Here is a 44561-nt window from a genome sequence, read left to right as displayed (position 1 = left end):
CTCCCGAACTTTAAATCTCCATTCGCCATTCAGAACGACTACATTCAGCGCCTCGAAAACTATGCAAATCTCACAGAAATCCCGTTAAAGTTCGCAATATTTTATTCCCAACTTAACAAATGGATATTACTTTCCAAAGACTCTTTCACAGCCCATAAAACAAAGCACACCACCACTTTTATTGAAGCAATGGCCAAGAATGAGATGTCGATACTCGGCGATAGAATGATAGGCACAAAGCCACCTCTCTCGGTTGTCTTTGTTGCCAATCCAGAGAAGGAGGCATTTATTACAGAAGACAACCAAGCAAGCTTCATGATATCTGATATTAAGCTCTATTGCGCAGGTGAGGAAATCATCAACGACACAGAGAAAAACATTGCCTTTTATCTCGTTCAATTTGGAAAGTGGGCAGAGTCGGAAGGTGAGGCATTTTTCAACGGTGATCGTTTAGCCGGAGTGAAGCTTGATTACCAGTCGGAGCACAAGGAAGAAATGGAAAATGCGCGCCAGCAAGGATTTGGAATTATCGATCACTTGAGTTCGATGATAAGTACAGCTTATAAACAACATACAGTTTACGAGAAGCGAGTCATCGCGCTAGATACTGCTGCTGACCCGGAAGTATTTTCGGTTGAGATTCCAGATGGATACAGTGGGGATAACCTTCCGCTTTAGCAAATTGAGCTTAAATCGAATACGGACTATGTTATCAACAAATAAAACCAATCCGACGACGATTTATTTATCCAAAAATCGTCGCCCAATCTTCTCTCAATTGTTAATAGCCTACACCCATGAATCATCCAACATCATAGAACAACGTTGTATTCTTGCTAGCATTTAAAGTGGGAGCAGATTTTTTAGAAGTTTATCCGCCCACTTGAAATCATCACAAATGCGATCGCGGCATCTGCTATTTATTTTCGAGATCGCAAGTTTCGAATTAATTTGTTTCGATCGATACTTTCAGAATCTGCAAAAGCCAGCTCATCGAATAACTCAAGCGCAACTGAACTGTGTTCTCCAAAAAGCTTTCTATCCATATGCTTTAGGAGTGAGAACCGCTCAACGTAAAACTTCAAACCTTCACCTCGATCCGTGAGGCAATTCATAAATATTAAGCTCAGTTCGGCAGAACTCAACTGAGCGCGTAGCATATTTGAGTAGTTCCGCTGAGAATTATAATTATCCAACCATACTCGCATATTTGCCCTAGAACCTGGCCGAGACATTCTTAGAGGGTCGAGACCAAAGCTATCAACCTGCTTTAATAATTGATACAAATTCCTAAAATAATGCGAAAGGGAGTTTTGGTACTGCGTCGATACAGTTTTACTGCGCACCAAAATTTTTTCAACATAATTTTTTGGCCGACTGCTACTATGCCCTATTGGAAAGTAATTTTGTTCGATAAAAACAAACGCTCGAAGTCCAACATAAATATCGTTTATCGGCCTACCAATATTATCCACTCTTGACACTTCAACCGTCATTTCATTCACAAGCCGCGAATGAATATCAAGCAACCGAAAGAAAACAGACTCAAAATTTTGCCGCTCAAATATCAAACTTTGTTGAGCTTGAATACGTTGATTCTCTTTAGCGTCGGCCCTAGCCAGGGCTAGCTCCTTATTTTGAGCGCGTAAACTATACAGAACGGCAATCAGTGCTGTAAAACTCAAAAGAGGATTTAGTATTCCGCCAACAAAATCACCTATCTGCCCCCAATATGCAGCAGTTTCCGTTCTCTGCAATGCAACAAAAGGGATATCTTCGCCACTAATAAAATGTAAGTAAACCGCGCCAGCAACACCACCTATTGATGCTATTGCCATCACTGCAATCATGATTGGGATCATAAATGTTAAAAAATTATCAAGCTTTACCAACAACAATTTCAACAAAAAACCACGCCCAGCTATCCTACTATAATAATAGTTATGCTGAAACTCTGAAATAATCTTTCTCATATATAACCCAGGAATAAAATGGCAGCTTGCCATCATATCGAACACCTGCATTAATCAGCAACATTTAAATTTCCCCGCCTTAGCGTTGAGCCTCCCCCAAAGTTAAACTTTTAGCTGATATTGATATCACTTCGATCCGCTTCTAACCGAATGCCACCATGAATCTACTCTACTCATCCGTTCTCCTCTTCTGGAGAAGCGACTGAACTGCCACCCAATCAAAGGTCAAAAATAACTACGCTCATCTCTAAATAGTTAGGGCCGAGCTAATCTCGGCAACACCACCCCCTCCGCCAACCTCTCCACCCCCAACCTTACCCTCTCCCCACCCTGCTCAATCACCACCCCATCCCCCTCCACCGCCACCAACTTCACCCCAGGCCCCACCTTCTCCCCCTGCAAAAAACTCCTCGGCGGCCCATCGTTCAGACTCAATATCGCCACCGCCCCCCGACTCCCCGCCATCACCCCGCTCACCTTGATGTCCACCGGCGCTGTTTGATTGGAAAACCACTGCAACGCCGGGCTATCACTCCGCGCCGCCAGCAATTGCGGGGCCGCTGCCGGGGTGTGGGATTCGGCGGAGGTCAGCAGCAGCGACGACCACGTCGCCACGCCGACCAGCGCTGCGAGCAGCGCGAGGGCCTGGACCATTTGGGGTGGGAAAAAGCGTGTGGTGAAGGTCATGGGTTGAATCTCCTTTTTATCCCTGCTGTCAGCCTACGCGGCAATTCTCTCCGTTTTATTTCACACGCCTTACATGTTGGCCGTGCACGATGGCGCAGGACGCAAAGGAGCTCGCGCGCGATGAACAGGCAAGAGGGTTTTACGCTGATCGAGTTGATGGTGGTGCTGGTGATCATCGGCATCGCCAGTGCGGCGATCAGCTTGAGTATCAAGCCTGATCCGTTGCAGTTGCTGCGCAAGGATGCCGAGCGTGTGGCGCATTTGCTGCAGGTGGCGCAGGCGGAGGCCCGCGCGGATGGCCGGCCGATTGTGTGGGTGAGTGATGCCAAGGGGTTTCGGTTTAGTCGGCGCAGTGACAGTGGCAAGGGGTTTGATCATTTCGCGCAGGATCCGCAGTTGCGACCGCGTGCCTGGCAGAGTCCGAAGATGGAGGTGCGGGTGGAGCCGAAACAGAGGGTCGTGCTGAACGCTGAGTGGATCAATCCGCCACTGCAATTGACGTTGTCGGATGGCTTGAATCGCTTGAGTGTGCTGCGTGATGGCAGTGGAAGGATCAGCCTGCAATGAAGCGCCAGCAGGGGTTTACGCTGATTGAGGTGATGGTCGCGATTCTGTTGATGGCGGTGGTGAGTCTGATTGCCTGGCGGGGGCTGGACAGTGTGACGCGGGCGGACAGTCATTTGCAGGCCAGCAGTGAGCAGAGTGACGCTTTGTTGCGGGCGTTGAATCAGTTGCAGCGGGATGTGGAGATGCGGGCGGGGATTGAGTTGACCGAGCCGAAGAAGGTTGGGGTGGATGATGAGCCGCCGAGCGCCCCGCCCGCTCTGACTGTGCGCAGTAGCGACAGTAAGGGTTTTCGGCTGGATATTATTCGGACGGCGGCGGATCAGCCGGGGGCTTTGCAGCGGGTGCGCTGGTGGGTCAAGGGCGACACGTTGTATCGAGCGGTGGCTGAGGCGCGGAGTCAGTATCCGTTGCCGGCGCCTGGGAATGGGGTTGCTGTTTTGAGTGATGTCAGTGATGTGCAGGTGCGGGTTTGGGAGGTGGATAAGGGCTGGCGGCAGTTGAGTGGGAATCGGCGGGAGGATCCGTTGGGGTTGGAGATATACCTGACCCGCCAAACACCCCAAGGGCCTGAAAAATACCGTCAAGTGATTGGTCCACTGCAATAAACCAGCATCACCGCACAAGTCCGAGGGAGCGGGCTTGAATTCCTCACGCCCTTCGTCTTGGAAATGTCACTACGTTGACGGGCCGACGAAGACCGAGCTGGCCTTCATGGACTGACCGGCGTCATAGGCGATTACAGGATGCCGCTCAGCACTTCTTCCAAGCTGTCACCATCTGAGTTCTCAAAAAGACCGCCCTCACCAAACAACACCTGAATGTTGGCCTGTTTGAAGAAGTCCGCTGCTGCAAAATCTGATGCTGTGCTCGCCGGCAGCACCAATATGAGCTTGGTATCAATATCTCCGAAACGATGCCGGTAGTAGGCAAGCTGGCCAAATCCAGCGTAGAGCTGTGCTGACATGGCGCTGCTGGTTTTGACCTCAAAAATCACCTTGGCCTTTTCTGTGGCTCTGCTGACTAGCGCCAAATCGACACGGTGCTTGCCAACCTTGAGCTCGGAATTTCCCTTAACGAGTTCATCCAGCTTGCGATGGAGGGCATTACAGAGCGGTCCGTGTAGATACTGGTATTCGCATTTGTCCTGCCTAGGTACATAAGACTTGCTGCCCTCAAACTCTTCTTGCTCCCGCCACTTCGAGCTAGATTCGACTTCAACTTCATCTTCGTCGTAGGGAGCCGGAACTGGGTTCTCGGCATAATCTCCCAACTCCGCCTTCCTTTGCTCCTTCAGCCGCTTCACCTTGAAGAGGAACTCGGCAATGTCATTTGCGATACTCGGGGAGTTTGTTGAGGACACAGCGATTACGTCCGCATTCCTACCGTCGTCTTCTACCTCTATCAACCAATCCTGAAAGTGCTCAAAGGCGTATGTGCGGGGCACCCGGCCACGGAATGCCGTGAAGGTGCCGCGATGACCGATTAGAGTTTCGCCGTCAGGACCAGCTATCAAAACCCCTGAAACCTTGCGGTTGAGGCCGTCAGGAATGTTGATCTCAGCGTCCGGAGAAAGTGTTCCGCCCTCAAAACCCAGCTTGAATAGGTGTGCTTGTCTCCCATCCCAGGGCGGAGGAATAGCGAATAGCATTTCCCCCAGATCGGTTTCCAATGCATAGGTAAGGCAAAGTGCTTTATCTCCACTCGGAAATGCCCACACCTCTTTCCCGCGGGGCTTTGCCTGATCGATCAGAACCTTTTGGAAAGATCGAATGCCTCTACGAAGCCGAGCGTTCACTGTAATGACCTGCACCACTCTTTCTCCCCGTTCACCTAGGAGGCCACGGGATCCTCGAAAGAATCAGTGGCCATCAAATCTCGGAATGCTAGCACTTTGACACATCGCTGTATCACCTGCTGTACCGCAATTCGAGAGCTGTATTAGGCCAGTTCACCTGCTCGAGTAAGACGTGGCCCCGCTGAAGAAGGTATGACTGCAGTCAGTTGGGGATCGGTTGACTGAGAGGCCGCCTTCGCGAGCAGGCTGGCTCCCACAATTGGATTGGGGGTAGTTAGTTGGGGATTGGTTGGCTGGTAGGTCGTCATCGCGAGCAGGCTCACTCCTACAATTGGATCGGGTGCAGTCTGCGAGAGATTGGTTGGCTGGAGGGCCGCTTTCGCGAGCAAGCTCGCTCCCACAATTGGATTGGGGGTAGTCAGTTGGGGATTGGTCGGCTGGCAGGCCGCCTTCGCGAGCAGGCTCGCTCCCACAGTTTTTAATCTGCGTACACCGCAGCGGCAAAGCCGCCCCACTCAACAGGATGAGCGTTAGCTCGGCTGCGGCTTTTGATCTTGATCCACGGGCGACGTCGGAAGGCTGAGTGGAGGGATTCATCCGGGGGTGGGAGCGCAGCGACCGTTTGGCGCAGCCAAATGCATCGAGAGGAGGTGCAGCGAAGCAAACCGTAGGCGATGCGCCCGGATGGAGCCCGGAGCGAAGGAACCCCGAGCCCCAGCGAGCGGGCCGCACGTAGGAGCAAGCGTTTTTGGTTACTTTTGAGGCGTTTGTCAAAAGTGACCCGCCGTAAGGGCGGAACCCTAAGCAGCCATAACCGCAGCAACGGATATGTCCCCAATAAAACCCATTAACTCAAAACGACAACGCCGCCAGGCAGCTCAGTGCATTTGACGCCATAAGCATCGCGAATCAGCAATGCAACGCCAGCAAGTTGATCAAGGCTAAAACGCGCCTGCACCCGCCGCTGCCCAAGCTCACGGTTGAGCAGCAACAACATCCCCGGCCGATACCGATTGATCTCATCAATCATCTGGCTCAGCGTAGCGCCGTTAAACACCAGCACCTGCTGACGCCAATTCATCACCGCCGCCGTGTCGACACTCTGCACACTGCCAACCTGCCGCGCGTCGTAAGTCACCTGCTGCCCCGGTTCAAGACGCAGGCTACGACCCTCAACATCCACCTCAACCGCGCCATCAAGACAAGTCACACAGACTTGCTGATCAGTATTACGCAAGTTGAACCGCCCCTGACTCGCACGCAACCACCCTCCCCCAGCCTGCATCGCCAACGGCAACCGCGCGGTCTGCACTTCAACTTCACCACTGACCAGTTCAAACCCCTGCACACCGTCAGACACCGCACGCTGATTAATCCGCGTCTGAGTGTTCAGCTCCAGACTCACACCCTGCACCGGTTCGAAACGACGCTGCTGGCCAACTTCAGTGATGTAGTCCGCGCCCAGCCCTTCAAAACCACCAGGAATCGTCCCGCGCACCAGCAAAAACGCCGCCGACGCAGCAATCGCCCCACCGAGAAAAGCACGTCGACCAAACCCACGCGGCGCCTGCATTTGCTCCACGGCCGGTTGCAGGTTGTGCCACAACACCTTGGCCTCTTCGAACGCGCGGGCATGCTCGGCGCTCTGCGCGCACCATTCGCGCAGGGCGCGGGCATCGGCCACGGTGGCGCGGCCAGAGGTCAGCAGGACCAGCCAGTCGCGGGCTTCGCTGTGCAAATTGTCGACCGCCGATGGCTCGGCAGGTGTCAGTCGAAAGATGTTCAAACGCGCAGATTCTCAACGAATTGATCGGGCACTATTCAGAAGACGGTTTTCCGGCCCCGCGACCGAACCGCTGAAACACTTTTCTTTCCAGTTTCGCGGCGCAGAAGCCCAACGCGGCTTTGATTTCCTTCTCGACCATGCGCGTGGAAATGCCGAAGCGCTGGGAGATTTCCAGATGCGGCGCCTCTTCCAGACGCGCCGCGATGAAGATCTTCCGGCGCCGTGCGGGCAGCTCGTACAACGCACTGAGCAGCGACTGGATTTCCTTCTGCCCACCCACTACTCGCGCCGGATCGAGGGCTTCGTCGCCGATTTGCAGCAGCTCCTCGACTTCCTCGCCGGTGAGCAGGCGCGCATCGGCCTGGCGGCGGTCGGCGGCGATGTTCAGGGCCATGCGATAGAGGTAGGCATTGGGCCGCAGGACGTTCGGCGGCGTCTCCATGCGGTCGACCCGCAGGTAGGTTTCGTGCAGCACGTCGTTGGCCAGATCTTCCGAACCGAGACGCCTGCGCAGGCGCACCCGAAAGTCCTCGTAGGAGGCCAGGAACAGTTGGACCATCGAACCTTGTCCGGCGTCTTTCATCCCCCGGAAACTCCTTCCCATTTGGTGCATTCCATGCGTTTCCCTGACGACTCCGGTAACAACAGCAACGTGACCGGCTGACGCAAGGCGCTGGGCGTCGGCCGGTCGATTTTGAGGTTGCGAAAACTTTCCACCAGCGCGTTGTCGCGCCGTACATCACCGGTCGAAGTGACCAACCGGTTGTGCTGCACCAAGCCGTCGCGGCCGACCCAGACCTGCAACACCGCGCGATAACTGCCCGGCCGGGTCAGCGGCGAGCGGCACAGGTTGCGCTCGATCGCTGCCTGCACCGCCGTCGCGTAACTGCGGTTGACCGCCACGCTCTCGGGCGTCTGTTTTTGCGGCGGCGCCGGCACGTCTTCGACCTGCGCCACTTGCAAGGTAAACGCATCGTCGCGGGCGTAACGCGCCATCAAACCACTGCCGCCGAGCAAGCGACGCAGGGCATCGGCGGCGGTGTATTCACCGTCCACCGCCAACGAGCGGCGACCGCGACTCAACTGACTGTCGACCAGCACCGCAACGCCAGTGGCATGGCTGTACTGATCCAGCGCGTGCGCCAGATCCTGTGCCGGAATGTGCAGCGTCATGCGCAAGTCCGCCGGCACCGCGTCAGCCATGGCCTGGCCCGCCGCACAGCCAAGCAGCCACCCCAGACACATCCGGCGCACAAGCCTCGTTGAACGCTGAAAACCGTCCGTGGAATTGCCTCGCTGCACGGCTGACGAATCCTTGGAAATCGTCATCCTGAGGGCTGTTTATGAATCTGGTGTGACGGGCGGTGCAAAAAAACCATCACGGGAATTGCGCAAGGCTTGCACTAGACTCAAGCCATAGCGCGGCCCCGTCGGGCCGGCCAGGAGGCGAGCATGAACACACTGTGGCGATTGAGCCTTGGCGGGCTGTTGTTGATGGCGCTGTCGAGCGCTTATGCCGAGGAACCGTTGGGCTGTGTCGAGGTGACGGTCGGCGGTTACAAGGCGCCGAATTACGATTGTCTGAGCCAGCAGATGGGCAACAACCCGGAAGGCGCTGCGGCGGCGGAAAAGAATCGGGAGGCGCTGAATGTGCCGGTGAACAAACGTCCGCCGAATCAGGTTGGACTGGCGACGCCGGCCGCGACCAGTACGCGGATGGGCAATACCTTCGGCACCTCGGTGAAACCGCAACGCCCACCGCAATGACACCCCACCGATCGTTCCCACGCGCAGCAAAGGAATGCCTCAACGGACGCTCCGCGTTCGGCTCTGGAGGGGACGCGGAGCGTCCCGGCTGCATTCCCACGCAGAGCGTGGGAACGATCAGGGCAGGCTCAGTCGCTGGGGGTTTGGCGGAAGCTCACCGCAAGGCGATTCCAGCTGTTGATGGTGGTCACGGCCATGGTCAGGTCGACCAGTTCGCCTTCGCTGAATTGCTCGCGCGCTTGCTGATACACCTCATCGGGCACCCGGCTCTCCGCTAACAACGTCACCGCCTCCGCCCAAGCCAACGCCGCACGCTCACGCGGGTTGAAGAAATTGCTGTCGCGCCACACCGCAATCGCATACAAACGCCGATCACTCTCCCCGGCCCTCCGCGCATCCACCGAGTGCATATCGGTGCAGAACGCGCAGCCATTGAGCTGTGAAGCACGGATGCGGACCAGTTGCAGCAGCGGCTGCTCGATGCTGAGGTTGGCGGTCAGCGCCTCCATGGCAATCATCGCTTTCATCGCTTTGGGCGAAGCGTTGTAGTAATCCAGGCGCGGGGACATGGGCAGGTCTCGGTAGACGGAATAATGAGTTCACCGTAAACGCCGACAGCGGCGCATTACAGCCCCAATTTGTCGAATTGTGGGTACACCACTGAATCGCGGATATACACGATACCTGTGGGAGCGAGCTTGCTCGCGAAAGCGCCAATCCAGACACCCTATTTGGCGACTGACACACCGCATTCGCGAGCAAGCTCGCTCCCACAGGGGATCTAGGCCAATTTCGGGTTTTTCGGGTAGGCAACTATTGCCGATCCCGCAACAGCGGTAATCTGGCAGGCACGCCAATTAGCCCCAGGAGCCTCGTCGGTATGGAACTTCACGTCGTGATCAACGGCCGCAAGGATCTTGCCGGTCAGTTGTATCAGCAACTGCGCGGGGCCATTGAATCCGGGCGTCTGGCCGCCGGTACGCAATTGCCGCCCAGCCGTCTGCTCGCCGAGCAACTGGGCATCTCGCGCAAGACCATTTCCGATACCTACGCACAGCTAACCTACGAAAACTTCCTCACCGGGGTGATCGGCAAAGGCACTTACGTCAACGCGCGTCCGGCGCAGATCCAGCGCAAACAGAGCCACACCGAACTGGCCGGCGCCGAGGTGATCGAGAGCTGGCGCAATCTGCCGGTGTTTCTGCGTCACCCGACGCTGGAAGGTTCGCTGCGCTATGACTTTATCGGCGGCGCCACCAGCAAGGGCCAGTTCCCGCAGGATGACTGGCGCCGCTGCGTGTCTCACGCGATGCGGCAGATGGCGCAGTCCAAGGGTTTCTATAGCCTGCCCGAGGGCTTGCCGGCGCTGCGCAATGCGATTGCCCGGCACATCGCGTTTTCTCGCGGGATCAACTGTCAGGACGAAGACATCGTCGTGTGCAATGGCGCGCAACAGGCGCTGGACCTGATCACCCGCGTCTTGATCAGCCCCGGCAGTCTTGTAGCCATGGAAGATCCCGGTTATCCGCCGGCACGTTTGCTGTTCGCCACCCATGGCGCCGAGGTGGTCGGGATTCCGGTAGATGCCGAGGGCATTCAGGTCGAACACATTCCCGAGGGCACGCGCCTTATCTATGTCACGCCGTCGCACCAGTTCCCGCTGGGCATGCCGATGAGTCAGGCGCGCCGTGAAGCCTTGCTGGCTCGCGCGCATGAGTTGGGCGCGATCATCATCGAGGACGACTATGACAGTGAGTTTCGCTATGAAGGCCGGCCCACTGATTCGCTGTTCAACCTCGACCAGCGCGGCATCGTCGCTTACGTCGGCACCTTCTCGAAAACCCTGCTGCCGGAGCTGCGCCTGGGTTATGCGATCCTACCGCCGGCCATTCTCGAAGCGGTGATCCGCGCCAAGCAGCTCACCGACCTGCACGCCTCGACCTTGCCGCAATGGGCGCTGGCCAAGTTCATCGCCGAGGGTTGCCTGCTCAAGCACATCCGCCGCTGCCACACCATTTATGCGCAACGCCGCGAGCGCATTCTGGCGCGCATGGCCGACGATCTTTCGCCGTGGCTGCAGGCGGTGCCGCCGAGTGCCGGGTTCCACATGGCGGTGTTCTGCAAGGTGCCGATCGACCTGCCGCTGGTGATCGAACTGGCGAAAAAGGTCGAAGTCGGCCTGTATGCGATCAACGGTTTCTATTACCAGCAAACGCCGAAAAACGGCCTGTACTTTGGCTTCGGCGCCATCGAGACCCTCGATATCGATACCGCGCTGGATCGTCTGCGCGACATTCTGCAACAAGTTGCCTGAATGATTGGTCTGGGCGATTAACCGCCGATTGGTTATTGGTGATCGACAGGTGCAGGCCTATTCTGCACAGGCGTTATCCCTCAATGAGCAGGATTCGTCCGGCCTGATTCAGGAGTGTGAGCAATGTCCAACGAAGTGATCAATACGGTGCAGGTGCAGGCTGCCGCCGGCCGCTCGGATGAACTGGGCAGGCAACTGCAGAAGATCGTCGAAACCCTGCGCGAAACACCGGGCTGCGATTCCTACCTGGTCGACCGCTGCCCCGAGGACGGCCACCGCTGGACGGTCAGTGCCCGCTGGCAGTCGGAAGCGGCGATGCAGGCGCATTTCAACCGGCCCGAGGCGCAGGGGTTTATTGACTTGATCGATAGTCGGCTGGCCAATAGCGTCGACTTCAATAGCTTCCCTATCGTCTGATCTGACGCCTTCGCGAGCAGGCTCGCTCCCACAGGGTTATTGGTTGTTCACAAGATAGGTGAACAACCGCAGAACCTGTGGGAGCGAGCTTGCTCGCGAAGACGTATTCCGCCACACCAATAACCTTTCTGACGCCCCGCAAATTGGTCACCTGATCTTCCCGAATATTGGCCGTTTGAATGCTTAGCCCTGCGGACTACTGTGATCAGCAACACCCCGATCATCACAGGTAACCCCCCATGAAAGCCCTGCCATTCTTCGCCGCTGCCCTTGCCCTGAGCCTTTGCACTTCGGCCGTTTTCGCCCACGACCCGTCGGAAAAAGTCACCGTCCTGCAAGACCAGATGCTGAAAAACGCTCCCGGCAAAAAAGCCATGATGATCGAGGTTGATTACAAACCCGGCCAATCCTCGATCGCCCACAAACACGACGGCACGGCGATGGCTTACGTGCTCGAAGGTGAAGTGATTTCCCAAGTGAAGGGCGAACAGGCGATTACCTACAAAAAGGGCCAGTTCTGGTACGAGCCTGCTGGCTCCGAACATCTGGTGTCGAAAAATGCCAGCAAAACCAAATCGGCCAAGTTGCTGGTATTCATGGTGCTGGCCCCGGACGAACAAGTGTTGATCCCGCTGAAAAACTGATGGCTGTTTAACCAGCCATAAATAAAAAAGGCTCAAATCGTTGATTTGGGCCTTTTTATTGCCCGGGGCAATTAACCGCGCCGGGTTACAGCAAATGAACCTAATCAACTGCTGTTAGCTCAGCAAATTGTCAGGTTGGCGGGTTTAGTCTGAATTAACGGTCGTGATTTACGACCTTTAAACTTTCCGACTGATGTTGTTTCACGGGAGAAACACCATGAAACTTGCCTTTGCCAGTGTACTGGCGATATCGGTTTTAGCTCTGTCAGCCTGTTCGGTACCCACCGCGCCCCAAGCCGTTTCCTCACTGGACACCCTGCTCCCCCATCCCACCGGCCGCAGCAGCGCCACTCAGGTTAAAAGCGGTCCCGGCGTGTCGCTCGGCGTGGTCTACAGCCCAAGCACTCAGACCAACCGCGAATACCTGCGCGACTACCAGGCCAACGCCGGCACCGGTTTCGGCCAGAGCCTGTTGGTGCAACCGATCCATGACGCCTACGTCGCCAGCTCGAAACCGGACATGGCGGTGGAATGGGTCAACGCCTCGCTGCAGCGTCAGTTCGGCTCGGTGACGGTGTATCCGGACATGCAAAGCCTGCGTGCGGCCAGACCGGATGTGGTGGCGATCATCGATACCCACAGCCAGTTGATCACTTCGCGCAGTTCCGACATCAAGGCCGACGTCAGTGCCGATTTTTATGATGCGCAGTTGAACTATATCGGTACGGCGAAAGGCTCCGAGGCAAGAGAGCTGACACCGGTGTGGGCGGACTTCAAGGGTTCGGAGGAAATTGTGGCGGATATTAACCAGCAGCAGGATGTGCAAGTTCGGGCGTTGCAGAAGTTTGACCAGTCGCTCAACAATTTGGTCGCGCGGCCTGCGGACAAAGTGTCGATGCTGGATAGTAAACAGTCATCTAAGTTGTATTGATACCAAGGGACCCTTCGCGAGCAAGCTCGCTCCCACAGGGGGAATGCATTTCAAATGTGGGAGCGAGCTTGCTCGCGAAGGGGCCGCAACAGGCACCACAAAAACCCTCAAACATAAAAAAGCCCCGGCATCTCTCGACACCGGGGCTTTTTCATTCAGCGCTTACTTATGCCAGTTCAAGCTCGGCATTCGCAGCCACCGCAGGCACTACCGCTTGCCCGCTCAACGCCAGATCCAGCAGTTCACGGTTGGCCACGGCATACATGGCGTAGTCCGTGCCGCTTGCCGCGCGGATTTCCACCAGCATGGCGCGCCAGCGCGAGATCATGCTTTCGTGCTGTTCCATCCACAGCGCCAGACGTGCTTCCACGTCTTGAGTGCCGTCGCCCTGTTGCAGGACGGAGATGGTGATCGCCCGTTGCTGCCAGTCGACGTCATCACGGAACGCTTCACGGGCCAGGGCTTGCCAGTTGTTTTCAACCGGCAGCGCGCTGATCTGTTGCAGGTACCAGGTGATGTCCAGCGCACTGCCCACGGCGAAGTAAGCCTTGGCCACTTCAGCAGGGTTCTGGCCAGTCACGTCGGACGCTTCGATGATCGGCAGCAAGGTGTACAGGTGCGAGGTGCCCGCCACCATACGCGCCAGCAACTCCGGCACACCGGCTTCGACGTAAGCCTGATAACGCGCCTGCCAGTTTTCGCGGATTTCGCCGCTCAGCAGTTCGTCGAGCTTCAAACCCAGCTCTTTCAGGTGCGGACCGAAGTGCGCGGTGTCACGGGCAGCGTTCTGCTCGTTGCGACGGGCACGCAGGAACCAGCGCGTAGCGCGGCGACCCAGACGCATCAGCTCGTCCATCAGCTCCAACTGCACGTCAGCGCTGACTTGGTAGTCCAGCGCTTCGATCTGACGGAACCAGTGCGGGAGGTGGAAGATGTCACGCACGATCACGTAAGCACCGGCCACATTCGCCGGGCTCATGCCGGTCGACTCTTTGAGTCGTTGAACGAAGGTGATGCCCATGTGGTTGACCAGGTCGTTGGCGATCTGGGTGCTGACGATCTCGCGCTTCAGACGGTGACGACGCATGGCTTCGGAGAACTTGCTGACCAGGGTCGGCGGGAACGCCGTTTCCATGTCGCGGGTCAGGTAATCGTCGTCCGGTACCAAGGAACCCAACAGCTGCTCTTTGAGGTCGATCTTGCTGTACGAGATCAGTACCGACAGCTCAGGACGGGTCAGACCGTGGCCTTCGGCAATGCGCTCGTTGATCTGCTCTTCGGTCGGCAGGAACTCGATGGCACGGTCCAGCTTGCCACGGCCTTCCAGATCACCCATCAGACGCTTGTACTCAGCGATGCGTTCGTAAGCACGGCGCGCCGCCAGGGACAGGGCCTGAGTCTGCTTGTAGTTGTTGCCCAGCACCAGATTGCCGACTTCGTCGGTCATGCTCGCCAGCAACTGGTTGCGTTGCTTGTCGGTCATGTCACCGGCCTGAACCACTTCGTTCAGCAGGATCTTGATGTTTACTTCGTGGTCGGAGCAGTCGACGCCACCGGCGTTGTCGATGAAGTCGGTGTTGGAACCGCCGCCATTCAGACCGAATTCGACACGACCCAGCTGGGTCATGCCGAGGTTACCGCCCTCGCCCACGACTTTGCAGCGCAGCTCGTTGCCGTTTACGCGCAGTGCATCGTTGGCCTTGTCGCCGACATCGGCGTGGCTTTCGGTGCTGGCTTTGACGTAAGTACCGATACCGCCGTTCCACAGCAGATCCACCGGCGCCTTGAGCAAGGCGTTCAGCAGTTCGGTCGGGGTCAGTTTGTCAGCCTTGATGTCGAAGCGTTCCTGCATCTGCGGGGAGATCGCGATGCTCTTCGCGCTGCGCGAGAAGATGCCGCCACCTTCGGACATGATGCTGGTGTCGTAGTCGGTCCAGGCCGAACGCGGCAGGTCGAACATGCGCTGACGCTCGACGAAGCTGGTTGCCGGGTTAGGGTTCGGGTCGATGAAGATGTGCATGTGGTTGAAGGCAGCGACCAGTTGCAGCTTGTCGGACATCAACAGGCCGTTACCGAACACGTCACCGGCCATGTCGCCGACGCCGACAACAGTGATGCTGTCTTCCTGAACATTGATGCCGCGCTCGCGGAAGTGACGTTGTACGCCAACCCACGCGCCTTTGGCGGTAATGCCCATTTTCTTGTGGTCGTAACCGGCCGAACCACCGGACGCAAACGCGTCACCCAGCCAGAAGCCGTAATCGATGGCGATGCCGTTGGCGATGTCGGAGAAGGTCGCAGTGCCCTTGTCCGCTGCTACTACCAGGTACGGGTCATCGTCGTCATGACGCACGACGTTGGCCGGCGGTACCAGCGCGCCGTCTTTCAGGTTGTCGGTGATGTCCAACAGACCGGAAATGAAGATGCGGTAGCAGGCGATGCCCTCGGCCGCGATCTCGTCACGGCTGCCGCCCAGTGGCAGACGACGCGGCAGGAAGCCGCCCTTCGCGCCCACCGGCACGATGACCGAGTTCTTCACTTGCTGGGCTTTTACCAGGCCGAGGACTTCGGTACGGAAGTCTTCTTCACGGTCGGACCAGCGCAGACCACCACGCGCGACGTTACCGAAGCGCAGGTGCACGCCTTCAACGCGTGGCGAGTAGACGAAGATTTCGAACTTCGGCACTGGCTTCGGCAGTTCAGGGATCGCGTGCGGGTTGAACTTGAAGCTGAAGTACGACTTGTTCTGGCCGTTGGCGTCAGTCTGATAGAAGTTGGTCCGCAGGGTGGCTTTGATCAGGTCAAGGTAACGACGCAGGATGCGGTCTTCGTTGAGCACCTGAACGTCGTCCAGTGCGGTCAGAATCGCTTGTTCCAGACGCTGTTGCTTGTCTTCCAGATCGTCGTCGCTGAGCTTGCGCGCCAGATAGAAGCGGGTCTTGAACAACCGGGTCAGCTCGCGAGCGATGTCGGTGTGGTTGTTCAGGGTGCTGGCGATGTAACCCAGATCGAAGCCCAGACGAATCTGCTTCAGGTAACGCGCGTAAGCACGCAGCAGCGCCACGTCGCGCCACGGCAGGCCGGCGGTCAGCACCAGACGGTTGAACGCATCGTTTTCGGCGTCGCCGCGAACGATGTGGACGAAGGCGTCCTGCAGGGTGTCGTTGAGTTGCTGGATGTCGAGGTCGAGGCCTTCAGCGGCAGTGAACGCGAAGTCGTGGATCCAGAACTCGCGGCCATTGGTGTGACGCAGACGGTACGGGAATTCACCCAGTACGCGCAGACCGAGGTTTTCCAGGATCGGCAAGACGTCGGACAGCGCCAGCGGCGTGTCGGCGTGATACAGCTTGCAATGCAGCTCGCGCTGGCCGGAGACCTGACCGAGCGGCTGATAGAAGCTCATCACCAGCGGATTTTTTTCGTTGAGGCTCAGCAGGTGCTGCATGTCGACGACGGCCGAATGCGCAGCAAAACGCTCGCGGTAGCCGGCCGGGAAGCCTTTCGGGAAGTCGGCCAGCACGTTGGTGCCGTGGGCTTCGCCGAAGCTCTCGACGGTCAGTGCGGCGTAGTCGTCCTGCCAGCTGCGGCAGGCTTGTACGACTTCTTTTTCCAGCAGCACGGTGTCGATGTCGAGACGGTTTTTCGGGTCGACACGCAGGATCAACTGCACGCGCGCCAGTACCGACTCAGAGAAGAATGTCCAGAATTCGCAATCGGAAGCCTTCAGGCGCTCCATCAGCACTTGCTGGATCTTCTGGCGAACTTCGGTGGAGTAGATGTCGCGTGGCACGTAGGCCAGGCAGTAGCAGAAACGACCGTACGGGTCTTTGCGCAGGAACACGCGGATCTTGTTGCGTTCCTGGATCTGCACAATCGACATCACGGTGGTGAACAGTTCGTCGACCGGGGTCTGGAACAGGTCATCACGCGGCAGTACTTCAAGCACCTGCGCCAGTTCCTTGCCCAAGTGAGCCTTGGACTGGAAGCCGGAGCGACGCTCGATTTCTTCGACCTTGCGGCGGATGAACGGGATGACCCGCACGCTCTCGCCATACACCGACGAGGTGTACAGGCCCATGAAACGGTGTTCCTTGATGACTTTGCCGTCGGCGTCGATCTCACGGATCGACACGTAGTCCGGGTAGGCCGGACGGTGAACACGGCTTGGGTGCGCAGCCTTGGCGAACGACAGCAGGGTCGGTTCGCGCAGGTAGCTGACGGCGTAGTCTTCGATGCGCAGGTCATCGTAGGTCAGGCCGGTGCGCAGCAATTTGGTCAGGCCGAGGAAGGAGTTCTGGTCGTACTCGATGTGGCCGCCATCGGCCTGATCGGTGACCACGAATTCTTCGTAGCCGAGGAAGGTGAAGTGGTTGCCCACCAGCCATTCCAGGAAGCTTTTGATTTCGTTCTTTTCATCGGCGTCGACGGCGAAGGCGCTGTTGTCGAGCTGGGTGAGGATGTCCTGCACCTTGGCTTTCATCGGTTCGAAATCGGCGACCGCGACGCGGACTTCACCGAGAACTTGTTCCAGCTCTTTGCTCAGCACATTCAGTTCGGCCGCGTTGGCGCAGCGATCGATTTCCAGGTACATCAGCGATTCGTGCAACACGCCTTCGCCGGTGCTGCCCTTCGGCAGGATTTCCAGCAGCTCGCCCTTGCTGCCACGACGTACGCTGAGCACGGTGGTTTGCAGGGTGTGGATGCTGTAGCCGCGACGGTTCAGCTCGGTACGGACCGAGTCGACCAGAAATGGCAGGTCGTGGTGCAGGACTTCGACCGCGGTGTGGGTCGACTGCCAGCCATGACGCTCGTAATCAGGGTTGTAGACGCGCACTTGCGGTTGCGCGTGATCGAAGCGCTCAAGCAGGCGCCACGCAGAAAGAGTACAGCCAGCGAGGTCGGAGAGGCGACGTTGAGTCAGCTCGTCCAGAGAAATGATGCCGAAGAATTGTTCAGCGAACAGCGCCACTTGTGGCAGTGCCTGTTCACTGATGTGCTGCGCCAGTGCCGCTTGCAGTTGGTGCTGGAAGTCGGCTTTGCTGGCTGCGGTGAAGAACGCCATCTGTGGTACTCCGCTTAAGCTTGTTATTGATGGAAAGCGTCGCGTGCAACACCCCTTTCGGGGCTTGTGTCGCCCTGTTCCTGATTCTCGGGCAGAGGAAACAGGGGGACAGGTGGGTGAAGCTGGACGGGACACTCAGGTCACATTCACCTTCCATAGAATGAGCATCTGCAAAAGCGACTGCCAGCGGTGCCGACAATGCCTTTACGGGTGCTCATCCGTTGCGCAGCTTAAAGGGTGCGACAATGTGTCTGCTTGCGGTGCTGCGACATATTCGGTCATTGGCACGTAAACCGAGGGTCTGGCACCGGTAAACACTAGCAGTCGTGGCGGAAAATGTTGGTCTGAATGCCCGTTTTTACGGTACATGCGTGCCAGAAATGACCATTGATCCATGTCGCGTTCACGACACATCCTCTGACACTCTCACATGCAGAAATTCCCGAGGACTGGCAGAATCGCGCCCATTAGCGACCAACACGCCCCCAGAGGCAGGAATTGACCATGCAAATGACCACCGCCCTACTGATCGTCAACCCGTGCGATGACGAAGAAGACAACATGGCCATGCTCTGCTGCCACAGCGACAAGGGCGACATGTTCCTGATGAGCCGCTACCCGGACGAGGATGAGCTGGAGATCACTCTGGATGGCGAGCCTTCGACGCTGGACGGGGTGAAAGTCACCCTGACCTCGAACCTGTTGAAGATCGAGATTGGTGCGGCGGATGCCGATGCGTTGAACGGGGATGATGTGCTGGAGATCAGCTTTAACCCGGATATGGTTGATCTGGATGAGGTGGTCGAGACCTTGACGAATATCCTTGATGGGACGGGTACCTTCATTAACGAAGTTTGATGGTGTCTGAATAGGCCTCTTCGCGAGCAAGCTCACTCCCACATTGACGGATGTACGCCGCTCAAATGTGGGAGCGAGCCTGCTCGCGAAGAGGCCCGAAAGAACAGCGCCCTTCCCCGGCACTACAAAAATCCAACAAATCCCCCAGTCATTTCCCGCACTTTGCGCAAAATGCCGTTAGTCGCCACCCCCCGCGATGGATTAAAGTAACGCCCCCAGCCCCGGCGTTATCCGAACGCCTGTGGCCACCCCTTTCCAGGAACAGTCACCGATGGAACATCGTGAAGCGCTGCTGGCGCTGCGAACCTTTCTTTCAACGCAGATTCTCGGCCAGGAAAAACTCATCGAGCGTTTGCTCATCGCCCTGCTCGCCGACGGCCACATGCTGGTCGAGGGCGCTCCGGGTCTGGCCAAGACCAAAGCGATCAAAGAACTCGCCGAGGGCATCGAAGCCCAGTTCCATCGCATTCAGTTCACCCCGGACCTGCTGCCGGCCGACATCACCGGTACCGAGATCTATCGCCCGGAAACCGGCAGCTTCGTGTTCCAGCAAGGGCCGATCTTCCACAACCTGGTGCTGGCGGACGAAATCAACCGTGCCCCGGCCAAAGTGCAATCGGCGCTGCTCGAAGCCATGGCCGAGCGTCAGGTCAGTGTCGGCCGCAGCACGTATGAGCTGTCGCCGCTGTTTCTGGTGATGGCCACGCAAAACCCGATCGAGCAGGAAGGCACCTATCCGCTGCCGGAAGCACAACTCGACCGTTTCCTGATGCACGTGAAAATCGGTTTCCCGGACGCTGCCGTCGAACGCCGCATCCTCCAGCAGGCCCGTGGCGAAGCGCTGAACGGCGAGACCAAGCCTGAACGCCGCGTCAGCCAGCAGGCAATCTTCGCCGCGCGCAAGGAAATCCTCGGTCTGTATATGGCCGACGCCGTGGAGGAATATCTGGTGCAACTGGTCATGGCCACGCGCAACCCGGCCAAGTTCGACCCGGAAATGGCCGAGTGGATTGCCTACGGCGCCAGCCCGCGCGGCTCGATCGCACTCGACCGCTGTGCCCGCGCCCACGCCTGGCTGGCCGGTCGCGACTTCGTCAGCCCGGAAGACATTCAAGCGGTGCTATTCGATGTGTTGCGTCACCGCATCATTTTGTCGTTTGAAGCCGAAGCCGCCGGCATCGATCAGGATCGGGTGGTGCAGCGGATTCTCGACGTCGTAGCCGTCGCTTGACCCCCATGAACGCCCCCCTGCCGTCCGAACCCGGTATTCGCGTCAGCCTCGCCGAGCTGATCGAGATGCGCCACCGCGTGCGTGAAGTGCAGCTGTTTTCCACGCCGAGCCAGCGCAGCCCGCTGATCGGTCTGCATCACTCGAAATTCCGTGGTCGCGGCGTCGACTTCGATCAGGTGCGGGTCTATCAGGCCGGCGACGATGTGCGCACCATCGACTGGCGCGTAACGGCGCGCACGCAAGAGCCGCACACCAAGCTGTTCCATGAAGAACGCGAGCGGCCAATTTTCATCATGGTCGAGCAAAGCACACGGCTGTTTTTCGGCTCGGGGCTGATGTTCAAATCGGTACTGGCAGCGCAAGTAGCGGCGCTGATCGGCTGGGCCGCACTCGGCCATAACGACCGGGTTGGCGGGCTGGTGTTCGGCGACAACGAGCACTACGAAATCAAACCACGGCGCAGCAAACAAAGCCTGCTGCAACTGCTCAACCGTTTGGTGAAGGTTAATCAGTCGCTGCACAGCGAGCGCGAGCCGGATCGCGATGCGTTTGGCGTGGCGCTGCGTCGTGCCCGTGAAGTATTGCGCCCGGGCAGTCTGGTGATCGTCATCTGCGACGAGCGCGCGTTGTCCGACAGCGCTGAACAACAATTGAGCCTGCTCTCGCGCCATTGTGATTTGCTGATGCTGCCGCTGTCCGATCCCCTCGATCACGCCCTGCCCGCCGCCGGTCTTCTCCGATTCGCCGAACGCGGCGCGCAACTCGAACTCGATACGCTGAATTTCGACCTGCGCCAGACCTATCGCGCCCAGGCCGAAGCACGCATCGCGCGTTGGGAATTGCTCGCGCAAAAATTGCGGGTATTGCTGATGCCGCTGAGCACGCAAAGTGAAATGGTCGAGCAGATGCGCGAATTCCTCAATCCGCAGCGTCCGGGGAAAGGTCGATGAACGGCCTCGAACAACTGCAACCGCTGATCTCGCCGCCACCGATTGCCTTCTGGCCACCGGCTCCGGGCTGGTGGCTGCTGCTGTTGTTATTGCCGCTGCTCGGTTTCGCCGTGTGGAAGCTGCGCCGTTTCATCCCGATGAAGAAACGCCCGATCGTCCGTGCCGAACAGCCGCTCGACCCGGTGCGCATCGCCGCCCTCGCTGAACTCGCACAAATGCCCAAACCCTACGACGGCGCGCCGGCCGGGGCGTGGTTGCAGCAACTCAACGGCCTGCTCAAACGCCTGTGCCGCAACCACTATCCCTACAGCCAGAGCCACACCCTCAATGGGCGTAAATGGCTGGCGTTCCTCGACAACCGTTGCCCGGCTGCCGGCCTCACCCGTTGGATGGTGCTGGTTGAAGGCGCGTACAAACCGGAATGCAAACTCGACGACAAAGCCATCGCCGGCCTGACCCAGGCTGTCGACACGTGGATTCGCAAACATGTTTGAGTTCGCCTGGCCGTGGATCTTTGTGCTGGTGCCGCTGCCGTGGCTGATGCGCCTGGTGCTGCCAGTGGCGGACAGCGGCGAGCCCGCGCTGAAAGTCAGTTTCCTCGCCGACCTCGAAGGTCTCGCCCGCCGTCGCGCTCGGGCTAATCTGCCGGCGTGGCGTCAACAGGCGCCGTTCATGCTCTTGTGGCTGTTGCTGCTGACCGCCGCCGCGCGCCCGCAATGGCTCGGCGAGCCGCTGCCGATTGCCGCCAGCGGGCGTGATCTGCTGGTCGCGGTGGATGTGTCCGGCTCGATGGATTTCCCGGATATGCAGTGGCAGGACGAAGAGGTCAGTCGGCTGACGCTGGTGCAGCATCTGCTCGGTGATTTCCTTGAAAGCCGCGATGGCGACCGTGTCGGCCTGATCCTCTTCGGCAGTCAGGCTTATCTGCAAGCGCCGCTGACGTTTGATCGCCGCACCGTGCGCGTCTGGCTCGACGAAGCGCGGATCGGCATTGCCGGCAAAAACACCGCCATCGGCGACGCCATCGGTCTGGCGCTGAAACGCCTGCGCCTGCGTCCGGCGCAAAGTCGTGTGCTGATTCTGGTCACTGACGGCGCGAACAATGGCGGCGAAATCGATCCGCTGACGGCGGCAAAACTGGCCGCCAGCGAAGGCGTCAAAATCTATCCGATCGGTATCGGCGCCAATCCCGAGGACAGCGGTTCGACCGGTTTGCTTGGAGTCAATCCAAGTCTGGACCTCGACGAACCAGCGCTCAAAGCCATCGCCGAAGTCACCGGCGGCCAGTACTTCCGTGCCCACGACGGCAAAGAACTGCAAGCGATCAAGGACACCCTCGATCAACTCGAACCGGTCACCCAGCAACCGACCCAGGCGCGTCCGGCGCAAGCCTTGTATCACTGGCCTTTGGCGCTGGCGCTGTGGCTGAGTCTGTTGCTGGTCGCGCGTGAATTGTGGCCGGACAACCCGCTGCAACGCCTGTTCACCAAGGAGCTGTATCTGCAAAGTCCGCTGCCTGACTGGCGTGAGCGCCTTAAGCGCTTGCGTCTGCGGAGGCGCCGATGATCGCGCTCTGGCCGCACTGGTTCCGTCCGTGGTGGTTGCTGTTGCTACCGCTGCTGGGCTGGCTGATCTGGCAACTCTGGCATCGGCAGAAGCGCGCCGGGCGCTGGCAGATGATTTTGCCGCCGGCGTTTCATGCCACCCTGCTCAGTGGCGGCAATGGTCGTGACAGCAAACTGCCATGGGTTGCCCTTGGCGTGGCGTGGCTGCTGACGGTTCTGGCGCTGCTCGGACCGAGTTGGGAGCGCGTCGAACAGACCAGCCAGAAACCCGCCGATCCGTTGGTGGTGGTACTGGAGCTGACCCCGGAAATGCTCGCCACCGACTCGCCGCCGACACGACTGGAACAGGCCCGGCGCAAGCTGTTCGACCTGTTGCAGGCGCGCAGCGATGCGCAGACCGCCATCGTCGTCTACGCCGGCAGCGCGCACACGCTGGTGCCGCTGTCGGATGACCTGGCGACCAGCCGCAATCTGCTCGACGCGCTCAAACCGTCGCTGATGCCGGAAAGCGGCCATCGCGCTGATCTGGCCGTGAGTAAAGCGCTGGCCCTGCTGAAACAGGGCGCGCTCGGTCAGGGGCGGATTCTGCTGATCGGCTCATCACTTAATGAAGACGAACGCCAAGGCATTCGGCGCGCCCTCAACGGTGAGTCAGCACAACTGTTGATGCTCGGCGTCGGCACCGCCGAAGGTGCGCCGATTGCCCAAGAGGACGGCAGTTTCCTCAAGGACGAGCAAGGCGCGATTCGCGTGCCGCAACTCGACAGTCCGGGCCTGAGCGCGTTTCTCAACAGCGTAGGTGGCGAATACCACCCTGCTCGCCTCGACGAAGCGGATCTCGGCGCGCTCGGCCTGCTCAACGGTCCGCGCAGCCTGCGCGACGACGGCCAGACCGTGCGCCTCGATACCTGGGCCGATCAGGGTTACTGGCTGCTGTTGCCGCTGTTGTTGCTCGCCGCTTGCGCCGGCCGGCGTGGGTGGTTGTTCTGCCTGCCGCTGCTGTTTTGCTTGCCGCAGCCCAGCTACGCTTTCGACTTCGAAGACCTGTGGCTGCGTCCCGACCAACAGGGCCTGCATTTGCTCAAGCAAAAGCGCCCGGTCGAAGCCGCCCAACATTTCGAAGATCATCAGTGGCAAGGGGTGGCGTTGTACGAGGCCGGCGACTACAGTGGCGCCGCCCAGCGCTTCGCCGAAGGCAGCGATGCCCGCGCCCACTACAATCGTGGCAACGCCTTGGCGAAAAGCGGTGAGCTGGAAGCGGCAATCGACGCCTATGAACAGGCACTGGAACTGCAACCGGATTTACGTCCGGCGCAGACCAACAAGGCGCTGGTGGAAAAACTGCTCAAGCAGAAAAACACACCGCCGCCCGCCGAGCCGGACACCAAACCGAGCGAACAGCAAAGTCTGCCGGGCGACGAACCACCGCCCGCGACCACGCCACCGCCCGCCGTGAACAGTGAAACCCAGAGCCCGTCGCAGCCCGTCGAACCAGCCGGCGAACCGCCACCGACCACACCGCCGCAGCCTGGCCCCAACGAGGTGCCGGGCAGCGACGAAGAAGAACAAACGGACACCGTGCCGACGCTGCGCCCGAGTGAAGACAACCTCGAAGGCGAGCAACGTCAGGCACTGGAGCAATGGCTGGGCAAGATCCCGGATGATCCGGGCGAACTGCTGCGACGCAAATTCTGGTACGAACAGCAACAACATCAGGATCAGGAAAACACTCGATGACCCGCTTCACCGCTCTCTTGCTGCCCCTGCTGCTCTGCACGGCCACCGCCCAGGCGGCCGAGCTGACCGCCAGTGTGGATCGCAGTCGCCTGAACTCCGGCGAGACGGTCGAACTCACCCTCGAAACCAGCGACGTCACCCAGTTCGGCAAACCCGACCTGACCGCGCTGGAAGCGTTGTTCGAAGTGCGCGGCACGCGGCAGGTCAACCAGCTCAACACCCTCAATGGCGACAACCGCGCGACCACGCGCTGGATCATCACCCTGCTGCCGAAAGAGAACGGCAGCGTGGTGATCCCGCCGCTGCAACTGGGCGACGCGCAGAGCCAGCCGATCACCGTACAAGTGGTCGAGAGCGACACCCGCGAGAACCAGAACAGCCTTGATCCGGTGTTCATCGAGGCCAGCCTTGATCAGTCCAGCGTCTATGTGCAGGCGCAGGCGATCCTGACCCTACGCATCTACCATTCCGTTTCGCTGTACGACGACAGCAGCCTGACCCCGCTGCAAATCGCCGATGCGCGCATCGAGCAACTCGGCGACACGCGCACCTACGAAAAAGACCTCAACGGTGTGCGCCATGGCGTGATCGAAATGCGCTACGCGATCTACCCGCAGCACAGCGGTTTGCTGACCATCGCGCCGCAGACCTTCAGCGCGACACTGGTCGATACGCAGCCGTCACAGGATGCCAATGCGCAGGGGCCAAAGCCGGGCAAACTGATGCGCGTCAGTTCCGCCGAAATTCCCCTGACCGTCAAACCCAAACCGCTGACCTATCCGGTCGACGCGCCATGGCTGCCCGCGCGCAGCCTGAGCCTCAGCGAAAGCTGGAACCCGGAACCGGAACACACGCAGGTCGGCGACTCGATGACCCGCAGCCTGACCCTGAAAGTCGAAGGCCTCGCCAGCTCGCAACTGCCAGCGCTGCCCGCCACCGAGGTCAACGGCCTGCGCCGCTACCCCGACCAACCGGTGCTGAGCAACCAAAGCACCGACCGGGGCATTGTTGGCAGCCGTGAAGAACGCGAAGCCTTGGTGCCGAGCCGCAGCGGCGCCATCGAATTGCCGACGGTGGACGTGGTCTGGTGGAACACCTTCGAAGACCACCTGGAACACAGCAGCCTGCCCGCACGCACGCTGCAAGTGGCCAACAACCCGAGCCTGCAAGTCGACACGCCGGCCGGCACTCTGCAAGTGAGCGCCGTCGATAACGATGTGCTGTGGTGGTGGAAACTCAGCACCCTGATCCTCGCCTGCACCACCCTCCTCGGCTTCGGCCTGTGGTGGCGCGCACGCTGGCAACCAGCGGTGCATCGCGCCGCCCAAACCGGCCCGAGCCCGCGCACGTTGATGGATGACATCAAACGTGCGAGCCAGGCGAATGACCCGCAGGCGACGCGGCAGGCACTGGATGCGTGGGCGCGGCAGCAACCGGAGACATTGGCGGACATGGCGGCGCGGTTTGTGCCGTTGTCGGATGCGCTGGATGGGTTGAATGGTGCGCTGTACAGCGAGACGGGGCAGCATTGGCAGGGTGAGGATTTGTGGCGGGCGATCCGGACTATTCCGGCGGCGGAACGGGTGCAGGATCCAGTGGGTGATAGTGGGTTGCCGCCGCTTTATCCGAAGTAAAAGCAAAAGATCGCAGCCTTCGGCAGCTCCTACAGAGGGTATGTGTAGGCGCTGCCAAAGGCTGCGATCTTTCGATTTTGCTTTAGGGATAAAAGGCTGAAGACAATCGGAATCAATAGTCGAATTTCGTTTTCACTTGTTCGCCTTCGCGATAGGAGAGAACAAATGCCTTCCAGGGCTCACCGCGAGCGACTGCATGCTCGTGTAATTTTTCTACAAGCCCATAGATTTTCGAATGGTTGAAATCAGTTTCAGCGTCCCAGATTTCTAAGCCATTTTTTTCAACGGCGAGGTCTGCCTCCATATAGTTCCCCCCCCATTCAACGCGGTATCGAAAGGCGTCATAACCGTGAACAATTCCGGCCTCAACCAGCTGAAAAATGGCTGTCACAAGTTCAAAATCTTCAGCAATCACTCTCTCACCTCCGGAAATTGATTGTTCCAATCATCCCCTCTTCTAAGTGGATCCCTCAGGGACAGGATCCCTCAGGGACAGACCACGTTTTTACTTAAACGAGGTCTGTCCCAGTATCCTCAGTGATCAAACACAGAACGAATATGTTCCGTGAGTCCAATTAAATCCTCGTATGCCACTGGACCAAGTAAAGGTTCATGAATGGACAAATAGGCCGCTGCCGTCATGTTTGCTTGCAAAGCACATTCACCCACGTCCCACAACCTTGACGGTGCAATCATCCAGTTAATCCCAGGTAGCCCTTCTCGTGACCGGCCAACAAGCGACCATGGTAAAGCCCCCTTGTAGCCTTCCACGGCGGCCTTCAACTTGTCGACATCAACCTTGCTAATACACTCAAACCTGAAAGCGATGAAGGGTGGCAGTGCAGAATGATCCTCCCGCTGCATTTCATTCCCAACCCTTACTTTTGGAAAACGCTGTTGATACTTTTGCCACTCCAAGACGCCACTTTCAGCAATAACATTCAGGAGATGGCCTTCTTCATTCACAACTGTCATAAATTAAAGACCTTTGATCCCTCGAGACAGACCACGTTTATTTAAATGTGATCTACCCCATTACCCCCTCTGAGAAAAAAACAGGTCGCAGAAGCTTTTAAAGCTCATTATAAACCGCCACTTATTCAATCATCTTCTTATACACCACAAGATCGTGATCCCTAACGGCGTATATTGATTCATATTGAAAGGACAGCAGAAAACGGTTATTCATGGCCCCTGCCAACGCCGCCATGAACTCATCCAGATCATTTGCACTTTCTGCCAATGTACTTATCGGGCAATGCACAACCAACCTTGCGCCTATTCGCCAACCCAAGGGATCTACTTGATCTGTGCCTATATCCTCCAGAGTGGCATGCTGGGTGTATACAAAAAAAGCATTTGATTCTGGAAAACTCCCGGAGAACTCAGAATCATCAGCGTCGACTGACGCTCCCAGTGCTCTCAGGACATCTATTAGTTGCTCGACACGGGGGCAACCCTCAAATTCGAACACCATCATTATGCTCATGGCTTGTGCACCTCAATTACTCTGAACTGGCCATCTTTCAACAAATAAAGTTTCTTAAGATCTTTCACTGGATACTCCGCTATATTTTTTTGTATGTCATCGAAACCTAACGGCGAATCGGCCAGATTCAGAACAACAGTTTTAGCCTGCTTAATAACTTTATCATTAATCGTCTTCCATACCGAAAGGAGGCTGCCAGTCTGAGGCGACGCCACATCGGCTACTTCTCCATTGATTTTAAGATCCGGATTCGCCCTATTCTTTGCAACATTAGGCAGTTGCTCCACATCATACCCTGCTTTTGCCAGAGCCTTTGCAGCCTCGTTCTGCCTTTTAATGGACCTTACCATTTCGATAGAAGCATTCTTCGGGGGTAGTTCGGCTTCCCCCAAAAGAGATCCGATTTTAGGTAATGTCGAGAAGCCTGCCTCGCTGTCAGTCAACCCACCCGTCGCAGGAGGCTTGGAGTCAAGCACAGGCACATCCGTATCACGTACGACAGTCTGCAACTTATTGATCTGACTTTTGACAAGGTCGAGATCAAACGACGCGCCTATTTTCTTGACTGTATCAACCGATACATCAATCCCCAGTCGCGAAAGGGTCAACGCGCTATTTGCAGAACTGCTCCCACCGCCCGCCAGCAGTTGAACCACGAGCGCCACGGCTTGCCCCATTTGCCGGCCGAGGTTTTCTGCGTTGGCATCGCCGCCTTCGGTGAGCGCTTGGCCAATCTGATCAATCTGGGATTTGAATGCAGCGCCAACTGCTTTACCCAGCAGCGCCTGGGCCTCATCAGAGCCAGCGAACTCCACGACGGCGTCCCAACTCTGTACAGGGTCCCTCATCAACATGACGGCGCTATCCAAAGTCCCTAGACCCGCTCCCGCCATCCCATCGGTAAAGCCTTTAAGAACCCCCGATCCGGTCAGCAAATCCTGCCGCAGAATCGGGGACAGACCACGTTTATTTAAACGTGGTCTGTCCTATTTATAGCTTCCTCGACCTAACACAACAGCGTACCGACTGTTCATCAAATCCTTACCGATTCTAATCTCAGCCCCTTTCCTCCGTTTCAGTGATGACCTATGGCAATTTCAGTATCACGACCTCGTCAGAACCATCCGGCAATTCGAGAAGCCACTTCCATTGCTCCAGAACTTTCCTCCACTCCTGCAACGTAAACCAGCTTTGCGGCTGCCCAGTCCAGTCATCGTTGACCAGAATATCGACCTGTACTCCCTCATCACTCATATTCAACAGGACATCGTTTCCCCCGTCAGTGATTGAAGGTTGCACGCCCGCCTCTACAGATGAAATAGCTGCCAGCAGACGATCACAATCCTCCGGAACTTGTGCGATGGCATCAAGAACGCTGCACACATAAAGCTGATAGCGTTCAGCGTCTTCCTGATCAGAATTCACTTCAACGATCGCGTGAAACAACTGTCCTTGGGGGTAGGTACCGCCGGCGGTTTGATAAAATTTCAGTTCCATAAATGCCTTGGAATTTACGACTACTCCTCAGTTCGTACGCTGAGGGTCTACATTTTCTATGTCAGTTGGACTAACACAACCTCATCTGACCCCTTGGGCATCTCCAAGAGGTACTTCCAACTTTCAAGAATTTTTTGCCATTCCTGCAAGGTGAACTTGCTTTCAGGCTGACCGATCCAGTCGTCATTGATCGATATGTCAACCTGCACACCCGTGGTATCAATATTCAATACAACGTCGTTTCCACCCGCACAAATTGATTGCTCTGTGCCATCCAGTACCGACGCCAGATACCCAAGCAGCCGGTCACAACTTGCGGGGGTTTGTGCGACGGCATCCAGCACACTGCAGACATAAAGCTCATAGCGTTGAGCCCCTTCCTGTCCAGGACTCACTTGCGCCATGTCGTAAAAGACCTCACCCACAACAGGATGAGGACCGGCTGAATGATGAAAAAACTTCAGTTCCATGAATGCGTCCGATACGTAAGGTTCATAGACGGAAAAAACCGTTGTGCGCGAATCCCCTCAGAATAAAACCACACTGCCCGTTAATTCGCGCTTTTTCCATAATCAAACCCTTCAGGAATATCTGGCCAGACTGGTTTTACGAGCAGCGCATCCAGATCGTCAAAGATGTCCCTGAAAAAATTCGCGAGATCCATGAAGTTCATCCGTGAATGCACCAGCGCCGCCGTCAACATGACATCATCGCCACTCTCCCTGGCGGAGGCCATTTTAGACATACTGAAAAGAGCAATCTCGAGCCTTTCCGCCAACTCGGACTCCCAGTTCAGTTTGTAATCAGCCTCCCAGCTATCGCCATCAAAATCACCGGTCTTTTCTTTTACCAATTGGATGATAAGGTTTTTAACCGACTCGAAATAATTCATCTCAACGTTCTCTTTTTGCACACGGGTATTTTTAGATAGAACCGGGACAACGCCCGGTTCAAACGTTATCTGCCTCCGTTTAACCCGCATGAACCGAACGTAAAAGCCAACGTTATAAAAGGACTTCAATCAAGCGGCGCCCAATACCCACGAAAAGAAGGATCGGGCGCAACCAAACGCCAGACCACTGCGCTGTCGGTGCATTTGTACCAACACTCATCAAACCCCGGACCGGCGAAGCTGTCTGTTACCGGAACGCGTTCCGCAGCCCCACTACTTGATGATTGATCCAAACCACAAAACGATCATATTCGCCCAGCGAATAGAACTGCTCGATTACACACCATTCGCAACCCACCGTGCGTACTCCCACCTGACACGAATATTTTTTGAAGCTTGTCGGACAACCACCAAGTGCTCGGCTATCTGAAGACAGAACCGGGACAGAACCTCCCTCCACGCCAGATTCACACCGCCTAAGGCCCTTCGGAAATGATGTCCAACTCGTCCCACAGCATTGAAAGCCCCAGGCTTTTCATGTAAGTACCAAAATCCATAAAAGGTTCAACGCCAACTTTCTCAATTGCAAACCAGATGGCGTCACACTCTGGACATATAAATAGCTCAGTCCCGGTAGCCCTGATACTGGCACCGACAATGTGGTCCTGCTAGCACCTCGGGCAAAGTATCTTCACTGTCCGTATTCTCCGGGCGGAAAGCCTGCCAACTTACTATCAATCATCTCTTCACCTGATAAAACGTAACCACCGGGCCGTAATTCTCATCGGAGTTCGACACCTCGACACTGAATAACTTGTCCGGGAATTTTTCCTTCAGCACCATGCGCCAGGCAAACCCAATGACCTCGCACAACTGAAGAAATATGGCGGTCGACACGCCATCCCCGTATTGACCAAAAACATCGTAGAGCTTCACATAATTCAACAGCCGTTCAGCCTCTGCCATGTCGTGAGAGGCCAGGCTCAAGCAGCGCGCCAACGTTTCTACTGAAAAATTTCGCTCTAGAAAAACGCCCCCTTGAGACAGGACGAACGTCGGGAAGAACAATGTCGAAAACACCAGCATCTGTTCCGGGTGGCATTGATCATTGATATACGAATGCATATCCAACCCCTCCTGATTCGACCACTGTTTCTTCCAGGCATCATATTTTTCAGTGTCGGTAACCGGGGGAATAGAGTTGATCAGTTGCACTGCGTTTGCTCCATGCGGTCGAGGCAATATCAATATGATGGCCAGATACTAGATAGCCGCCATTTGGGCGTCAATGAAGGGATTCATCGATATGCCCTGTTGTACCCTGACCCGACAAGCCCCACTCGCGCAATAATCTGTAAACTCTCCCCTCTTTCGCCGCCCCTCATTTCCTCGCGGCCATCACCTCTTAAATGTTGCGGAGTCCACCTTGCGTCTGTTCCACACCTCCGACTGGCACCTTGGGCAAAACCTGCACGGCCAGGAGCGCGATTTCGAGCATGCGTGCTTCCTCGAATGGCTGCTGCGCCAACTGCAACTGGCGCAGCCGGATGTGCTGCTGATAGCCGGGGACATCTTCGACACGGTCAATCCGCCGGTCAAAGCCCAGGAACGCCTCTACGATTTCATCGTCAGCGCCCACGAACAGCAGCCGTTGCTGACCATCGTGATGATCGCCGGCAACCACGACTCCGGTTCGCGGATTGAATTGCCCGCGCCGTTGATGCGCCGTTTGCGCACCCATGCGCTGGGTCGGGTGCTGTGGCTGGATGACGGGCAACTGGACGCCGACCGCTTGCTGTTGCCACTGCCAAATGCCCAAGGCGAAATCGCCGCGTGGTGCCTGGCGCTGCCGTTCCTGCGTCCGGCGGAGGTGACGGGCGCGCATCTGGGCGACAACTATCTGCGCGGCATCGGTCAGGTGCATGAATGGCTGATCGAGGCTGCCAACGCCAAGCGCCAACCCGGTCAGGCGCTGATCGCCATCAGCCATGCGCATATGGCCGGCGGTTCGGTGTCAGAAGACTCCGAGCGCAGCCTGATCATCGGTAACGCTGAAGCCCTGCCCGCCAGCCTGTTCGGGCCGAGCATCAGTTATGTCGCCCTCGGCCATTTGCACAAGCCGCAGAAGGTCAACGGTGAAGAGCGCATCCGCTATAGCGGTTCGCCGATTCCGTTGTCGTTCTCGGAGATCAGCTATCAGCACCAGATCCTCGACGTCACCCTCGACGGCGAAACCCTGGTCAGCGTCGAGCCGAAACTGATCCCGCGCTCGGTCAATCTGCAGCGCATCGGCCCGGCACCGCTGGCCGAAATCCTGCTGCAACTGGCGGACCTGCCGAACATCGACCTGCTCGCCGAAACCCAACGCCAGCCGTGGCTGGAAGTGCGCGTAACCCTCGACGAGCCACAGCCGGATCTGCGCCATCAAGTCGAAAGCGCCCTGCAAGGCAAAGCTGTGCGCCTGGTGCGCATCGCCGCCGAGTACGCCGGCAACCGAGGCGCTGACGGCGTCGAAGACGGCACCGCACTGATCGAACTTGACCAACTCACCCCGCAAGAACTGTTCAGCCGCGCCTGGCTCGACAACTATGGCAGCGAGGTCGACGAGCAAACGCTGAAGGACTTCGCCGAACTGCTGCAGGACGTACAACTGGAGGGCGAGCAGCCATGAAGATTCTCGCCATTCGTTTGAAGAACCTCGCCTCGCTGGCCGGGCCGTTCGAGATTGATTTCACCGCTGAACCATTGGCCAGTGCCGGTTTGTTTGCGATTACCGGCCCGACCGGCGCGGGTAAAAGTACTTTGCTCGACGCCTTGTGCCTGGCGCTGTTCGGCGCGGTGCCGCGCCTGAACAACACCGGCCGTGACGCCAAAGTCCCCGATGCCGACGGCGAAATTGCCACCGGCGACCCGCGCACCTTGCTGCGTCGCGGTACCGGCGAAGGTTATGCCGAAGTGGATTTCGTCGGTGTCGATGGCCGTCGCTATCGGGCACGTTGGGAAGCTAATCGCGCCCGCGAGAAGGCCGGCGGCAAGTTGCAGGCCAGCCGGCAGAGCCTGCGCGACATCGATCAGGATCAACTGCTCGCCAGCCAGAAAGGTGAATACAAAACTCAGCTGGAAGCTGCACTCGGCCTGAACTTCGAACAGTTCACCCGCGCCGTGTTGCTGGCGCAGAGCGAGTTCAGCGCGTTCCTCAAGGCCGACGACAACGACCGCAGTGAACTGCTGGAAAAACTCACCGATACCGCGCTGTACACCCGTCTCGGCCGCCGCGCCTTCGACAAGACTAAAGAAGCCCGCGAAGCGCATAAGCTGTTGCATGATCAGGCGACCGGCGTGACCCCGTTGGCGCCCGAAGCGCGGGCCGAGTTGGATGAGCGCTTCAACGCCGCGCAACAGCAAATGAAGTTACAGCAGGCGCAGCTCAAACAGCTTGAGCAACAGCACGGCTGGCTCAAGGATTTGCGTGTGTTGCAGGACGCGCAGCAAGCGGCCGCCGAGCAATTGCACAGCGCGCAACAGCATTCGGAAAGTCTGGCCGGCGAGCGGGTAAAACTGACGCGACTGGAGCAGCTCGGCCCGCAGCGACACCAGTTCGCGCGCAAAAGCGAACTCGATGCCCTGCTGACGCCACTGGCCGCGCAAATTGCCGCGCACACCCGGCAACATGCCGAACTGACCGAGCGCCAGACGCAACTGGAGCAGAATCTCGAAGCAGCGAAAGTCGCCCTGAGCGAAGCGCAACAACGGCAAAGTGAAAACGCGCCGCTATTGCGTCAGGCCTTCGAAGAGCAAAGCACCCTCGCCCGTCTGGCCAAGGATGTCGCGCAAAGTACCGAAGCCAGGCTCAATGCGCAGCAGGCTTGCACCGAGGGCCAGAATGCCATTCAAGCCTTGCTGGATAAACAGACCCAAGTCGCCGAACGCCTGCAACGCATCGCCGCTGAGCTGGAGCAAAGTACCCATCTGGCACCACTGAGTGATGCGTGGAATGCCTACCGCGATCGCCTGCAACAGTTGATGTTGATCGGCAATCGCTTGAACAAGGGGCAGGCGGAACTGGCGAGCCTCGAAGAAAACGCCACGCGCAGCGCCGCAGAGCTGACCACGCAAAAGCAGCAACTGGAAGTGCTATTCAAGGAGGCCGGCGCCGAACCCGATGCCGTCGCCGAACAGATCGGCATTCTCGGTACGCTGCTGCAGGACAACCGCAAGCAACTGCGCGCCTTCGAAGACCTGTCGCGTCTGTGGGCCACGCAACAGGATCTGGACAAACGCAGCGCCGAGTTGCAACAGCGTCAACTCAACGCCCAGCAGGAGCGCGAGCGGCTGACTCAGGACGGCGTGAAAACCAAGGCTGAACTGACCGTCGCCGAGCAAACTCTCAACGTCACTCGCGAACTGCTTGAACGCCAGCGTCTGGCGCGCAGTGCCAGTGTCGAAGAGTTACGTGCGCAGTTGCAGGACGATCAGCCGTGCCCGGTCTGCGGCAGCAACGAGCACCCGTATCATCAGCCTGAAGCGCTGCTGCAAAGCCTTGGTCGTCATGATGAAAGCGAGCAGGCCAACGCCCAGAAAGTCGTCGATCAGCTCAAGGAAAAACTCATTGAGCTGCGCGCCGAAGTCGGTGGCGTCATTGCTCAGCAGAAAGAACTGCTGCAACAGCAAGAACAACTGGCCGCCCAGCAGCAAGCGTTGGCGCCGAGCCTCGACGCGCATCCGCTGTCCACGCAGTTGTTCAATCAAGACGCCGACAAGCGCGATGCCTGGCTCGCCCGGCAAAACGAGCAACTGAACCAGAGCATCACTCAGGACGAACAACGCCAGAACGCCCTGCTCACCTTGCAACAGGATGCCGCGCGGCTGACCCAGCAATTGCGTCAGGCCGAAACCGCGCACCAGCAAGCCGCGCAGCACCTGAGCAATCAGCAGCGCGAGTTGAGCAGCGACCGTCAGCGTCTCGATGAAGAACTCAGCGCGTTCGGCAATCTGCTGCCAGCCGACACCCTGGAAGCCTTGCGCCAGGAACCAGCCGCGACGTTCATGCAGCTTGACCGGCAGATCGCCGAGCGCCTGGCGCAAGTCGATCAGCAGAAAGAAGAACAGGCCGAGCAGCAACAGCGCCAACAGACGCTGGAGAAAGAACAGGATCGCCAGCAGACCCGTGCACAGCAGTTGCTCAGCGCCGAACAGCAATTCACGGCACTCACCGAGCAACAGCAAGCCTGCCAGCAAAAACTCGCCCAGTTGCTTGGCCAGCACAGCAGCGCCGAGCACTGGCAGCAGCAGCTCGAGCAAGCGGTCGAACAGGCGCGCAACGCCGAAACCGCTACCGCGCAGGAACTGCAGAATGTGCGCACGCAACTCGTGAAGATCGCCGCCGAACTCAGGGCGCAGCAAGAGCGTTTGCAGGCACTGGAAAACGAAGAGCAGGATCTGGCTGGCAAGATTGCCGACTGGCGCGCCCGCCATCCGGAGCTGGATGACGGTGGCCTCGAAGATCTGTTGCGAGTCGATGACGGGCAAGTCGCCGAACTGCGCCAGCGCTTGCAGCACAACGAAAAAGCCATCGAACAGGCCAAGGTGTTGTTGCAGGAGCGTGATCGCTTGTTGCTCGATCATCAGGCGCAGCACAACGGCAATCTCGATGCCGAACAACTGGCCAGCGCCCTCGCCGAGCTGCAAAACCAGTTCAACCTCAGCGAGCAACAGTGCGCCGAACTGCGTGCCGAACAGGTCGAAGACCAGCGCCGGCAAAACGCCAATCAGGCGCTGGCGCAGCAGATCGCCTCGGCCTATGCCGAATATCAGCGCTGGGCGCGACTGAGTGCCTTGATCGGCTCGGCCACCGGCGACACCTTCCGCAAGATTGCCCAGGCTTACAACCTCGACTTGCTGGTGCATCACGCCAACGTGCAACTGCGCCAACTGGTCAAACGCTATCGCCTGAAACGCGGCGGCAGCATGCTTGGCCTGCTGGTGATGGACACCGAAATGGGTGACGAACTGCGTTCGGTGCATTCGTTGTCTGGCGGCGAAACTTTCCTCGTATCGTTGGCGCTGGCGTTGGGTCTGGCATCGATGGCGTCGAGCACGCTGAAAATCGAATCGCTGTTTATCGACGAAGGCTTTGGCAGCCTCGACCCGGAGTCGCTGCAACTGGCCATGGATGCGCTGGACGGTTTGCAGGCGCAGGGCCGCAAAGTTGCGGTGATTTCCCACGTGCAGGAAATGCACGAGCGGATTCCGGTGCAGATTCAGGTACAGCGTCAAGGCAACGGTTTGAGCACACTGGAGGTGAAATGAACACGCTGTACTCCTTCCGCCGCTGCCCTTACGCGATGCGGGCGCGGATGGCATTGCGTTATTCGGGTGTGCCGGTGGACATCATCGAAGTCAGCCTCAAGGCCAAGCCGGCCGAGATGCTGGCGATCTCGCCCAAGGGCACTGTGCCGGTGCTGGATGCCGGTGGGCAGGTGATAGACGAGAGTCTGGAGATCATGCGCTGGGCGTTGGCGCAGAATGATCCGCAGGATTGGTTGCTTGATGGCGACTCGCGGATTGCTGAATTGATCGAAGCAAATGATCAAGGGTTCAAAGTGCATTTGAATCGCTACAAGTACGCCGAACGTTACCCGGAGCAACCGATGGAGATTTATCGGGCTGAGGGGGCGCTGTACTTGCAGAGGCTGGAGGAGCTGCTGACCGATCGCGATTACTTGCTGGCTGATCATCCGAGCCTGGCGGATATCGCCCTGCTGCCCTTCGTTCGGCAGTTTGCCCATGTTGATCGTGAGTGGTTTGCGCAGACGCCTTATGTTCGCTTACAGGCCTGGTTGCTGCGCTTCCTCGAATCCGAGCTCTTCACTTCGATCATGAAGAAATAACCCTTACCTTCCTGCTTTGACCGTTCCCCACGCTCTGCGTGGGAACGATCAACTCCTACAGGGTCAAGCCAGTGCTTGGCACATGCCCAGTGCCATGCAATCTATCTCGAACGGCCCGAGAAAATCAGCCGAGACTTTTACCGGTGGATTGCCGGCCATCAGCCCCAGGGTATTCGCCCGTTCGATGTTGTGCGCGATGGTGTGATTGGCCTCTATGGCGCGGGCCAATGCACCTACCGAACCTTGGCCGATACCCAATAATGAAGCGCCGTTGGTGAAGAACGCTAAACCGGCGACAACCCAAAGTCTGTAGCCTTTCATGCTCCGCCAACTCCTGCGAGTTCAGCCCGGTCGACCATCACGCTTTGCGAGCGAACTTCGAACTGCACGCCGGGGTGGGCAACTTGAATCGGCGCTTCAAAACTGTGTTCCATCTGCGAGGCGATGCTGACGACCAACACCACGGCCAGGTAAAGACCGATGGCCAGATAGGCGCCGCGTTTGGCTGAATGAAGGATTGCGCTGGCCATGGTGTTCTCCCGTGGGCATGTTTCGATGCCCACAGAATCAATCAAAAAAACCGTGGCAACCACTCAGGGTTTGCCATAGTAAACATCAGCTTCGTTGATTATTTAGCCAGTCTATTTACGTGTTGAAGAAAACCTATCAGGCCCATTTTTCGATTCGCCCACACACAAAAGCTGCCGAAGGCTGCGATCTGTTGAGTTTGCTGTACGGATCGTTCCCACGCTCTGCGTGGGAATGTAGCCCGTGACGCTCCGCGTCACTGGACGCAGAGCGTCCCTAGAGGCATGCCCACGCAGAGCGTGGGAACGATCAACAAATTCAACAGATCGCAGCCTTCGGCAGCTGTGGTCGAGGCGAAGATTTCAGTGTTGGGCTTTGTGATCCAGAGCGGCGTAGAAGTTGGCGCTCTGTTGCAGGTATTTCTGGGTGTAGCTCTGGGTGTGGGATTTTTTGCTGTTGATTTCAACGTTGGCACTGGCTGGCAGTACAACGGTAGCGGAGATGGCGGAAGCGGCAATCACGGAGAAGAGATTGAAGTTCATGGCGGTAACCCTCGTGTTCGGTTGGCTTGTTTGCCCGGTTGGGCCGTGAAGCAAACTTAACGCTCGAGGGTTGATCGCTTGAAATGCTTTGTAGCATTACCCGATATCAGCGCGATTAATACAAAGAGGCAGGCCCCGTAAACCGGGGCCTGTGGCTTATTGTCGCACTAGAAACTTGAGGTCGCTCGGCGCGTCCATCGGCAGTTTCTGCACGGTTTTGCCGAGCAGACCGGTCTTGCCATCGCGCTCGACGACGACAATTTCGTTGCTCTTCTGGTTGGCGATCAGCAGGAACTTACCGCTCGGATCAAGGCTGAACTCGCGCGGGTGATCACCTTCCACCGAGCGCTTTTGCAGTTCCTTGAGCTGGCCACTCACCGGATCAATCGCAAAGACCAGCAGTTGATTGGCGGTGCCACGGTTGCTGACGTAGAGGAACTTGCCATCCGCCGAGGCGTGCAGCGCCGCCGCTGCCTTGTCCGAAGTCGGTTGGCCGGCGGCCAGATCGACCAGTTGCGTCTGGGTCAGCACGCCGTCGTGGTAGTCGAACACCGCGACCTGCGCGCTCATTTCCATGGTCAGCCAGGCGTGTTTACCGTCAGCACTGAACAGCAGATGACGCGGGCCGCTGCCGGCAGGCAATGCCACGGATGCGGTTTTCGCTGGGGTCAGCGGCAGCTCCGGGTTGGCCTTGGGATCGAATTGATAAATGAAAACCTTGTCCGCGCCCAAGTCATTGGAGAACACGTAGCGGCCGTCCGGCGAAGAGACCGTCGAATGGACGTGATTGGAGGCCTGGCGCTCCGGGTTGACGCGGCTCGCCGGGTGCGCGCTCATCTGCACCACAGGTTTGAGTTTGCCGTCAGCACCCACCGGCAGTACCGCCAACGTTCCACCCGGGTCTTCCACCACCGAGTAGTTGCTGACGAACAGATGGCTGGCATCGCCACTGAGGCTCGAATGAGTCGGCTCGTTGCCCAGGCTCTGCACCTGATTGATCAGGCTCAGGGCGTGAGTCTTCGGGTCGATCGAATAGCTGCTGACACGCCCGACCGGATCTTTCTGGCCGGGGCCGTTTTCATTGACCACGAACAAGCGATGCTGGTCTTTGGACAGGGTCAGCCACGACGGGTTTTCGCTCTTCACCACTTGCAGCGGTTTGGCGGCGATCTGGCCGGTGGCGCTGTCGAAGTTCATGCGATAGAGGCCCTGGCTGGTGCCAGCGGTGTAGGAGCCGACCAGCAACTGGAAGCTTTCGGCGTACACCGTGGACAGGCCCATGGCACCGACGCTGCCGGCCATCAGCAGCGGCCAGAATTTACGCATTTTCATCAGTGTCATCCTCGTCGTCGCTGCTGCTGACTACATCGCCATGACAAACCAGGTGGTGTTCGCCAGAATCGCCGACGATCAGCCAGCTCTGCAGGGAGTCATCAAACGTTGCTGCTGCAACCTGCGCCGGCGTGAATTCCCAATGCTTGGCCGCTCGGCCATCGATGCACTCGATGTGCAGGTTGTCGTCTTCGTCGAGGGCGAATTCGAAGGCATGCAGGCCGTCGATTTCGACCATGCCGCAGTGTTCGAGGGCGTTGAGAAGGGTTTGGGCAGTCATGGCAGTAAAGTCTTTCAGGGGGGAAACCGGCAATGATAGCTCATTGTGGACTCAATCCCTGTGGGAGCGAGCTTGCTCGCGAATGCAGTGTGTCAGTCGACAAATATGTTTCTGATACTCCGCATTCGCGAGCAAGCTCGCTCCCACAGGGGATATTGGCTGTCAGTTACAACGCGTCGCGCGAGGGCTTGCCGTCGACGAGGCGCTGGATGCGCAGCGGGTTGGCGTTCTTCAGCGGCTCGGGCAGCAAGCTGTCCGGGTAATTCTGGAAGCACACCGGACGCAGGAAACGGTCGATGGCCAGCGTGCCCACCGACGTGCCACGGGCATCGGACGTCGCCGGATACGGCCCGCCATGCACCATCGAATCGCACACCTCGACACCCGTCGGATAACCGTTAAGCAGGATCCGCCCGACCTTCTGTTCCAGCAACGGCGTCAGCTCAGGGAAACGTTCAAAGTCCGCCTGCTCGCCAATGATCGTCGCGGTCAGTTGCCCGTGCAGGCCATGCAGCGCAGCGCTGAGTTGCGCCTTGTCCGCCACTTCGACAATCACCGTGGTCGGGCCGAACACTTCTTCCTGCAGCACTTCATCGCCATCGATCAACAGGCTCGCATCGGCCTTGAACAATTGCGGCTGTGCCTGATTACCCTGCTGCGGATTGCCGGCCAGATGCTCGATGCCGGGATGCGCCAACAGCTTCTGCAAACCTTTGCCATAACTGCCGAGGGTGCCGGCGTTGAGCATGGTTTGTGCCGGTTGATCGCCGATCAAACCCGCAACCTGCTGCACGAACGCGCTGAACTCTGGCGAGCGGATGCCGATGACCAGGCCCGGATTGGTGCAGAACTGACCGCAGCCCTGCACCACTGAAGCAGTCAAGTCGCGGGCAACCGTTTCCGAACGCTCGGCAAGGGCCTGCGGCAGGACGATCACCGGGTTGATGCTCGACATCTCGGCAAACACCGGGATCGGTTGCGGGCGCGCAGCGGCCATGTCGCACAGCGCACGTCCGCCTCTGAGCGAACCGGTGAAACCGACCGCCTGAATCGCCGGGTGCTTGACCAGCCATTCACCGACGCCCCCGCCGTAGATCATGTTGAACACACCGGCAGGCATCGCGGTTTTTTCCGCTGCACGAATCACCGCGTCAGCGACCAGCTCAGCCGTGGCCATATGACCGCTGTGGGCCTTGAACACCACCGGGCAACCGGCGGCCAGCGCCGCTGCGGTGTCGCCGCCGGCCGTGGAAAACGCCAGTGGAAAGTTGCTTGCACCGAACACCGCGACAGGACCGAGGCCGATGCGGTATTGGCGCAGATCAGGACGTGGCAATGGCTGGCGATCCGGCAACGGCAGATCAATCCGCGCACCGTAGAAATCCCCCCGACGCAGAACCTTGGCGAACAGACGCATCTGCCCGCTGGTGCGTCCGCGCTCGCCTTGAATGCGTGCGGCGGGTAACGCCGTTTCGCGGCAGACCACGGCGACGAAATCATCACCGAGGGCATCCAGTTCATCGGCAATTGCATCGAGAAACTGCGCGCGGCGTTCGGCGCTGAGGCTGCGATAGGCCGGGTACGCGGCAGCGGCAGCTTTGGCCGCTGCGTCGACTTCCTCAACCGTGGCCTGAATGAAATCGTGCGGCAACTGTTCGCCCGTCGTGGCATCGACGGAGTGCAGTTTGACGTCGCCAGCGGCGCTGCGCTGACCACCAATGTAGTTGTGACCGAGAATCTGAGTCATGGGATCTCCTTAAAGGGTGCCGATGCTGTCCGGTTCAAATGCCGCTGGAACCGGAACGATGCCATTGACCAGCGGCGCGCCGAATTCGGCCTGGCTGATTTCGAAGACGTCGCCCGGCTGGGTGCGGATGCCATCGGCGAACGACAGGGTCGCGGTGCCGAAGAAATGAATGTGCACATCCCCCGGACGCAGGAACTGGCTGTACTTGAAATGGTGGTATTCGAGGTTGGCGAGGCTGTGGCACATGTTCGCCTCGCCGCTGAGAAACTCGTTCTGCCAGAGCACTTCGCCGTCACGCAGGATGCGACTGGTGCCTGCCAGATGTTGAGGCAGTTCACCGGTGCGAAGTTCCGGGCCGTAACTGCAACTGCGCAATTTCGAGTGCGCGAGGTACAGGTAATTCTTGCGCTCCATGATGTGATCGGAGAACTCGTTGCCCACCGCAAAGCCCAGGCGATAAGGCTTGCCGTCGTTGCCAATGAGGTAGAGGCCGGCCATCTCTGGTTCTTCGCCAGCGTCTTCAGCAAACGGCGGCACCGGGAACGGCTGACCCGGGCGAACGACGATACTGCCGTCGCCCTTGTAGAACCATTCTGGTTGCACACCGGCCTGCCCCGCCGCCGGTTTGCCGCCCTCCACGCCCCATTTGAAGATGCGCATGGTGTCGGTCATCGCCGCTTCGTCGCCGGCCTGCTGGTGCATTTTGTCCCGCGCCGAGGCGCTGCCCAGGTGGGTCAGGCCGGTGCCGCTGATCAGCATGTGCGCCGGGTCCGGATGATCGAGAGGCGGCAGAATGCGCAGTTGCGCGAGCAGTTCGGCGTAGTCGTGGCTGATGCCGAGGCCGAGGATCTGCACTTGCTGTTCCAGCGTGTTGCCGGCTTCGATGGCGGCGAGCGCCAGATCGCGCACGCTGCGCGCGTCTAGCACTTCGCGCACCAGATCGTTGTCGACCACGCCGACGCGGCGTTCGCGGTTGCTTAATTCGAATTGAACCAGATGCATGATTTTCTCCTATTCCATCAAAAACGCCGCCGTTCCACTGTGGGAGCGAGCTTGCTCGCGAAAGCGGTGTATCAGTCACTCACAATGTTGAATGTGATGGCCTCTTCGCGAGCAAGCTCGCTCCCACAAGGGATTTGCGTGAATTCCAGCAGTCAGGTGCGGGTGGCGCCACGGGCGCTGGCGGCGAATTGATCAACGGGCAAGACATGTTTGCGTTCCAGCACACGGTAGACGATGCCGGTCAGAATCAAACCGAACACCATCACGCCCGACAGGAAATACAGGCCGGACGCGAGATTCCCGGTGTACTCCTTCAACGCCCCAATCACGAACGGCCCGATGTACCCGCCCAGGTTCCCTACCGAGTTGATCAACGCGATCCCCGCCGCCGCACTCGCGCCGGCAAAGAAGCGCCCCGGCAAGGTCCAGAACACCGCCGTGCAGGAAAACAGCGCAAACGCCACCAGACACAACGCCGCCAGTTGCGCCACGGGCAACGACAGCCACGCACTCAGGAACAGGCCAATCGCGCCCAGCACATACAGAACAGCCAGATGCCCGTAACGATCATTCAAACGATCGGAACTGCGCGGCACGATCAGCAAGCCGATGATCCCGAAGATATACGGCACCGACGACACGAAACCGGTGACCAGATCGCTGCCGCCAAACTGTTTGATCAGCGTCGGCAGCCACAGACCGAGGCCATAAATGCTCAACGTCACCGGCAGATAAAACAGCGCCAACAGCAACACACGTTTGTCTTTCAGCGCATGCAGCGGATTGCCGTGGCGGGTCTGGCCGTACTCCTGCAGATCCTTTTTCAACTCACCGGTCAGCCAGTCTTTCTCGGCTTGATCCATCCATTTCACTTGTTGCGGGCCGTCAGGCAACCAGCGCAGCACTGGCCAGGTCAGGAGGATCGCCGGGGTGCCGATGACGATGAACAGCCACTGCCAGCCATGCAGGCCAAGGACGCCGTCCATGCCGAGTAAGCCGCCGGACACCGGGCCGGTGATCATCATCGCGATCGGCTGGGAGAGGATGAACAGGCCAAGGATCTTGCCGCGATGGCGCACCGGGAACCATTGGGTGATGTAGTAGAGAACGCCGGGGAAGAACCCCGCCTCGGCCGCGCCGAGCAGAAAGCGCATCACGTAGAAACTGTGCGGGCCCTGAACGAAGGCCATGCCGATGGTGATCGCGCCCCAGGTGATCATGATCCGCGCGAACCAGCGCCGTGCGCCGAAGCGTTCGAGCATCAGGTTGCTGGGGATTTCGAGAAGGAAGTAGCCAATGAAGAACAGCCCGGCGCCGAGGCCGTAGGCGGCGTCGCCGATACCGATGTCGGCGCCCATGTGCAGCTTGGCAAAGCCGACGGCGGAGCGATCCACATAGGCGATCAGGTACAGCAGGATCAGGAAGGGAATCAGTTTCAGCGTAATGCGCCGGATTAGCCGCAGTTCCTGGCTCATGAGATCGGTCTCCGATTGTTGTTTTTATAGAACCTCGGGGGACGCCTCTCACGGAAAACCGCCAGGGCCATCCCTCCGTCGAAAACGACTATATAGTATTACTAATTCACCAACAACACTTCCAAACCTAGGATTTTGCGCTTAGATTAGGCCGTAGCTGGAACACTATAGTCATACAATAAGAGAATCGATCATGTCTGATAAGAAACCCACCCTGCGCTCCGCCCAATGGTTTGGCACGGCCGACAAGAACGGCTTCATGTACCGCAGCTGGATGAAGAATCAGGGCATCGCCGACCACCAGTTCCACGGCAAGCCGATCATCGGCATCTGCAACACCTGGTCGGAACTGACCCCGTGCAACGCGCACTTCCGCCAGATCGCGGAGCACGTCAAACGCGGGGTGATCGAGGCCGGTGGTTTTCCAGTGGAATTCCCGGTGTTCTCCAACGGCGAATCGAACCTGCGCCCGACCGCCATGCTCACTCGCAACCTGGCGAGCATGGACGTTGAAGAGGCCATTCGCGGCAACCCGATCGACGGCGTGGTGCTGCTGACCGGTTGCGACAAAACCACCCCGGCGCTGCTGATGGGCGCGGCCAGCTGCGATGTGCCGGCGATCGTCGTCACCGGCGGGCCGATGTTGAACGGCAAGCACAAAGGCAAGGACATCGGTTCCGGCACCGTGGTCTGGCAGCTCAGCGAGCAGGTCAAGGCCGGCACCATCACGATTGACGATTTCCTTGCGGCCGAGGGTGGCATGTCGCGTTCGGCAGGCACTTGCAACACCATGGGCACGGCGTCGACCATGGCCTGCATGGCGGAAGCACTGGGCACTTCCCTGCCGCACAACGCGGCGATCCCGGCGGTGGATGCGCGACGTTATGTGTTGGCGCACATGTCCGGTATGCGTGCAGTGGAGATGGTTCGCGAAGACTTGAAACTGTCGAAGATCCTCACCAAGGAAGC

The 44561-nt window shown here is 58.2% G+C and carries 43 protein-coding genes (1 of these 43 only partly in view); 19 read left to right on the top strand and 24 right to left on the bottom strand.

Going from position 1 to position 44561, the window contains the following annotated elements; genetic code table 11:
• Positions 1–678, top strand: a 678-nt coding sequence (locus BMY54_RS30655; RefSeq protein ID WP_093437983.1) for a hypothetical protein, incomplete at its 5' end; no start/stop codon positions are given.
• A 242-nt stretch (positions 679–920) separates the two neighbouring features.
• Here the strand turns inward: BMY54_RS30655 and BMY54_RS22875 are convergent.
• Both BMY54_RS22875 and BMY54_RS22870 read right to left on the bottom strand, forming a co-directional pair.
• Positions 921–2009 (bottom strand): putative phage abortive infection protein, encoded by a 1089-nt coding sequence (locus tag BMY54_RS22875; RefSeq protein WP_139213437.1) that lies wholly within the window; start codon positions 2007–2009, stop codon positions 921–923.
• 219 nt (positions 2010–2228) lie between these two features.
• Entirely contained in the window at positions 2229–2660 is a 432-nt protein-coding gene (locus BMY54_RS22870; protein WP_093437973.1) for a type II secretion system protein N, read from the bottom strand.
• A 120-nt stretch (positions 2661–2780) separates the two neighbouring features.
• Here BMY54_RS22870 and gspH point away from each other — a divergent pair, with 120 nt between their 5' ends.
• Both gspH and BMY54_RS22860 read left to right on the top strand, forming a co-directional pair.
• The gene (gene gspH / locus BMY54_RS22865) at positions 2781–3227 is read left to right on the top strand and encodes a type II secretion system minor pseudopilin GspH (RefSeq protein ID WP_093437968.1); all 447 of its coding nucleotides are present in this window, start codon (positions 2781–2783) and stop codon (positions 3225–3227) included.
• Positions 3224–3832, top strand: coding sequence for a prepilin-type N-terminal cleavage/methylation domain-containing protein (locus BMY54_RS22860; RefSeq protein ID WP_093437963.1), 609 nt, complete (start codon positions 3224–3226; stop codon positions 3830–3832). The genes gspH and BMY54_RS22860 overlap by 4 nt, the downstream gene beginning before the upstream one ends.
• A 131-nt stretch (positions 3833–3963) precedes the next feature.
• On the opposite strand, the gene BMY54_RS22855 is transcribed toward BMY54_RS22860, so the two are convergent.
• The 4 genes from BMY54_RS22855 to BMY54_RS22840 form a co-directional block, all read right to left on the bottom strand.
• Entirely contained in the window at positions 3964–5037 is a 1074-nt protein-coding gene (locus BMY54_RS22855; RefSeq protein WP_093437958.1) for a hypothetical protein, read from the bottom strand.
• A gap of 832 nt (positions 5038–5869) precedes the next feature.
• Complete coding sequence (locus tag BMY54_RS22850) at positions 5870–6808, bottom strand: FecR family protein (RefSeq protein ID WP_093437952.1); 939 nt, start codon at positions 6806–6808, stop codon at positions 5870–5872.
• 31 nt (positions 6809–6839) lie between these two features.
• Positions 6840–7391: an RNA polymerase sigma factor gene (locus BMY54_RS22845; RefSeq protein WP_093437948.1), complete on the bottom strand. Its 552-nt coding sequence runs from the start codon at positions 7389–7391 to the stop codon at positions 6840–6842.
• Positions 7388–8053, bottom strand: a complete 666-nt coding sequence (locus BMY54_RS22840) for a secretin and TonB N-terminal domain-containing protein (RefSeq protein ID WP_093437943.1) — start codon at positions 8051–8053, stop codon at positions 7388–7390. The genes BMY54_RS22845 and BMY54_RS22840 overlap by 4 nt, the downstream gene beginning before the upstream one ends.
• Before the next feature lie 207 nt (positions 8054–8260).
• Between BMY54_RS22840 and BMY54_RS22835 the strand changes: the two genes are divergently transcribed.
• Positions 8261–8575 carry a hypothetical protein gene (locus tag BMY54_RS22835; protein ID WP_093437938.1) on the top strand — a complete coding sequence of 105 codons (315 nt, stop codon included), beginning with the start codon at positions 8261–8263 and terminating at the stop codon, positions 8573–8575.
• Positions 8576–8703: 128 nt separating this feature from the next.
• Here the strand turns inward: BMY54_RS22835 and BMY54_RS22830 are convergent, their stop codons facing one another.
• A complete protein-coding gene (locus BMY54_RS22830) occupies positions 8704–9144 on the bottom strand; it encodes a carboxymuconolactone decarboxylase family protein (RefSeq protein ID WP_093437933.1) in 441 nt (146 codons plus the stop codon).
• A gap of 311 nt (positions 9145–9455) precedes the next feature.
• Between BMY54_RS22830 and BMY54_RS22825 the strand changes: the two genes are divergently transcribed.
• From BMY54_RS22825 to BMY54_RS22810, 4 genes are all read left to right on the top strand, one after another.
• Positions 9456–10889 (top strand): MocR-like pyridoxine biosynthesis transcription factor PdxR, encoded by a 1434-nt coding sequence (locus tag BMY54_RS22825; protein WP_093437929.1) that lies wholly within the window; start codon positions 9456–9458, stop codon positions 10887–10889.
• A gap of 123 nt (positions 10890–11012) precedes the next feature.
• Positions 11013–11306: a putative quinol monooxygenase gene (locus tag BMY54_RS22820; protein ID WP_093437926.1), complete on the top strand. Its 294-nt coding sequence runs from the start codon at positions 11013–11015 to the stop codon at positions 11304–11306.
• A 239-nt stretch (positions 11307–11545) separates the two neighbouring features.
• Entirely contained in the window at positions 11546–11950 is a 405-nt protein-coding gene (locus tag BMY54_RS22815) for a cupin domain-containing protein (RefSeq protein ID WP_093437923.1), read from the top strand.
• Between the two features lie 217 nt (positions 11951–12167).
• A complete protein-coding gene (locus BMY54_RS22810) occupies positions 12168–12881 on the top strand; it encodes an ATPase (protein WP_093437919.1) in 714 nt (237 codons plus the stop codon).
• A gap of 166 nt (positions 12882–13047) precedes the next feature.
• Here BMY54_RS22810 and BMY54_RS22805 read toward each other — a convergent pair whose 3' ends face one another.
• Complete coding sequence (locus tag BMY54_RS22805; RefSeq protein ID WP_093437914.1) at positions 13048–17943, bottom strand: NAD-glutamate dehydrogenase; 4896 nt, start codon at positions 17941–17943, stop codon at positions 13048–13050.
• A 504-nt stretch (positions 17944–18447) separates the two neighbouring features.
• Here BMY54_RS22805 and BMY54_RS22800 point away from each other — a divergent pair.
• The 7 genes from BMY54_RS22800 to BMY54_RS22770 all read left to right on the top strand — a co-directional run bounded on the left by BMY54_RS22800 (position 18448) and on the right by BMY54_RS22770 (position 25918).
• Complete coding sequence (locus BMY54_RS22800) at positions 18448–18801, top strand: hypothetical protein (protein ID WP_093437909.1); 354 nt, start codon at positions 18448–18450, stop codon at positions 18799–18801.
• A 271-nt stretch (positions 18802–19072) separates the two neighbouring features.
• A complete protein-coding gene (locus BMY54_RS22795; RefSeq protein WP_007913915.1) occupies positions 19073–20032 on the top strand; it encodes an AAA family ATPase in 960 nt (319 codons plus the stop codon).
• A 5-nt stretch (positions 20033–20037) separates the two neighbouring features.
• Positions 20038–20982, top strand: a complete 945-nt coding sequence (locus tag BMY54_RS22790; protein ID WP_093437905.1) for a DUF58 domain-containing protein — start codon at positions 20038–20040, stop codon at positions 20980–20982.
• Positions 20979–21476: a DUF4381 domain-containing protein gene (locus BMY54_RS22785; RefSeq protein ID WP_038369283.1), complete on the top strand. Its 498-nt coding sequence runs from the start codon at positions 20979–20981 to the stop codon at positions 21474–21476. The genes BMY54_RS22790 and BMY54_RS22785 overlap by 4 nt, the downstream gene beginning before the upstream one ends.
• Positions 21469–22548, top strand: a complete 1080-nt coding sequence (locus BMY54_RS22780) for a vWA domain-containing protein (protein ID WP_093437901.1) — start codon at positions 21469–21471, stop codon at positions 22546–22548. Before BMY54_RS22785 ends, BMY54_RS22780 begins: the two co-directional genes overlap by 8 nt.
• Entirely contained in the window at positions 22545–24284 is a 1740-nt protein-coding gene (locus tag BMY54_RS22775; RefSeq protein ID WP_093437898.1) for a tetratricopeptide repeat protein, read from the top strand. The genes BMY54_RS22780 and BMY54_RS22775 overlap by 4 nt, the downstream gene beginning before the upstream one ends.
• Complete coding sequence (locus BMY54_RS22770) at positions 24281–25918, top strand: BatD family protein (protein ID WP_093437895.1); 1638 nt, start codon at positions 24281–24283, stop codon at positions 25916–25918. The genes BMY54_RS22775 and BMY54_RS22770 overlap by 4 nt, the downstream gene beginning before the upstream one ends.
• Before the next feature lie 112 nt (positions 25919–26030).
• Here the strand turns inward: BMY54_RS22770 and BMY54_RS22765 are convergent, their stop codons facing one another.
• From BMY54_RS22765 to BMY54_RS22725, 8 genes are all read right to left on the bottom strand, one after another.
• Positions 26031–26333 (bottom strand): hypothetical protein, encoded by a 303-nt coding sequence (locus BMY54_RS22765; protein ID WP_093437890.1) that lies wholly within the window; start codon positions 26331–26333, stop codon positions 26031–26033.
• Positions 26334–26452: 119 nt separating this feature from the next.
• Complete coding sequence (locus BMY54_RS22760; protein WP_093437887.1) at positions 26453–26893, bottom strand: hypothetical protein; 441 nt, start codon at positions 26891–26893, stop codon at positions 26453–26455.
• 121 nt (positions 26894–27014) lie between these two features.
• On the bottom strand, positions 27015–27407 hold the full coding sequence (locus BMY54_RS22755; protein ID WP_093437884.1) for a hypothetical protein: 393 nt from the start codon (positions 27405–27407) through the stop codon (positions 27015–27017).
• Complete coding sequence (locus tag BMY54_RS22750; protein ID WP_139213435.1) at positions 27404–28222, bottom strand: CdiA C-terminal domain-containing protein; 819 nt, start codon at positions 28220–28222, stop codon at positions 27404–27406. The genes BMY54_RS22755 and BMY54_RS22750 overlap by 4 nt, the downstream gene beginning before the upstream one ends.
• A 271-nt stretch (positions 28223–28493) precedes the next feature.
• Positions 28494–28904 (bottom strand): hypothetical protein, encoded by a 411-nt coding sequence (locus tag BMY54_RS22745; protein ID WP_093437875.1) that lies wholly within the window; start codon positions 28902–28904, stop codon positions 28494–28496.
• Between the two features lie 56 nt (positions 28905–28960).
• Positions 28961–29374, bottom strand: a complete 414-nt coding sequence (locus BMY54_RS22740) for a hypothetical protein (RefSeq protein ID WP_093437870.1) — start codon at positions 29372–29374, stop codon at positions 28961–28963.
• 80 nt (positions 29375–29454) lie between these two features.
• Positions 29455–29796, bottom strand: coding sequence for a hypothetical protein (locus BMY54_RS22735; RefSeq protein ID WP_093437865.1), 342 nt, complete (start codon positions 29794–29796; stop codon positions 29455–29457).
• Positions 29797–30534: 738 nt separating this feature from the next.
• Entirely contained in the window at positions 30535–31011 is a 477-nt protein-coding gene (locus BMY54_RS22725; protein ID WP_093437861.1) for a hypothetical protein, read from the bottom strand.
• 211 nt (positions 31012–31222) lie between these two features.
• On the opposite strand from BMY54_RS22725, the gene BMY54_RS22720 reads away from it, so the two are divergent.
• The 3 genes from BMY54_RS22720 to BMY54_RS22710 are packed head-to-tail and all read left to right on the top strand — an operon-like array spanning position 31223 to position 36686.
• Positions 31223–32467 (top strand): exonuclease SbcCD subunit D C-terminal domain-containing protein, encoded by a 1245-nt coding sequence (locus BMY54_RS22720; RefSeq protein ID WP_093437857.1) that lies wholly within the window; start codon positions 31223–31225, stop codon positions 32465–32467.
• On the top strand, positions 32464–36105 hold the full coding sequence (locus BMY54_RS22715; RefSeq protein WP_093437854.1) for an AAA family ATPase: 3642 nt from the start codon (positions 32464–32466) through the stop codon (positions 36103–36105). Before BMY54_RS22720 ends, BMY54_RS22715 begins: the two co-directional genes overlap by 4 nt.
• Entirely contained in the window at positions 36102–36686 is a 585-nt protein-coding gene (locus BMY54_RS22710) for a glutathione S-transferase (protein WP_093437850.1), read from the top strand. Before BMY54_RS22715 ends, BMY54_RS22710 begins: the two co-directional genes overlap by 4 nt.
• Positions 36687–36749: 63 nt before the next feature.
• Here the strand turns inward: BMY54_RS22710 and BMY54_RS22705 are convergent, their stop codons facing one another.
• The 8 genes from BMY54_RS22705 to BMY54_RS22670 all read right to left on the bottom strand — a co-directional run bounded on the left by BMY54_RS22705 (position 36750) and on the right by BMY54_RS22670 (position 43592).
• The gene (locus BMY54_RS22705; RefSeq protein WP_093437845.1) at positions 36750–37007 is read right to left on the bottom strand and encodes a hypothetical protein; all 258 of its coding nucleotides are present in this window, start codon (positions 37005–37007) and stop codon (positions 36750–36752) included.
• Positions 37004–37216: a hypothetical protein gene (locus tag BMY54_RS22700; protein WP_093437841.1), complete on the bottom strand. Its 213-nt coding sequence runs from the start codon at positions 37214–37216 to the stop codon at positions 37004–37006. Before BMY54_RS22700 ends, BMY54_RS22705 begins: the two co-directional genes overlap by 4 nt.
• Before the next feature lie 360 nt (positions 37217–37576).
• Positions 37577–37756, bottom strand: a complete 180-nt coding sequence (locus tag BMY54_RS22695; RefSeq protein WP_007917967.1) for a hypothetical protein — start codon at positions 37754–37756, stop codon at positions 37577–37579.
• Positions 37757–37912: 156 nt separating this feature from the next.
• Positions 37913–39088, bottom strand: a complete 1176-nt coding sequence (locus BMY54_RS22690) for a lactonase family protein (protein ID WP_093437838.1) — start codon at positions 39086–39088, stop codon at positions 37913–37915.
• On the bottom strand, positions 39075–39368 hold the full coding sequence (locus BMY54_RS22685; protein ID WP_093437833.1) for a DUF5629 family protein: 294 nt from the start codon (positions 39366–39368) through the stop codon (positions 39075–39077). The genes BMY54_RS22690 and BMY54_RS22685 overlap by 14 nt, the downstream gene beginning before the upstream one ends.
• A gap of 166 nt (positions 39369–39534) precedes the next feature.
• Positions 39535–41115 (bottom strand): aldehyde dehydrogenase (NADP(+)), encoded by a 1581-nt coding sequence (locus tag BMY54_RS22680; protein ID WP_093437829.1) that lies wholly within the window; start codon positions 41113–41115, stop codon positions 39535–39537.
• A gap of 9 nt (positions 41116–41124) precedes the next feature.
• Positions 41125–42117, bottom strand: a complete 993-nt coding sequence (gene araD1, locus BMY54_RS22675; protein ID WP_093437819.1) for an AraD1 family protein — start codon at positions 42115–42117, stop codon at positions 41125–41127.
• Positions 42118–42269: 152 nt separating this feature from the next.
• Positions 42270–43592: an MFS transporter gene (locus tag BMY54_RS22670; protein ID WP_093437814.1), complete on the bottom strand. Its 1323-nt coding sequence runs from the start codon at positions 43590–43592 to the stop codon at positions 42270–42272.
• A gap of 193 nt (positions 43593–43785) precedes the next feature.
• Here BMY54_RS22670 and BMY54_RS22665 point away from each other — a divergent pair, with 193 nt between their 5' ends.
• Positions 43786–44561 carry the beginning of an IlvD/Edd family dehydratase gene (locus tag BMY54_RS22665; RefSeq protein ID WP_093437804.1) on the top strand. It continues 961 nt past the right edge of the window, so only the first 776 of its 1737 coding nucleotides appear in the window; its start codon is at positions 43786–43788; its stop codon lies off the right edge, out of view.

This window comes from Pseudomonas sp. ok266 (genome assembly GCF_900110195.1).
Lineage (GTDB): Bacteria > Pseudomonadota > Gammaproteobacteria > Pseudomonadales > Pseudomonadaceae > Aquipseudomonas > Aquipseudomonas neuropathica.
The sequence above is the reverse complement of the archived record's forward strand: the minus strand, read 5'-3'. Positions and strand labels throughout refer to the sequence as shown.

Bases quoted from the DNA above. Each gene is read 5' to 3' on its own strand.
- BMY54_RS22875 (WP_139213437.1), bottom strand. From the start codon at position 2,009: ATGATGGCAAGCTGCCATTTTATTCCTGGGTTATATATGAGAAAGATT.
- BMY54_RS22870 (WP_093437973.1), bottom strand. From the start codon at position 2,660: ATGACCTTCACCACACGCTTTTTCCCACCCCAAATGGTCCAGGCCCTC.
- gspH (WP_093437968.1), top strand. From the start codon at position 2,781: ATGAACAGGCAAGAGGGTTTTACGCTGATCGAGTTGATGGTGGTGCTG.
- BMY54_RS22860 (WP_093437963.1), top strand. From the start codon at position 3,224: ATGAAGCGCCAGCAGGGGTTTACGCTGATTGAGGTGATGGTCGCGATT.
- BMY54_RS22845 (WP_093437948.1), bottom strand. From the start codon at position 7,391: ATGAAAGACGCCGGACAAGGTTCGATGGTCCAACTGTTCCTGGCCTCC.
- BMY54_RS22840 (WP_093437943.1), bottom strand. From the start codon at position 8,053: ATGTGTCTGGGGTGGCTGCTTGGCTGTGCGGCGGGCCAGGCCATGGCT.
- BMY54_RS22835 (WP_093437938.1), top strand. From the start codon at position 8,261: ATGAACACACTGTGGCGATTGAGCCTTGGCGGGCTGTTGTTGATGGCG.
- BMY54_RS22830 (WP_093437933.1), bottom strand. From the start codon at position 9,144: ATGTCCCCGCGCCTGGATTACTACAACGCTTCGCCCAAAGCGATGAAA.
- BMY54_RS22825 (WP_093437929.1), top strand. From the start codon at position 9,456: ATGGAACTTCACGTCGTGATCAACGGCCGCAAGGATCTTGCCGGTCAG.
- BMY54_RS22820 (WP_093437926.1), top strand. From the start codon at position 11,013: ATGTCCAACGAAGTGATCAATACGGTGCAGGTGCAGGCTGCCGCCGGC.
- BMY54_RS22815 (WP_093437923.1), top strand. From the start codon at position 11,546: ATGAAAGCCCTGCCATTCTTCGCCGCTGCCCTTGCCCTGAGCCTTTGC.
- BMY54_RS22810 (WP_093437919.1), top strand. From the start codon at position 12,168: ATGAAACTTGCCTTTGCCAGTGTACTGGCGATATCGGTTTTAGCTCTG.
- BMY54_RS22805 (WP_093437914.1), bottom strand. From the start codon at position 17,943: ATGGCGTTCTTCACCGCAGCCAGCAAAGCCGACTTCCAGCACCAACTG.
- BMY54_RS22800 (WP_093437909.1), top strand. From the start codon at position 18,448: ATGCAAATGACCACCGCCCTACTGATCGTCAACCCGTGCGATGACGAA.
- BMY54_RS22795 (WP_007913915.1), top strand. From the start codon at position 19,073: ATGGAACATCGTGAAGCGCTGCTGGCGCTGCGAACCTTTCTTTCAACG.
- BMY54_RS22790 (WP_093437905.1), top strand. From the start codon at position 20,038: ATGAACGCCCCCCTGCCGTCCGAACCCGGTATTCGCGTCAGCCTCGCC.
- BMY54_RS22785 (WP_038369283.1), top strand. From the start codon at position 20,979: ATGAACGGCCTCGAACAACTGCAACCGCTGATCTCGCCGCCACCGATT.
- BMY54_RS22780 (WP_093437901.1), top strand. From the start codon at position 21,469: ATGTTTGAGTTCGCCTGGCCGTGGATCTTTGTGCTGGTGCCGCTGCCG.
- BMY54_RS22775 (WP_093437898.1), top strand. From the start codon at position 22,545: ATGATCGCGCTCTGGCCGCACTGGTTCCGTCCGTGGTGGTTGCTGTTG.
- BMY54_RS22770 (WP_093437895.1), top strand. From the start codon at position 24,281: ATGACCCGCTTCACCGCTCTCTTGCTGCCCCTGCTGCTCTGCACGGCC.
- BMY54_RS22760 (WP_093437887.1), bottom strand. From the start codon at position 26,893: ATGACAGTTGTGAATGAAGAAGGCCATCTCCTGAATGTTATTGCTGAA.
- BMY54_RS22755 (WP_093437884.1), bottom strand. From the start codon at position 27,407: ATGAGCATAATGATGGTGTTCGAATTTGAGGGTTGCCCCCGTGTCGAG.
- BMY54_RS22745 (WP_093437875.1), bottom strand. From the start codon at position 28,904: ATGGAACTGAAATTTTATCAAACCGCCGGCGGTACCTACCCCCAAGGA.
- BMY54_RS22740 (WP_093437870.1), bottom strand. From the start codon at position 29,374: ATGGAACTGAAGTTTTTTCATCATTCAGCCGGTCCTCATCCTGTTGTG.
- BMY54_RS22735 (WP_093437865.1), bottom strand. From the start codon at position 29,796: ATGAATTATTTCGAGTCGGTTAAAAACCTTATCATCCAATTGGTAAAA.
- BMY54_RS22715 (WP_093437854.1), top strand. From the start codon at position 32,464: ATGAAGATTCTCGCCATTCGTTTGAAGAACCTCGCCTCGCTGGCCGGG.
- BMY54_RS22710 (WP_093437850.1), top strand. From the start codon at position 36,102: ATGAACACGCTGTACTCCTTCCGCCGCTGCCCTTACGCGATGCGGGCG.
- BMY54_RS22705 (WP_093437845.1), bottom strand. From the start codon at position 37,007: ATGAAAGGCTACAGACTTTGGGTTGTCGCCGGTTTAGCGTTCTTCACC.
- BMY54_RS22700 (WP_093437841.1), bottom strand. From the start codon at position 37,216: ATGGCCAGCGCAATCCTTCATTCAGCCAAACGCGGCGCCTATCTGGCC.
- BMY54_RS22695 (WP_007917967.1), bottom strand. From the start codon at position 37,756: ATGAACTTCAATCTCTTCTCCGTGATTGCCGCTTCCGCCATCTCCGCT.
- BMY54_RS22690 (WP_093437838.1), bottom strand. From the start codon at position 39,088: ATGAAAATGCGTAAATTCTGGCCGCTGCTGATGGCCGGCAGCGTCGGT.
- BMY54_RS22685 (WP_093437833.1), bottom strand. From the start codon at position 39,368: ATGACTGCCCAAACCCTTCTCAACGCCCTCGAACACTGCGGCATGGTC.
- BMY54_RS22680 (WP_093437829.1), bottom strand. From the start codon at position 41,115: ATGACTCAGATTCTCGGTCACAACTACATTGGTGGTCAGCGCAGCGCC.
- araD1 (WP_093437819.1), bottom strand. From the start codon at position 42,117: ATGCATCTGGTTCAATTCGAATTAAGCAACCGCGAACGCCGCGTCGGC.
- BMY54_RS22670 (WP_093437814.1), bottom strand. From the start codon at position 43,592: ATGAGCCAGGAACTGCGGCTAATCCGGCGCATTACGCTGAAACTGATT.